The organism is Caulobacter sp. 602-2 (genome assembly GCF_011043625.1).
GTDB lineage: Bacteria > Pseudomonadota > Alphaproteobacteria > Caulobacterales > Caulobacteraceae > Caulobacter.
In genome coordinates, this window is the sequence record NZ_JAAKGT010000017.1 from 1 (window position 1) to 54,671 (window position 54,671).

At 69.5% G+C, this 54,671-nt stretch carries 54 protein-coding genes (1 of these 54 running past the window's edge); 23 read left to right on the forward strand and 31 right to left on the reverse strand.

Translation table 11 applies throughout. From position 1 onward, the window contains the following. Nucleotides 1-110: 110 nt before the first annotated feature. A complete protein-coding gene (locus tag G5B46_RS22500) occupies nt 111-695 on the reverse strand; it encodes a hypothetical protein (protein WP_165262669.1) in 585 nt (194 codons plus the stop codon). A gap of 287 nt (nt 696-982) precedes the next feature. Between G5B46_RS22500 and G5B46_RS22505 the strand changes: the two genes are divergently transcribed. After that, on the forward strand, nt 983-2,185 hold the full coding sequence (locus G5B46_RS22505; protein WP_165262671.1) for a pyridoxal phosphate-dependent aminotransferase: 1,203 nt from the start codon (nt 983-985) through the stop codon (nt 2,183-2,185). 203 nt (nt 2,186-2,388) lie between these two features. Here the strand turns inward: G5B46_RS22505 and G5B46_RS22510 are convergent, their stop codons facing one another. Next, nucleotides 2,389-2,625: a DUF2171 domain-containing protein gene (locus G5B46_RS22510; RefSeq protein ID WP_165262673.1), complete on the reverse strand. Its 237-nt coding sequence runs from the start codon at nt 2,623-2,625 to the stop codon at nt 2,389-2,391. A gap of 154 nt (nt 2,626-2,779) precedes the next feature. Here G5B46_RS22510 and G5B46_RS22515 point away from each other — a divergent pair, with 154 nt between their 5' ends. Genes G5B46_RS22515 through G5B46_RS22530 form a run of 4 tightly spaced genes read left to right on the forward strand, consistent with a single transcriptional unit; the run spans nt 2,780 to nt 5,035 of the window. After that, complete coding sequence (locus G5B46_RS22515) at nt 2,780-3,367, forward strand: glutathione S-transferase (protein WP_165262675.1); 588 nt, start codon at nt 2,780-2,782, stop codon at nt 3,365-3,367. Then, nucleotides 3,364-4,296 carry a DUF6807 family protein gene (locus G5B46_RS22520; protein WP_165262677.1) on the forward strand — a complete coding sequence of 311 codons (933 nt, stop codon included), beginning with the start codon at nt 3,364-3,366 and terminating at the stop codon, nt 4,294-4,296. Before G5B46_RS22515 ends, G5B46_RS22520 begins: the two co-directional genes overlap by 4 nt. A gap of 10 nt (nt 4,297-4,306) precedes the next feature. Continuing rightward, on the forward strand, nt 4,307-4,483 hold the full coding sequence (locus tag G5B46_RS22525; RefSeq protein ID WP_165262679.1) for a DUF4169 family protein: 177 nt from the start codon (nt 4,307-4,309) through the stop codon (nt 4,481-4,483). Next, the gene (locus G5B46_RS22530) at nt 4,484-5,035 is read left to right on the forward strand and encodes a hypothetical protein (RefSeq protein ID WP_165262681.1); all 552 of its coding nucleotides are present in this window, start codon (nt 4,484-4,486) and stop codon (nt 5,033-5,035) included. It abuts the gene before it with no gap. 9 nt (nt 5,036-5,044) lie between these two features. Here G5B46_RS22530 and G5B46_RS22535 read toward each other — a convergent pair whose 3' ends face one another. Further along, nucleotides 5,045-5,209 carry a hypothetical protein gene (locus tag G5B46_RS22535; RefSeq protein ID WP_165262683.1) on the reverse strand — a complete coding sequence of 55 codons (165 nt, stop codon included), beginning with the start codon at nt 5,207-5,209 and terminating at the stop codon, nt 5,045-5,047. 95 nt (nt 5,210-5,304) lie between these two features. Here G5B46_RS22535 and G5B46_RS22540 point away from each other — a divergent pair, with 95 nt between their 5' ends. Further along, nucleotides 5,305-6,237 carry a LysR substrate-binding domain-containing protein gene (locus G5B46_RS22540; protein WP_165262685.1) on the forward strand — a complete coding sequence of 311 codons (933 nt, stop codon included), beginning with the start codon at nt 5,305-5,307 and terminating at the stop codon, nt 6,235-6,237. 4 nt (nt 6,238-6,241) lie between these two features. On the opposite strand, the gene G5B46_RS22545 is transcribed toward G5B46_RS22540, so the two are convergent. Together G5B46_RS22545 and G5B46_RS22550 are read right to left on the reverse strand one after the other, a co-directional pair. Then, nucleotides 6,242-8,050: a VWA domain-containing protein gene (locus tag G5B46_RS22545; RefSeq protein ID WP_165262687.1), complete on the reverse strand. Its 1,809-nt coding sequence runs from the start codon at nt 8,048-8,050 to the stop codon at nt 6,242-6,244. Nucleotides 8,051-8,122: 72 nt separating this feature from the next. After that, entirely contained in the window at nt 8,123-8,794 is a 672-nt protein-coding gene (locus G5B46_RS22550; protein ID WP_240903619.1) for a ubiquinone biosynthesis protein COQ4, read from the reverse strand. A 202-nt stretch (nt 8,795-8,996) separates the two neighbouring features. Here G5B46_RS22550 and G5B46_RS22555 point away from each other — a divergent pair, with 202 nt between their 5' ends. Further along, a complete protein-coding gene (locus tag G5B46_RS22555) occupies nt 8,997-9,206 on the forward strand; it encodes a ribbon-helix-helix domain-containing protein (RefSeq protein ID WP_165262691.1) in 210 nt (69 codons plus the stop codon). A gap of 39 nt (nt 9,207-9,245) precedes the next feature. Here G5B46_RS22555 and G5B46_RS22560 read toward each other — a convergent pair whose 3' ends face one another. After that, nucleotides 9,246-9,467 (reverse strand): hypothetical protein, encoded by a 222-nt coding sequence (locus G5B46_RS22560; protein WP_165262693.1) that lies wholly within the window; start codon nt 9,465-9,467, stop codon nt 9,246-9,248. Between the two features lie 15 nt (nt 9,468-9,482). After that, nucleotides 9,483-9,689, reverse strand: coding sequence for a hypothetical protein (locus G5B46_RS22565; protein WP_165262695.1), 207 nt, complete (start codon nt 9,687-9,689; stop codon nt 9,483-9,485). Between the two features lie 110 nt (nt 9,690-9,799). Between G5B46_RS22565 and G5B46_RS22570 the strand changes: the two genes are divergently transcribed. Together G5B46_RS22570 and G5B46_RS22575 are read left to right on the forward strand one after the other, a co-directional pair. Next, a complete protein-coding gene (locus tag G5B46_RS22570; protein WP_165262697.1) occupies nt 9,800-12,214 on the forward strand; it encodes a UvrD-helicase domain-containing protein in 2,415 nt (804 codons plus the stop codon). Nucleotides 12,215-12,328: 114 nt separating this feature from the next. After that, complete coding sequence (locus G5B46_RS22575) at nt 12,329-12,946, forward strand: hypothetical protein (RefSeq protein ID WP_165262667.1); 618 nt, start codon at nt 12,329-12,331, stop codon at nt 12,944-12,946. A 69-nt stretch (nt 12,947-13,015) separates the two neighbouring features. Here the strand turns inward: G5B46_RS22575 and G5B46_RS22580 are convergent, their stop codons facing one another. The 4 genes from G5B46_RS22580 to G5B46_RS22595 all read right to left on the reverse strand — a co-directional run bounded on the left by G5B46_RS22580 (nt 13,016) and on the right by G5B46_RS22595 (nt 17,447). Then, complete coding sequence (locus G5B46_RS22580; protein WP_165262699.1) at nt 13,016-14,137, reverse strand: PepSY-associated TM helix domain-containing protein; 1,122 nt, start codon at nt 14,135-14,137, stop codon at nt 13,016-13,018. Further along, a complete protein-coding gene (locus G5B46_RS22585; protein ID WP_165262701.1) occupies nt 14,137-16,308 on the reverse strand; it encodes a TonB-dependent receptor in 2,172 nt (723 codons plus the stop codon). Before G5B46_RS22585 ends, G5B46_RS22580 begins: the two co-directional genes overlap by 1 nt. An 81-nt stretch (nt 16,309-16,389) precedes the next feature. Beyond that, on the reverse strand, nt 16,390-16,797 hold the full coding sequence (locus G5B46_RS22590; protein ID WP_165262703.1) for a VOC family protein: 408 nt from the start codon (nt 16,795-16,797) through the stop codon (nt 16,390-16,392). 95 nt (nt 16,798-16,892) lie between these two features. Next, the gene (locus tag G5B46_RS22595) at nt 16,893-17,447 is read right to left on the reverse strand and encodes a sugar O-acetyltransferase (RefSeq protein WP_276611623.1); all 555 of its coding nucleotides are present in this window, start codon (nt 17,445-17,447) and stop codon (nt 16,893-16,895) included. Nucleotides 17,448-17,641: 194 nt separating this feature from the next. On the opposite strand from G5B46_RS22595, the gene G5B46_RS22600 reads away from it, so the two are divergent. Beyond that, on the forward strand, nt 17,642-20,695 hold the full coding sequence (locus G5B46_RS22600; RefSeq protein ID WP_165262705.1) for a DUF3857 domain-containing protein: 3,054 nt from the start codon (nt 17,642-17,644) through the stop codon (nt 20,693-20,695). On the opposite strand, the gene G5B46_RS22605 is transcribed toward G5B46_RS22600, so the two are convergent. Then, nucleotides 20,696-21,574: a LysR family transcriptional regulator gene (locus G5B46_RS22605; protein WP_165262707.1), complete on the reverse strand. Its 879-nt coding sequence runs from the start codon at nt 21,572-21,574 to the stop codon at nt 20,696-20,698. 131 nt (nt 21,575-21,705) lie between these two features. Between G5B46_RS22605 and G5B46_RS22610 the strand changes: the two genes are divergently transcribed. Continuing rightward, nucleotides 21,706-22,887 (forward strand): MFS transporter, encoded by a 1,182-nt coding sequence (locus tag G5B46_RS22610; protein ID WP_205691831.1) that lies wholly within the window; start codon nt 21,706-21,708, stop codon nt 22,885-22,887. A gap of 16 nt (nt 22,888-22,903) precedes the next feature. Here G5B46_RS22610 and G5B46_RS22615 read toward each other — a convergent pair whose 3' ends face one another. Then, nucleotides 22,904-23,833: a Gfo/Idh/MocA family oxidoreductase gene (locus G5B46_RS22615; RefSeq protein WP_165262709.1), complete on the reverse strand. Its 930-nt coding sequence runs from the start codon at nt 23,831-23,833 to the stop codon at nt 22,904-22,906. Between the two features lie 102 nt (nt 23,834-23,935). On the opposite strand from G5B46_RS22615, the gene G5B46_RS22620 reads away from it, so the two are divergent. Then, nucleotides 23,936-24,961: an NADP-dependent oxidoreductase gene (locus tag G5B46_RS22620; protein ID WP_165262711.1), complete on the forward strand. Its 1,026-nt coding sequence runs from the start codon at nt 23,936-23,938 to the stop codon at nt 24,959-24,961. A 133-nt stretch (nt 24,962-25,094) separates the two neighbouring features. Here G5B46_RS22620 and G5B46_RS22625 read toward each other — a convergent pair whose 3' ends face one another. Beyond that, nucleotides 25,095-25,445 carry a copper-binding protein gene (locus tag G5B46_RS22625; RefSeq protein ID WP_165262713.1) on the reverse strand — a complete coding sequence of 117 codons (351 nt, stop codon included), beginning with the start codon at nt 25,443-25,445 and terminating at the stop codon, nt 25,095-25,097. Between the two features lie 285 nt (nt 25,446-25,730). Between G5B46_RS22625 and mdoH the strand changes: the two genes are divergently transcribed. Both mdoH and G5B46_RS22635 read left to right on the forward strand, forming a co-directional pair. Further along, a complete protein-coding gene (gene mdoH / locus G5B46_RS22630; RefSeq protein WP_165262715.1) occupies nt 25,731-27,725 on the forward strand; it encodes a glucans biosynthesis glucosyltransferase MdoH in 1,995 nt (664 codons plus the stop codon). Between the two features lie 167 nt (nt 27,726-27,892). After that, entirely contained in the window at nt 27,893-28,789 is an 897-nt protein-coding gene (locus G5B46_RS22635; RefSeq protein ID WP_165262717.1) for a cobalamin biosynthesis protein CbiG, read from the forward strand. A gap of 117 nt (nt 28,790-28,906) precedes the next feature. On the opposite strand, the gene G5B46_RS22640 is transcribed toward G5B46_RS22635, so the two are convergent. Beyond that, nucleotides 28,907-30,274 carry an MATE family efflux transporter gene (locus G5B46_RS22640; RefSeq protein WP_165262719.1) on the reverse strand — a complete coding sequence of 456 codons (1,368 nt, stop codon included), beginning with the start codon at nt 30,272-30,274 and terminating at the stop codon, nt 28,907-28,909. 186 nt (nt 30,275-30,460) lie between these two features. Further along, nucleotides 30,461-31,024 carry a nucleoside 2-deoxyribosyltransferase gene (locus G5B46_RS22645; protein WP_165262721.1) on the reverse strand — a complete coding sequence of 188 codons (564 nt, stop codon included), beginning with the start codon at nt 31,022-31,024 and terminating at the stop codon, nt 30,461-30,463. 63 nt (nt 31,025-31,087) lie between these two features. Between G5B46_RS22645 and G5B46_RS22650 the strand changes: the two genes are divergently transcribed. Continuing rightward, nucleotides 31,088-31,888, forward strand: coding sequence for a CAP domain-containing protein (locus G5B46_RS22650; protein ID WP_165262723.1), 801 nt, complete (start codon nt 31,088-31,090; stop codon nt 31,886-31,888). Here G5B46_RS22650 and G5B46_RS22655 read toward each other — a convergent pair. From G5B46_RS22655 to G5B46_RS22665, 3 genes are all read right to left on the reverse strand, one after another. After that, complete coding sequence (locus tag G5B46_RS22655; RefSeq protein WP_165262725.1) at nt 31,885-32,319, reverse strand: hypothetical protein; 435 nt, start codon at nt 32,317-32,319, stop codon at nt 31,885-31,887. The two genes, G5B46_RS22650 and G5B46_RS22655, sit on opposite strands and share 4 nt — an antisense overlap. Nucleotides 32,320-32,446: 127 nt before the next feature. Next, nucleotides 32,447-33,466 (reverse strand): ketol-acid reductoisomerase, encoded by a 1,020-nt coding sequence (gene ilvC / locus G5B46_RS22660; RefSeq protein WP_165262727.1) that lies wholly within the window; start codon nt 33,464-33,466, stop codon nt 32,447-32,449. A gap of 241 nt (nt 33,467-33,707) precedes the next feature. After that, the gene (locus tag G5B46_RS22665; RefSeq protein ID WP_165262729.1) at nt 33,708-34,658 is read right to left on the reverse strand and encodes an RcnB family protein; all 951 of its coding nucleotides are present in this window, start codon (nt 34,656-34,658) and stop codon (nt 33,708-33,710) included. A gap of 104 nt (nt 34,659-34,762) precedes the next feature. On the opposite strand from G5B46_RS22665, the gene G5B46_RS22670 reads away from it, so the two are divergent. The 3 genes from G5B46_RS22670 to G5B46_RS22680 all read left to right on the forward strand — a co-directional run bounded on the left by G5B46_RS22670 (nt 34,763) and on the right by G5B46_RS22680 (nt 37,272). Then, a complete protein-coding gene (locus tag G5B46_RS22670; protein WP_165262731.1) occupies nt 34,763-35,317 on the forward strand; it encodes a DUF924 family protein in 555 nt (184 codons plus the stop codon). A 91-nt stretch (nt 35,318-35,408) separates the two neighbouring features. Continuing rightward, nucleotides 35,409-36,335 carry a CsgG/HfaB family protein gene (locus G5B46_RS22675; protein ID WP_240903620.1) on the forward strand — a complete coding sequence of 309 codons (927 nt, stop codon included), beginning with the start codon at nt 35,409-35,411 and terminating at the stop codon, nt 36,333-36,335. A gap of 97 nt (nt 36,336-36,432) precedes the next feature. After that, nucleotides 36,433-37,272: a thymidylate synthase gene (locus tag G5B46_RS22680; protein ID WP_165262733.1), complete on the forward strand. Its 840-nt coding sequence runs from the start codon at nt 36,433-36,435 to the stop codon at nt 37,270-37,272. On the opposite strand, the gene G5B46_RS22685 is transcribed toward G5B46_RS22680, so the two are convergent. Then, nucleotides 37,269-38,714 (reverse strand): hypothetical protein, encoded by a 1,446-nt coding sequence (locus tag G5B46_RS22685; RefSeq protein WP_165262735.1) that lies wholly within the window; start codon nt 38,712-38,714, stop codon nt 37,269-37,271. The two genes, G5B46_RS22680 and G5B46_RS22685, sit on opposite strands and share 4 nt — an antisense overlap. Before the next feature lie 146 nt (nt 38,715-38,860). Here G5B46_RS22685 and G5B46_RS22690 point away from each other — a divergent pair, with 146 nt between their 5' ends. The 4 genes from G5B46_RS22690 to G5B46_RS22705 all read left to right on the forward strand — a co-directional run bounded on the left by G5B46_RS22690 (nt 38,861) and on the right by G5B46_RS22705 (nt 41,828). Continuing rightward, nucleotides 38,861-39,379: a dihydrofolate reductase gene (locus G5B46_RS22690; RefSeq protein WP_165262737.1), complete on the forward strand. Its 519-nt coding sequence runs from the start codon at nt 38,861-38,863 to the stop codon at nt 39,377-39,379. After that, nucleotides 39,376-39,753 carry a hypothetical protein gene (locus G5B46_RS22695; RefSeq protein WP_165262739.1) on the forward strand — a complete coding sequence of 126 codons (378 nt, stop codon included), beginning with the start codon at nt 39,376-39,378 and terminating at the stop codon, nt 39,751-39,753. The genes G5B46_RS22690 and G5B46_RS22695 overlap by 4 nt, the downstream gene beginning before the upstream one ends. Nucleotides 39,754-39,761: 8 nt before the next feature. Beyond that, nucleotides 39,762-40,838 carry a nitronate monooxygenase family protein gene (locus G5B46_RS22700; protein ID WP_165262741.1) on the forward strand — a complete coding sequence of 359 codons (1,077 nt, stop codon included), beginning with the start codon at nt 39,762-39,764 and terminating at the stop codon, nt 40,836-40,838. Nucleotides 40,839-40,916: 78 nt separating this feature from the next. Continuing rightward, entirely contained in the window at nt 40,917-41,828 is a 912-nt protein-coding gene (locus G5B46_RS22705; RefSeq protein ID WP_165262743.1) for an SMP-30/gluconolactonase/LRE family protein, read from the forward strand. A 175-nt stretch (nt 41,829-42,003) separates the two neighbouring features. On the opposite strand, the gene G5B46_RS22710 is transcribed toward G5B46_RS22705, so the two are convergent. From G5B46_RS22710 to G5B46_RS22730, 5 genes are all read right to left on the reverse strand, one after another. Next, complete coding sequence (locus G5B46_RS22710; protein ID WP_165262745.1) at nt 42,004-43,095, reverse strand: NADH:flavin oxidoreductase; 1,092 nt, start codon at nt 43,093-43,095, stop codon at nt 42,004-42,006. Nucleotides 43,096-43,280: 185 nt separating this feature from the next. Then, nucleotides 43,281-44,339: a histidinol-phosphate transaminase gene (hisC, locus tag G5B46_RS22715; protein ID WP_165262747.1), complete on the reverse strand. Its 1,059-nt coding sequence runs from the start codon at nt 44,337-44,339 to the stop codon at nt 43,281-43,283. A gap of 71 nt (nt 44,340-44,410) precedes the next feature. Next, nucleotides 44,411-44,701 (reverse strand): putative quinol monooxygenase, encoded by a 291-nt coding sequence (locus tag G5B46_RS22720; RefSeq protein WP_165262749.1) that lies wholly within the window; start codon nt 44,699-44,701, stop codon nt 44,411-44,413. Between the two features lie 129 nt (nt 44,702-44,830). Further along, nucleotides 44,831-45,130, reverse strand: coding sequence for a hypothetical protein (locus tag G5B46_RS22725; protein ID WP_165262806.1), 300 nt, complete (start codon nt 45,128-45,130; stop codon nt 44,831-44,833). Nucleotides 45,131-45,254: 124 nt separating this feature from the next. Further along, a complete protein-coding gene (locus tag G5B46_RS22730; RefSeq protein ID WP_165262751.1) occupies nt 45,255-45,950 on the reverse strand; it encodes a DnaJ family molecular chaperone in 696 nt (231 codons plus the stop codon). A gap of 292 nt (nt 45,951-46,242) precedes the next feature. On the opposite strand from G5B46_RS22730, the gene G5B46_RS22735 reads away from it, so the two are divergent. Then, nucleotides 46,243-47,127 carry a hypothetical protein gene (locus G5B46_RS22735; protein WP_165262753.1) on the forward strand — a complete coding sequence of 295 codons (885 nt, stop codon included), beginning with the start codon at nt 46,243-46,245 and terminating at the stop codon, nt 47,125-47,127. A 129-nt stretch (nt 47,128-47,256) separates the two neighbouring features. On the opposite strand, the gene G5B46_RS22740 is transcribed toward G5B46_RS22735, so the two are convergent. The 6 genes from G5B46_RS22740 to blaCAU form a co-directional block, all read right to left on the reverse strand. Continuing rightward, nucleotides 47,257-48,705, reverse strand: a complete 1,449-nt coding sequence (locus G5B46_RS22740; RefSeq protein ID WP_165262755.1) for a GH1 family beta-glucosidase — start codon at nt 48,703-48,705, stop codon at nt 47,257-47,259. A gap of 106 nt (nt 48,706-48,811) precedes the next feature. Next, nucleotides 48,812-51,490 carry a methionine synthase gene (metH, locus tag G5B46_RS22745; protein ID WP_165262757.1) on the reverse strand — a complete coding sequence of 893 codons (2,679 nt, stop codon included), beginning with the start codon at nt 51,488-51,490 and terminating at the stop codon, nt 48,812-48,814. Then, nucleotides 51,487-51,888 (reverse strand): DUF4259 domain-containing protein, encoded by a 402-nt coding sequence (locus tag G5B46_RS22750; protein WP_165262759.1) that lies wholly within the window; start codon nt 51,886-51,888, stop codon nt 51,487-51,489. The genes metH and G5B46_RS22750 overlap by 4 nt, the downstream gene beginning before the upstream one ends. A gap of 2 nt (nt 51,889-51,890) precedes the next feature. Then, the gene (locus G5B46_RS22755) at nt 51,891-52,895 is read right to left on the reverse strand and encodes a D-alanine--D-alanine ligase (RefSeq protein WP_165262761.1); all 1,005 of its coding nucleotides are present in this window, start codon (nt 52,893-52,895) and stop codon (nt 51,891-51,893) included. 14 nt (nt 52,896-52,909) lie between these two features. After that, on the reverse strand, nt 52,910-53,986 hold the full coding sequence (locus G5B46_RS22760) for a homocysteine S-methyltransferase family protein (RefSeq protein WP_165262763.1): 1,077 nt from the start codon (nt 53,984-53,986) through the stop codon (nt 52,910-52,912). Then, nucleotides 53,983-54,671: the 3' portion of a CAU/MBL1b family subclass B3 metallo-beta-lactamase gene (gene blaCAU, locus G5B46_RS22765; RefSeq protein ID WP_165262765.1), read on the reverse strand. 172 nt of this gene lie beyond the right edge of the window; only the last 689 of its 861 coding nucleotides appear in the window; its start codon lies beyond the right edge, outside the window — the gene reads right to left on this strand; the stop codon is at nt 53,983-53,985. Before blaCAU ends, G5B46_RS22760 begins: the two co-directional genes overlap by 4 nt.

Below are 54,671 nucleotides of genomic sequence, written 5' to 3' on the forward strand. Positions count from 1 at the left end.
GAAGGGGGAGGTGGCCCAGAGGGCCGGAGGGGGAAGCGGCTGCTGAGCCGCCGCTGTCACTTCCCCCTCAGTCGCTCCGCGACAGCTCCCCCTTCAGGGGGAGCATCTTCCTACTTCAGCTGCGACGGGTCGTAGTTCGGGCCGAAGTCCAGAACGAACAGCGGGCCCAGCACCACGGTCTGCTTGCTCGAACCCAGGTGCAGCGAGACCGCCGCCCCGCCCTTGTCGGCGTCCATCGTGGCGCGGCCGCTGACGCTGTAGATCTTCCATTCGGCGCTATCGACCTTGATCGCCCCGCCCTCGACGATGCCGCCCCACGGCTCGGCCGACTGCTGGACGCGGACATTGGCGACGGTGGCGGCCGCAGCGCCGCCTTCGACGGGCTCGGCCTTGGCCCAGAAGGCCACGGTGATGACGTCGCCCTTGGTGATCTTGCCGTTCACCGCCTGGCTGCCCGAGACCCGCCAGGCCGCCGCCGGATCGGGCGCGCCCACCACCACCCGCACCCCGCCGCCGCCGACCACGGCCTTGTCCTTGACGTAGGCGTTGGTCTGGCCGGGACCGTAGACGTTCCAGGCCGTCGACGGCTTGTTGATGGCGTACTTCATGATTCCCTCGTCGGCCGCCGTGGCGACCGGCGCGGACAGCGACAGGGCGAGCGCCGCGACGGCGGCCCCGAGAATCGTCTTCTTCATGTGGCTTCCCCCTTCCGAAAGGCATGATCTTGCTCGCCCGCGCGATGCGGACGAACGGCCGTCTCCTTCCCTGGAGGATTGTCGAAAATGCTCCGACCACGTCCCCCGACGCGGGGTTCCGTCGTGCGCGCGACGGAACCTTGTTCTTCAATGGTAGCGGTAGCGCGAGCGACACATCCTGGCAAGAAGCCGCGCTTTCCGGCCGCTCCCGCGTTGCGCCGCGAGGGGGTCGGGCGTAAAGACCGCCGCAATCCTGAAACCGGTCCTTTCCAGGGGAGTCCAAGACAATGTCGCTCGAGTCCGCCGCCCTGCGGCGCATCGCACCGTCGGCCACCATCGCCATCAGCGCCAAGGCGCGCGCGCTGAAAGCCTCCGGTCGCGACGTGATCGCCCTTTCGGCCGGCGAACCGGACTTCGACACCCCAGACAACATCAAGGACGCCGCGATCGCCGCCATCAAGGCCGGCAAGACCAAGTACACCGACCCCGACGGCATGCCCGAGCTGAAGGCCGCCATCTGCGCCAAGTTCAAGCGCGAGAACGGACTGGAGTACAAGCCGAGCCAGGTGCACGTCGCACCGGGCGGCAAGCCGGTGATCTACAACGCCTTCGTCGCCACCCTGAACCCCGGCGACGAGGTGATCATCCCCGCGCCGTACTGGGTGTCGTACCCTGACATGACCCTGCTGGCCGGCGGCACGCCCGTGTCGGTCGAGACCACCGCCGAAAGCGGCTTCAAGATCACGCCGCAAGCGCTGGAAGCGGCGATCACGCCCAAGTCCAAGTGGCTGATCATCAACAGCCCGTCCAACCCCTCGGGCGGCGCCTATACCCGCGCCGAACTGCAGGCCATCGCCGACGTGCTGCTCAAGCACCCGCACGTCTGGGTGCTGACCGACGACATGTACGAGCACCTGGTGTTCGACGACTTTGAATTCACCACCATCGCCCAGGTCGAGCCCAAGCTCTATGACCGCACCCTGACGATGAACGGCGTCTCGAAGGGCTATTCGATGACCGGTTGGCGCATCGGCTACGCCGCGGGTCCCGAAGCGCTGATCAAGGCCATGGGCAAGATGATCAGCCAGACGACCTCGAACCCCTGCTCGATCAGCCAGTGGGCGGCGCTGGAAGCCCTCAACGGCCCGCAGGACTTCATCAAGCCGAACGCCAAGCTGTTCCAGGAACGCCGCGACCTCGTCGTGTCGATGCTGAACCAGGCCACCGGCCTGCACTGCCCGACCCCGGAAGGCGCGTTCTACGTCTATCCCTCGTGCGCCGGCCTGATCGGCAAGACCGCCCCCTCGGGCAAGGTCATCGAAAGCGACGAAGACTTCGCCGTCGAACTGCTGGAGACCGAGGGCGTGGCCGTGGTGCACGGCGCGGCGTTCGGCCTGTCGCCGTTCTTCCGTATCAGCTACGCCACCAGCAACGACGTGCTGGAAGACGCCTGCGCCCGCATCCAGCGCTTCTGCGCCAACGTGAAGTAGGCGCTGGTTTGAGCGCTAGATTGTGGATCTAGTGGTGTAATCGAAGGGGGATCAGCCAGCGGCTGGTCCCCCTTTTTCGTTTGAAAGGCCTTGCGTCCTTCGAGGCCCGCTGCGCGGGCGCCTCAGGATGAGGTTCTCCTTTGCACTGAGGTCCTCATCCTGAGGTGCGAGGCGAAGCCGAGCCTCGAAGGACGCAACGACCCTCAGTGCTTCTCGCGCCAGCCGGCCTTGGCGTCTTCCTGGGTCATGCTCAGGTGCACCGCGTCGTCGTCGACATAGTCGACCCACGACAGCGGGATCATGTGGTGCTTGAGGCCGGAACCGAGATCCAGCTTGGCCAGCTCGATCTCCGTGCCGACCACGTGGTCGACCCGTCCGACATGCTTGCCGTCGGAACCGACCACCTCAAGATGCTCGCGAATTAGAGATGCATCCATCATCGGACATGTCCTCCCGTCGGCGCCGTCTCCACGGCGGCGCCATGGCTCTTCAAACGGCTGTGGGCGACCATTGGTTTCCCGATTGCCGAGCCCTCGCGTTCGCCTTACGTTCGCCGCCAAGACCCGCAGGCCAGACGGTTCACGGAGACGCCCGATGCTCACCCTCTTTCACGCCCCGCGATCGCGCTCGACGCGCTTCCTCTGGCTGCTGGAGGAACTGGGCGCGCCCTACCGCATCGAGAAGGTGGACATCTTCCGCAGCATGAGCGGCACGGGCGCGCGCGACCCGCGCAATCCCCACCCGCACGGCCAGGTGCCGGCCCTGCTCGACGACGGCGTGCTGATCACCGAAAGCGCCGCCATCGCCCTGTACCTGACCGACAAGTTCCCGACCGCGGGCCTTGGTCCGATGATCAGCGACCCGCACCGCGGCCCCTATCTCGGCTGGCTGGCCTACTACGCCGGCGTGCTGGAGCCGGCCGTGACCAATCTCTGGAAGCAGCGTCAGGACGACCAGGACAAGGCCCAGTACCAGGCGCTGGACGAGCGCCTGCGCACGACGCTGGAAAAGCAGCCCTGGCTGCTGGGCGAGCAGTTCTCGGCGGCCGACATCCTGTTCGTCAGCCTGCTGCAGTTCGCCCGTCAGATGCTGCCGCCCCATGCGGTGTATGACGACTGGCTGGCCCGCGCCAACGCCCGCCCCGCCCTCGCCCGGGCGCTCGCCAAGGACGACCTGTCTTGAGAAAAGCCGCCCTCGCCGCCCTTTCCCTGCTGGCGACCGCGACGCCGGCCCTGGCCGGCCGCATCGACGCCGCGCTCAGCGACGACGCCATCACCATCACCGAGGACGGCAAGACGGTGCTGGTCTATCGGACCAAGCCGCTGGATCCGGCCAGGGAGCCGGGCCGCTCCAACTACGTCCATCCACTGTACGCGCCGGACGGAACGGTGCTGACCGAGGATCGCCCGGCCGACCACCTGCACCAGCGGGGCGCCTTCTGGAGCTGGCACCAGGTGCTGGTCGACGGCAAGAGCATCGGCGACGGCTGGTTCATGCAGGGCCTGTCCTTCAACATCCACGATCGCGGCTTCGAAGGCGACGCGGCCGGGCGCGGCAAGCTGACGGTCAAGGCCGACTGGCTGGTCAATTCCGGGCCCGAGGTGGTCTACGCCGCCACCGAGACGACCTCGGTGCTCATCCATCCGCTGAAAGGCGGCGCGCGGCGGATCGAGTTCGACACCGTCATCACCGCCCGCACCGACAGCCTGGCCCTGGGCGGCAGCAACGACGTCAAGGGATACGGCGGCTTCTCGATCCGCCTGGTGCGTCCCGACGCCATGGTGTTCGGCTCGGGCGGCAAGCAGGTCAGGCCCCAGAACGAGCCGGTCGAGGCCGGCAAGGCCATGGGCTTCGCCTGGTCTTCGACTTCGGGCGTGCCGGCCTGGACCGTGGGCCTGAGCTGCAAGGCCAATGGCAAGCCGGTCACCCGCTGGATCCTGCGCAACGAGCTCTCGATGCAGAACTGCGTCTTCCCCGGCCGCGCGCCCTATGTGATCAAGAAGGGTGAAAGCCTGCGCCTGCAGGAAACCCTCGTCATCCGCCCGGCCAGCAAGCGCACGCCCGCTCCAGCCGCCGCCAAACCCCAGCCCCAACCCCAACCCAAGACCTGAAGACCCGACCATGGCCGAGATCCTCAACCTCAACCGCGCCCGCAAGGCCAAGGCCAAGACCGACGCCAAGCAGACGGCCGTCGAGAACCGCGCCCGCTTCGGCCGCACCAAGGCCGAAAAGACCCTGGACGCCGCTCGCGCCGAGAAGCTTTCGCGGGCCCTCGACGGCGCCAAGCGCGAGGACTGATTGCCCCGCTCCCCCTGGCCGTTCCAGGCCCTGGCCTTCCGCTTCGCGCCGGTGCTCGTCACCGTCATCGCCTGGAATGCGATCTGGGATTGGGCGACGCCGGGCGATCCGGCCTGGACGCCGCCACCCCGCGAACGGACGGTCCTGACCATCGGCGTCTTCAAGACCGCCACCGATGCTCCCAGGGGCGACGGCTACGCGTTCGAGACGATCGATGGACGCCGCCTGCAGTTGCGCTGTCGGCCGGTAGGCGCGGCCGCCGACGATTGCCTGAGCGGCGGCGGAAAGGTCGGCGACCATTCGGGCCGCTACGCCACGGTGCGTTACTATGCGTGGATCGAGGGCCGGGGCGCCGCGCCCAGGCTTGTCCTGCTCGGCGCGAAGTCCGGTTCGGACTGGCTGCTGCGCACCCAAGACCAGAAGGCCAGACTGACCGCGCTGGGCGAGGCGGAACGGCGGCGCAAGGCCCATTGGCGCACGGCGATTTCGGCCGCTCTGACCCTGGCGGCCGGCTTCATCGGCCTTCTGCTCTATCGCCGCCAGCAGCGCTGACGTCGCGGCTCATCGCGGCGCCAGGTAGCGCGCGCCCTTGGGCAGGCTGTCGCAGCAGCCGACCACAGGCGGGGTCGGGACCTCGCCCATCCGCTTCCAGGCGGCGAGCAGGCGCTCGATCGCCCACACCCAGCCAAACGTAGTTTCCTTATGGGTCTTGTGGAACTCTTCCATGGCCGCATCTCCTGTTCCCCGGCGACACAGGGAAGATCGGCTTGATCGACGCCCGCGACAAACGCGGTTCGTTGAGCTATGGATAAGCCAACCTTATGGCTGACATCCTCGCTTCATATCCGCTGGGCGCCATCCGCGTCTTCGAGGCCGCCGCCCGGCTGAAGAGCTTCACGCGCGCCGCCGACGAGCTGGGCGTCACCCAGGCGGCCGTCAGCTGGCAGGTGAAGGGCCTGGAGCAGCGGCTTGGCCAGCCGCTGTTCCTGCGCAAGGTGCGCGAGGTCGACCTGACCCCGGCGGGCGAGCGCCTGGCCCGCGCCGCCACCGAGTCCATGAGCCTGCTGCGGGCGGCGCTGTCGGACCTGGTCGAGGCCGACCAGGGCGTGCTGGCGATCACCACCATGCAGAGCCTGGCCAACCACTGGCTGGCCGCGCGCCTTGGCGCCTTCCAGCTGGCCCATCCGAAGATCGCCGTGCGGCTGGAGGGCAGCCACGTCCTGCGCGACCTTGGTCGTGGCGAGGCGGACCTTGGACTGCGCGCGGGCAATGGCGCCTGGCCCGGCATGGTCGCCCACTTCCTGATGCCCTTCGTCCAGACCGCCCTGTGCTCGCCCGAGTTCCTGGCCCGGCATGGACCGTTCGAGCACCCGGCCGACCTGCTGGCCGCGCCGCGCATCGGCGCCGCCAGGGAGTGGGAGGTATGGTTCCGCGCCGCCGGCGTCGCACCGCCGCAGGGCCCCGAAGCCCCGCGCCTGGAGGCCGACGCCCAGTCGATCGAGGTGGCCTCGGCCCTCGCCAATCAAGGCCTGGCCGTCGGCTCGCCGATCTTCTTCGCCGCCGAGATCGCCTCCGGGCGGCTGGTGCAGCCGTTCGACATCTCGCCGCACTACGGCGGCGGCTACTGGCTGGTCTATCCGGAAGAGCGCCGTCGGGTGGGCAAGATCGTCGCCTTCCGCGACTGGATCCTCGAGGCCGTGGCCGCCGACCCGTCGATCGCCCGCCATACGGCGGACGGCGAGCGGATCGGCTGACCGGTCAGCCCGCCGAGGCCGTCTCGACCGTGCGCGGCGTGCGCTTGAGCACCAGCCGCAGGTCCAGGCGATCGTGCTTGAGGACCAGCGATCCGTCCTTGGCCACGCGATAGTCGAAGACCAGATCGGATTCCGGCAGGGCCAACTGATCCTCGTTGGCCTCGTAGTCCTCGGGCTCGTCGGCCGTGAAGGCGCCCCGCTTGCGGCGACTGACCACCAGCTCGTCGTCGCTGAAGCGCAGTTGATCACCGCGCCGCACGTCGATCTGGCCGTCGCCGTCGATGCGCGCCACCGTCCACGAGCCCAGCAGGTTCACCGGTCCCTCGGCCCGGGCCTCGCCCGCATAGCCCGCCAGGAAGGCCGCCCGGGTCAGCATCTCGGCCACCAGCTTGCGCTCGGGCTCCAGGCGCGGATCGGCCTGGGCCTTCAGACGGCCGTCGAAGCCGCGCAGCACCTGATAGGTCCCTTCCTCGTCGCCGTCCCTGTGGTGCAGGGTGGCGGCGCGGTGCAGCGACTGGAACTCGTCGAGCAGCACATGGGCAAGCCGCAGCCCCTCGGACGCGTTGTCGGTCGGGGCGGCGACGGCCAGGATCTGGCGGGCCTCGGTTCCGTCAGCGGCGACGACATAGCGCAGATCGACGTCCAGCAGGCGCTCGCCCTTCGTCAGGACCGGCTCGGGCAGGAAGGCCGCGCCCTGGGCCTTGGCCAGAGACACGAACAGCCCGCCGCCCTCGGTGCTGAGGAAAGCCGTCGGTACGGTCATCGACACCGCGCCGTCCGGGCCCGCCTTCAGCTCGTCGCCGGGAACGCCGTAGACGCCGCTGATCCGATAGCCCGGCCGCGCCTTGACCGTCAGGGTCAGGTCGTAGGCCAGTTCCGAGACCATGGTGTCGAGCTTGGCCGAGAACACGCTCTCGACGTCGGCCTTGTCGCGCAGGAAATAGAGATTGCCGCCGCGCACGCTGGAAACCTTGGTCGCCAGGGGCGCGTCGAACTGCGTGCCGACGCCGATGGTGGTCAGGCCCACGCCCTTGCGGGAGGCCTCCTTGGCCATGCCCATGAAGCTTTCGGCGTCGGTGCGGCCGACATTGGGCTGCTCGTCGGTGAACAGCATCACCCGCGTCACACCGTTGAAAGCGTCGCGGGTGGCGAAGGCGGTCTCGTAGCCGACCTTGAGGCCGGCCTCCATGTTGGTCGAACCGGCGCTCTCGATGGCGTCGATGGCCAGGCGGATGGCCGCTCGCTTGTCGCCGATCACGGTCGGCTCCAGGTGACGGTAGGAGCGGTCGCCATAGAGCACGATGCTCAGTTGGTCGCCGGGACGCAGCTGTTCCAGGATCTGGTGCAGGCTTTCGCGCACCCGCATCAGCGGCCCGCCCTGCATGGATCCCGACTTGTCGACCACGGCCACCAGGTTCAGCGGCGCGCGCTTCCAGGTCGCCGCGTCGATGCTGGAGTTGAAGCCCAGGCCCACCAGCATCTTGTCGGCCGGAGACAGCGGCAGTTCGGCCCGCATGGCCTCGCCTGTGAGGCACAGAACCCGGGCGCAAGCCTCCTTGCCGGGGATCTGCAGGTCGTAGCCGCCCATCAGGCCCTCGGGCGTCAGGGTGTCGGGCATGGGCATGCGGCTGGCCGCGGCCTCGCCGCGGAAGTGGTTGATGTCCTGGGCGCCGCCCTGCCGCACCCGCATGCTGGTGACGACCACCTCATGGACGTCCTGCTCGTCCTGCGGCGGCGGGGTCTGGGCGAAGGCCGGAGCGGAAACCAGCGACAGCGCCAGGATGGAGGCGGCGGACCAAAGGCGACGCGACATCGAAACCTCCCGTTTTGATTGCAGGAAGGCTAACGCCGCGCGCTCAACGAGAACAAGCGAAATTGCTAAGGTTCAGGCGGCGCGCTGGTAGTGCTCGCGCAGGTCCTGCGGAATGGCCTGATAGGTGGCCGGCGGGCGTATGCCCAACGCGCGCCGCGCCTCTTCCAGGGGCATGGCGAACAGGGCGGGATAGTCGACCTCGGGCAGCCAGGCGGCCTTGCGCCCGGCCCGCCAGGCCTCGCGCACGGCCCGGCCGTAGGGCTGGCCGTCCTTGAGGCGACGGAACTCCTGGGCGCCGGCGAAGGCGATCAGGGCAAAGCCCAGGCTGCGGGTCTGAGCGTAGGAGAAGGCCACCACGCAGACCTCGCCCAGCGCGTCGGTGCCGTAACCAGTCAGCACGTGCCACACGTCGTGCACGTCGCGCAGGCGGCGGGCGTACCACAGCAGCGGGTGGGCCGCGTCCATGTCGGCGTCGGCGACCTTGCGGCTCTCCTCGGCCAGGCCCTCGGCGGTCAGGCCGCGCGGGGCGATGAAGTCGCGATAGGCCGCGCCCACCGTGCCGGGCTGGAACTGGGTCAACCAGGCCTCGTCCGACAGCCAGTCGGCGAACTCCTCGCGGCGATAGGCGATCGCCCCGCCCTGCGGGGTCTTCAGCAAGCGGGCGTAGCCGTTGGGGATCGCGCGGCCGGACAGGGCCCGCATGACCTCGAACACCTGGGCCGTGTCTTCCTTGTCGGCGATCAACCGACGGACGGCGCGAAACGCCCGCAAAGGCTGCAGGCGGAAGCTCGCATCGCGGGCGCCCAGGGGAGGACGCGCGGAAGTAGCGTCAAGGACTTGCGCAGCTGTGCTCATCAGGCATGCTCCCGGCGTGGCGTCACTAAAGATGACACGCCGTCATTTTTAATCAAGAGCCGAACCGACGTTCCGCCGGAGAGTTGCGCCGATGGGCAGTTTGAAAAAGCGATCGGTGAACCTGGCGGGCCACGCCACCTCGCTGGCCCTCGAGCCCGAGTTCTGGGCCGCGCTCGAGCGCATCGCCAAGCAGGACGCCGTCAGCATCGCCGCCCTGATTCAGCGCATCGACGTGGGTCGCGGCGAGCGCCCCCTGGCCTCGGCCTGCCGGGTGTACGCGCTGCAGCGGGCTGGGGGCTGACTCCTCCTCATTCGGCAAAGCCGACTGAGGGGCCCTCCCCTAGCCCGGCCGCGGCACGGGGGTCGGCAGCGGCTCGGGATTGGGCGCCGGCATGGTCGGCGGCGCCAGGTCGGGCAGCCGCAGTTCGGCGATGTCTGGGCGCACGGCCAGCAGGCCCGAGCGCCAGATCGCGTAGATCAGAATGGCCACGAGCAGCAGGACCGCCAGCAGCGCCGCGCCGCTCCAGGCCCCTTCGTGATGATGTTCATGATGGCGAGCCATGCCCGCCTCCTTTCGTCAGCCCGGCGACTTGGGCGCTTCGGGCAGCTTCGGCGCGTCCGGCAGCTTGGGCGCGGTGGCCGTGATGTCGACGTCCACCGACTTCTTCTGGGTGAAGCCTCCGGAGAACATCATGAAGGCCAGCACCGCGACGACCACCACCAGGGCGCCGACGATGAAGGCCAGACCGCTGTTGCCCCCGCCCGACTTGCTCTCTTCCGCCATGTTCCTGCTCCTGTTTCGTCCCTGCCGATCAACGGGAGGGCCGCGGCCAGGGTTCCGCAAAGCCGCCTCTGGGGCTTAAGCCTGGGGAAGTTTGTGCTACATATGTTCCCATGTCTTCCGGTTACGACTCGACCGACCCGTTCGGCGACCTTCCCGCTCCGCGCATCTCCGACCTGGCCCGGCCGCAGGCTCCCGGCGGCGGCGGGCCCGCGCCCGACTACCTGAACGGCCTGAACACCGAACAGCACGAAGCCGTCGTAACCACCGAGGGCCCGGTCCTGGTGCTGGCCGGCGCGGGCACCGGCAAGACGCGGGTGCTGACAACGCGCCTGGCCCACATCCTCGCCACCGGCCGCGCCCGGCCGTGGGAGATCCTGGCGGTCACCTTCACCAACAAGGCCGCGCGCGAGATGCGCGAGCGGATCACCCACATCATCGGCCCGGAAGCCGAAGGCCTGCGGTGGCTGGGCACCTTCCACTCGGTGGCCGCCCAGATCCTGCGCCGCCACGCCGAACTGGTGGGGCTGAAGTCGAACTACACGATCATCGACACCGACGATAACGAGCGGCTGCTCAAGCAGCTGATCGAGGCCGAGAACATCGACGCCAAGCGCTGGACGCCGCGCATCCTGTCGGGCCTGATCGACGCCTGGAAGAACCGCGGATGGACGCCCGACCGCGTGCCGCCCAGCGAGGCCGGCGAGTTCGCCAACGGCAAGGGCATCAGCCTCTATCGCCAGTACCAGGAGCGCCTGCGCATCCTGAACGCCTGCGATTTCGGCGACCTCCTGCTGCACAACATCACGATCTTCACCGGCAATCCGGACGTGCTGGCCGACTTCCAGCGGCGCTTCCAGTACGTGATGGTCGACGAGTACCAGGACACCAACGTCGCCCAGTACCTGTGGCTGCGCCTCTTGGCCCAGGGTCGCCAGAACGTCTGCTGCGTGGGCGACGACGACCAGTCGATCTACGGCTGGCGTGGGGCCGAGGTCGACAACATCCTGCGCTTCGAGCGTGACTTCCCTGGCGCCAAGGTGGTGCGGCTGGAGCGCAACTACCGCTCGACCGAGCACATCCTGGCCGCCGCCTCGACCCTGATCACCGCCAACAAGGGGCGCCTGGGCAAGACCCTGTGGACCGAGGCCAGCGGCGGCGAGAAGGTCAAGGTTTCGGGCGTCTGGGACGGCGAGGCCGAAAGCCGGATGGTCGCCGACGAGATCGAGAAGGCCAAGCGGGCCGGTCGCCGCTACAACCAGATGGCCATTCTCGTTCGCGCCAGCTTCCAGATGCGCGCCTTCGAAGAGCGCTTCGTGATGCTGCAGATCCCCTACAAGGTGGTCGGCGGCCCGCGGTTCTTCGAGCGGGCGGAAATCCGCGACGCCCACGCCTATCTGCGCCTGATCCAGTCGCCCGACGACGACCTGGCCTTCGAGCGCATCGTCAACACGCCCAAGCGCGGCATCGGCGACACCTCGGTGCAGAAGCTGCTGCAGATCGCCCGCAGCGAAGGGATCTCCACCGTCGAGGCGGCGCGGGTGATCATCGGCAGCGACGACCTGCCCGCCCGCACCCGCACGGCGCTCAGCAACTTCATCCGCGACCTCGACCGCTGGCGCGCCCAGATCGGAAACATGCATCACCAGCGCGTGCTGGAGATGGTGCTGGAGGAGAGCGGCTACACCGACGCCCTGCGCCTCGACAAAGGTCCGCAGAGCCAGACCCGCCTGGAGAACCTCAAGGAACTGGTCCAGTCGATGGGCCAGTTCGACAGCCTGGAGGCCTATCTGGAGCACGTGTCGCTGGTCATGGACCTCGACCGCGAGGCCACCGGCGACGCCGTCTGGATCATGACCCTGCACTCGGCCAAGGGCCTGGAGTTCCCGCTCGTCTTCCTGCCGGGCTGGGAGGAAGGCGTGTTCCCCAGCCAGCGCAGCATGGACGACAAGGGCGAGAAGGGCCTCGAGGAAGAGCGCCGCCTGGCCTATGTGGGCATCACCCGCGCCCGCGAGGAGGCTCGCATCAGCTTCGTGGCAAACCGGCAGGTCTATGGCCGCTGGACGAGCCAACTGCCTTCCCGCTTCGTCGACGAACTGCCGCTGGAGCACGTCGATGCGGGCTCGGAGACCGGCTATTACGGCGGCGGTCCGGGCATGCAGCAGACGGTGTCCTCGCGCTGGGACGATCCCGGCGTCAGCGCCTTCCAGAGCGGCAGCTACGACAGCCCCGGCTGGAAGCGGGCCCAGGACCGGGTGCAGCAGACCGCGCGCGGCTTCGGCGAACGCTCCGGCGGCGCCGCCTGGCGCGGCGGCGGCTCGGCCGCGCGCGCCAAGCCGATCGAGGGCGAAGGCCACCTGGTGGCCGTCTCGGCGCCCACCAACAGCGCCTACAGCCGCGGCGACCGCGTGTTCCACGTCAAGTTCGGCTACGGCAAGGTCGCCTCGATCGAGGGCAACAAGCTGACCGTCAACTTCGACAAGGCCGGCGAGAAGAAGGTCATCGACAGCTTCGTCGAAAAGGCCTGACGCACCCGGTGCGGGAATTTTTCATATTTCAATTTTAACGCGCACCTAAAGCTTGACCGCCGACCTGAGGCCGATCGATGCTCGCATTGAGCGTCAATCAGCCAAGGACACTTCATGCGCGAACTTACGATGGAAGAGCTGGATCTGGTCGCCGGCGGGCTGCAGACCTACGACGGCGACGGCATCACCATCGTCGACGACGGCATCGGCGGCGACGGCGATGGTGACGGCGCGGATGGCTGGGACGGCTGGTGGGACGGCGGCTATGACGGGGGCGGAGGCGGCGGCGGCGGCCCGACCGACCCGCAGCCCGACTACGGCCCCGACCAGCAGGCGCGCGACGCCGCCCAACTCTTCTTCCAGGCCGCGGCCGCCGAAGGTCACGATCTGGCCTATCGCGAGCGCGCCGCCTTCATCCTGCGCAACGACGACGGCAGCTACAGCCTTGGCCCGATCGCCGAAGGCGCGCCGCTGAGCGGCTCGGTCAGCCCCAACACCAGCGGCGTCACGCCGTGGAACGTCGTCGGCATGATCCAGAACCAGTCCGACGGTTCGATCACGCCCTCGGCCAGCGAGACGGCGCTGATCACCAGCTATCAGAACGCGATCTACGACAATGGCGGCGCCCAGGAGTTCCGCCTCTATGTCGTGGGCGGCGACGGCAAGATCTACGTCTACGACAAGGACAACATGAACAGCGGCCCGTCGAACACCGAGATCTCCGGCGGATAGGCGCGGCGGTCGGCGCCCCTGCCCCTATGGGACCAGGAGGCGCCGACCTTCGTCAGGCCCTCGCGGGCGTCAGGCCTTGGCGGGCGCCGGCGCAGCCTGTTTGGCGACGGCCGGCTTCTTGCGGCGCTTGGGCAGGCCCGAAGGATTGCCCCAGAAGGTCACCACGGCCAGCGTGCCCAGCAACGTCAGGGCCAGGCCCGACACGGTCATCACCAGGCGATAGGGCAGCCCCCCGACCTTGGCCGCGTGCAGCGGGAAGTCGGCGTTGGTGATGCGCGAGCCCAGCGGCATGGCCTGGGCGTCGCGCGAGGCCACCATCTTGCCGGTCGCCGGATCGAACCAGGCCATGCTGCGGCCGTTGGGCAGCCACTCGGCCTGCTGGCGCAGGCGGATGGAGACAAGGCCGCCGGTCTTGGCCGGCAGGCCGATCGTGCGCACCTCCGCCCCCGGGAAGCGGGCCTGGGCCTGGCCGATCACCTTGGCCCAGTCGAGGTCGGCGGCCAGCTTGCCGCCCTTGATCTTCGGCGCGGCGGCGGCCTTCTCCATCGCGGCGGGCGAGGTGAACGGCGCACGCAGGGCCTGGGAGAACCATTTCAGGTTCATGGTCGCCCCCGTCGCCAGCGACAGGACCAGCAGCGGCGCGACCAGCGCGCCGAGGTCGCGGTGATGATGGACGATGGCCGCCCGCTTCATCATCCGCGGCCAGGCTCGCAGGTGGAACATCCGCCGGGTCGGCCACCACAGGATCAGGCCGGTGATCACGAAGGCCAGGCCGAACAGGCCCGCGATCCCGCCGACGATCTCGCCCGTATCGCCCGCGAACAGGTGATGGTGGAAATCGAACAGCCACACCTCCGGCCGGGCCCAGTTGCTGGTCCAGGCCTGGACGATGACCCCGTCCTGGTCGGCATAGGCGCCCTTCTCGGTCTCGCCGGGATAGGACAGCTTGTGCAGACCCTTGCGCTCGGTCGCCAGCACGATCGAGCGCGGACGCTCCTGCGCCGCGAAGATGCGCGTCGCCGCTGTCGCCAGGGTCGCGGTGTCCTGCCGCTGGGCGTCGGCCGCGTGGGGCACGGTGGCGCGCAGGAAGGCGTCCTCGTGCACCAGCAGGGCGCCGGTCAGGCCCAGCACCGCCAGCAGAAGGCCGATCAGACCGCCCGACCAGCGGTGCAGCAGCCGCAGGATCTTCATCAGAAGCGCGCCGACCAGCCGAGCGTCGCGGTGCGGCCGCGACCGGCGTAGAACTTGTCCTTGGCCGGGGCCACGGTGTCGGAGTTGTAGCTGATGTACTGCTTGTTCAGGAGGTTCAGCACGCCCAGCGACAGGTCGCCCACCGGCAGTTCGTAGCGCACGAAGGCGTCGGTCAGGGTGTAGCCGTCGAAGTCGTCCTTCACGAGCGCATTGCTCATGTCGCGCTCCAGATAGGCCCGCACCTGCAGGCGCAGGGCCCACTTGCCGGTCTGGTAGTCGGCGGCCAGGTTGATGCGGTCGGGCGAGATGTTGGCCCCGTCGAGGTCGGTGTCCAGGCGACCGTCGCCGTTGGCGTCGGTCTCGCCGCGAAGGCGGGCGTAGCCGGCCGACAGGTCCAGGCCTTCGACCGGGGTCTTGGCCTTGACGTTGAACTCCAGGCCCTCGATGGCGACCTTCTGGCGCTGCACGTCGAAGATGCCGCCCGAGTTCTTGACCAGCAGCTGGCCCAGCTTCGAGGACGACCAGAAGTAGGCGACGCTGGCGTCGAACGGCCCGCGCTTCCACTCGCCGCCGATCTCGCGGTTGTTCGACACGATCGGCTCGATGCTGAGATAGGTGTCGACGTCGACGCCGTCGATGTTGATCGACCGCAGGATCCGGCCAACGTCGGGCACGGTGTAGCCCTCGGCGTAGCTGGCGTAGAGGCGCAGGCCCCTGGCCGGCTCGAACACCACCCCGCCGTTGGCCAGGGTGGCCTTGAAGTCGGGATTGCCGCCCGCGACCCTGCGCGAACCGTACGAGGCCAGGGTCACGAAGTCGTCGACCTTCAGCTCGACGTTCTCGAAGCGCACGCCGCCGGCCAGGCGCAGCTTGCCGTCCAGCAGGGCGTAGTTGCCCTGGATGAAGGGCGCGAGGCTCTGGAACTTGGTCGGCGGCACCCAGGCGCGGCCGGTGGCGATCAGCATCTGCTCGGTGCGGTCGTTCATGGCGTCCAGGCCGACGGTGGCCGTCAGCCCCTCGATGCCCGGCACTTCGCGCTCGTAGTTCATGCGCGCGCCCAGCTTGCGCGAACGGTTCGACGACTGGTCGAACAGCGTGCCCGTCGGCGCGATGCGCACGTCCTGGAAGGTGGCGCTGATGTCACCGCCGAAAGTGTCGCGCGAGCGGTTGTAGAAGACCTGGGCGGTGAAGTCGCCGCCCAACAGGTCGCTGTCGCTCAGCTGGGCCGAGACGGTCTCGACGCGGTTGGCGGCCGGCACGCCGGGAACCGGACCGCGGATCGAGGTGGTCGGCAGGCGCCTGGCCCGATTGCCGTCGGTGACGGCCGGCGCCGTGCCGGTGACGGTCACGTAGTCGCCATCGCCCTTCAGCTCGAAGCGGTTGGCGACTAGGTCGAGGCGGACGGTGTCGTTCAGTTGCCAGCCGAAGCGGCCGAAGAACGACAGGGCCTTGGAATCCTGGACGTCGCCCTGGGTGTTGTCCATGCCGATGCGACGGCCGTCGGCGTCGTAGAAGGCGCCGCGCTTCTCGTAGGCGACGCCGGCGGTGACGTCGAACGCCCCCTGGCGCCAGGCGACCAGACCGCCGACCTTGGCGCCGACGCTGTCGCCCATGTCATGACCGATCGTGGTCTGGGTCAGCACCTTGCCCGAGATCCCGTCCTTGCGCGGCGGGCCGACCGTGACCTGGTTGACGACCCCGCCGGTGGCGCCGATGCCCTGCAGGGCGTTGGAGCCGTAGATCAGCTCGACGCGCTCGACGAAGAACGGATCGATCGTGTAGCCGTCGCGCGAACCGTCGCGGATCGGCGTCGACTGCGGAATGCCGTTGATGGCGAACAGCGGCGAGCGGCCGCGCAGGCTCTCGCCCGAACCCGACAGCTTCTCGCGGGTCGGCGAGAACGAGGGCGACAGGTTCGAGATGGCGTCGACCACCGAGCCGCTGACGGCCAGTTGCTGGGAAAGCATCTCGCTTTCGATCACGTCCACCGTCAGCGGCAGGGCCGTGACCGGCAGCTTGGTGCGGGCGGCCGTGACGACCACCTGCTCGACGTCGCTCGCTTGGCCTTGCGAGGCCTGGGCGTGGGCGGCGGCGCCCGTCGAGAGCGCCGCCAGGCTGAGCGTCGAGAACAGGGCGCGCCGGGCGGCGGCGCGCGAGAAACGAAGTCGCATGGACCATCCCTTGAAACGAGACGGCGGCTATAGGCGCAATTGCGACTGAGTTTCAATCCTGAAATCTTGTCCGACAGACGATCAGCCGCCCTGCTCCATCGCGGCCATGTCCATGTACATCACCTCCCAGACGTGGCCGTCGGGGTCCTGGAAGCTGGCGCCGTACATCGGACCCATGTCCATGATCGGCTTCCACGCCTTGCCGCCGTTGGCCAGGGCCTTGGCCAGCAGATCGTCGACCTCCTCGCGGCTGCCGGCCGAAAGGCAGGTCAGGACCTCGGTGGCCGCATGGGCGTCGCTGATCTCGCCGGTGATGAACTGGCGGAACTTGTCGTGCGTCAGCAGCATCACGAAGATCGTCTCCGACACCACCACGCAGGCGGCGGTCTCGTCGCTGAACTGCGGATTGATGGAAAAGCCCAGGGCCTCGAAGAAGGCCTTGGAACGACCAAGATCGGCGACCGGCAGGTTGACGAAGATCATGCGCATGGTGGCGGCTCCCTAGTGTTGGTTGTCGGGCCAAGGACGCGCGCGGCGGCCCCGTCCCGACAGCTTGCCCGAACTTTTTGTCGGGCTTTTTGTCTTCAGGCCTTCACGCGGGCCGGATTGCCGACCGCCGTCGCGCCGGCCGGCACGTCGCGGGTGACCACCGCCCCCGCCCCGATCACCGCGCCGTCGCCGATGGTCACGCCCGGGACGATGATCGCCCCGCCGCCGATCCAGACGTCCTTGCCGATGATCACCGGCCGCCCGAACTCCAGACCCGTCTTGCGGGTGTCGGCGTCGCGCGGGTGGTCGGCGGCGAAGATCTTCACGTGCGGGCCGATCATGGTGCGGTCGCCGATGGTCACGGCCACCACGTCCAGGATCACGCAGCCGAAGTTCATGAACACCCCGTCGCCCAGGGTGATGTTGTAGCCGTAGTCGCAATGGAACGGCGCGCGGATGTTGGCCCCGCTCCCGACGCTGGCGAAGCGCTCGGCCAGCAGGACCTGCCGCTGGGCGATCGTCTGGCCGGGCGCGTTGTAGCGCTCCATCCAGGCCAGGGCCTGTTCCTGGTCGGCGACGATCTCGGCGTCCATCGGGTCGTAGAGATCGCCGGCCAGCATGCGCTCTTTGTGGGTGCGATTGTCGGTCAAGGCGGCCTCCGTATACGAAACAGACCCCGGGGATGGACCGGCGGCGAGCTGCAAACAATGAAAAACGGACCCCAGCCCGCCTGATCGCCTGTCGAGCGCTCACGCAATGGGAACATCCGCTCCCGGAGCGCAGCCGAAAGTTGCCCCCACGGTTAGCTTGGCTATTGTCCGCGCGAGTACCAAGGGGGCTTTCGATGAGAGTTTTGAGCATCGCCGCGGCGATCCTGGCCGCGGCCGGGAGCGCGCACGCCGGATCGCGCACGGTCCTTTACGGCCCGGCGCCGTCGTGGATCTCGCCGCCGCCCGCTCCCACCGGAACCGCCGCCCCGGACGGCGCGGCCGTGCAGGTGCTCTACACCGACACCCAGATCCGCATCGGGGCCGACGGCGACGAGTTCTACACCGCCTACCGGATGAAGATCCTCAAGCCCGAGGCCCTGTCCATCGGCAACGTCTCGGCGGTGTGGAACCCCAGCTCCGACGACCTGAAGGTCCACCGCCTGCGCATCCTGCGCGACGGGCGCGAGATCGACATCCTGGCCAAGACCAAGTTCACCGTGCTCCAGCGCGAGAACAACCTGGAAATGTCGACGCTGTCGGGCGACCTGACCGCCACGCTGCAGGCGCCGGGCCTGCAGGTGGGCGACGAGGTCGAGTTCGCCGCCACCACCAAGCGCCGCGACCCCACCCTGGGCCAGCATTCGCAAGGCGGCATGGTCCTGCCGCCGACCGAGACCGCCGGCGCCTACCGCATGCGGCTGACCTGGCCCAAGGGCCGCGACCTGACCTGGCGCGCCACGCCCGACCTGGGCGCCCTGAAGCCTGTGGAACAGGGCTCCGACTACGTCCTCGACGTCGAGATGCGCGACCCCAAGAGCGCCATCGCCACCGACGGCGCGCCGCTGCGCTACAACATGCGGCGGCTCGTGCAGTTCAGCGGCTTTTCCGACTGGGCCGACGTCTCCCACCTGATGCTGCCGCTGTACGAGCAGACCTCGGCCCTGGCGCCCAATTCGCCGATCAAGGCCGAGGCGGACCGCATCGCCGCCTCCACGACCGATCCGCTGGCCCGCGCCACCGCGGCCCTCGCCCTCGTCCAGGAGCGCATCCGCTATGTCTTCGTCGGGCTCGACGACGGGGCCTATCGCCCGGCGAGCGCCGACGAGACCTGGAAGCGCCGCTACGGCGACTGCAAGGGCAAGACCGTGCTGCTGCTGGCCCTGCTGCGCGAGCTGGGCGTGCCGGCCGAGGCGGTGCTGGTCAACACCCAGAGCGACGACGGCGTCAACGAGCGCCTGCCCATCGCCGCGGCCTTCGACCACGTGCTGGTCCGCGCCGTGATCGACGGCCGGACCTACTGGCTGGACGGCACCCGCATGGGCGACACCGACCTGACCCGCCTGCCCGAACCGTCGTTCCGCTGGGTCCTGCCGCTGCGCGCGGGCGCGGTGTCGCTGGAGCCCGTGGCCGCCGTGCCGCCGGTCCTGGCCGAGGGCGCGATGGCCCTGACCATCGACGCCTCGCGCGGCGTGGACAAGCCGGCCCGGGTCAGCGGCGAGCAGATCATCCGCGGCGACGCCGCCTTCGGCTTCAAGGTCGGCATGTCCCAGCTGTCGAAGGACGACGCCGAGCGCAAGCTCAAGGCCTATTGGGCGGACTCCTACACCTGGGTCGATCCCGAGACCGTCGCCTGGCGCTATGACGAGGCTCGCAACACCGTGATCCTGACCTTCGAGGGCGAAGGCGAGATGGAGTGGGAAGGCGACGCCGAGAACGGCCGCTACTACTACCTCAACATCGTCGGCTTCGGCGCGCCCGCGCCGCTGCGGCGTCCGCGCGAGCAGGACCAGACCGCGCCCTGGATGACCGACTTCCCCAGCTACAACCGCTGGAGCGCCACCGTGCGCCTGCCGCCGGAGAAGGACGGCTGGAAGTGGGGCTATGCGATGGACTCGATCAACGCGTTGATCGGCGGCGTGTCCTACGAACGCGAGACGTTCATGGACCACGGCGTGCTGCGCGCGGTCACCAGCCGCCGCACCCTCGTGCCGGAGATCAGCGCCGAAGAGGCCAAGCTGGTGGGCAAGCAGGCCAGCAAGTTCGACGACCAGGTGCCGCGGATCTATCAGTTCAAGGCCGACCCGAAGGAGACCGCCAAGACCGCCTGGCCGATCGCCATCGCCAAGGCCGACGACGGGACCGTGCTCGCCGGGATCGGCGACTATCTCTACGCCGACGACCAGTACGACAACGCCCTGCTGGCCTACGAGCGCGCCCTGACGGTCAGCCCGGGCTTCCGCCTGGCCGTGCGCGGCAAGACCGACGTGCTGCGCGAGCGGGACGGCGACGCCAAGGCCCTGGCCTACGCGACCGCGGCGCTGAAGGCCGACGACGATCCCGTGCTGGCCATCAAGCGCGCGATCCTGCTGATCCGCATGGGCAGGGCCGCCGAAGGCATGGCCGCGCTCGAGGCGGCCTACGCCGCCAACACCGACGACGCCGAGGTGGTCGGGGCCTATTCCGACGCCATGGTGCGGCAGAACCTTCTCGACAAGGCCCTGGCCTCGGCCGACGCCGCCATCAAGCTGGAGCCCGAAAGCGCGCTGCAGCGCCGCCGGCGGGCCGCGGTCCTGATCGTGATGAACCGCCCGGCCGACGCGCTGGTCGACTTCGACACCGCGCTACGGCTGGAGCCGACGGCCTACCAGAACCTGCTCAACCGCGCCGAGGCCTACCGGCGGCTGGGCCGGCTGGACGACGCCGTGGCCGACCTCGACGAGGCCGATCGCATGGCCCCGACGGAGGTCGGCGCGCTGGACCAGCGCGAACGGCTGCTGCGGCTTTCCGGGCGCGGCGTCGAGGCCGCCGCGCTCTACGACGCCCGCATCCCCGACGACACCGACGGCCAGGTGTTCAACAGCCGCTGCTGGTCGCGCGCGCTGGCAGGCGTCGAGCTGGCCAAGGCCGAGGCCGACTGCGCCGAAGCCGTCAAGCGCTCGCCCAGCGCGGCCGGTTTCTGGGACAGCTATGCCCTGGTGGCCCTGCGCGACGGCCGGCTCGACGAGGCGGTGCGCCGCTACGACACGGCGCTGAAGTACGACGCCAAGCTGTCGGAGGCGCTGTTCGGCCGGGGCCTGACGAAGCTGCGCAAGGGCGACGAGGCGGGCGGGCGTGGCGACATCGCCGCGGCCGAAGCGATCTATCCGCTGGCCGGGCGCGAGCTGGCCGAGGCCGGCCTCAAGCCCTGATCACCCCTCCCCCAGCCGCCGCGCCAGGGCCGCCACGAACAGGCGGACCTTGGCCGGCGCCTGGCGGGCCGTGGGATAGACGGCCCAGATCGACCACCCCGGCAGGGCGGCGTCCTCAAGCGGCAGTTCGACCAGGCGTCCGGCGGCCACCTCGTCGCGCACGTCCCAGGCCGACAGCGGCGTGACGCCCAGCGCGCCCAGGCAGGCCTGGTGCAGCCCTTCAACCCCGCTGGCGGTGAAGCGGCCGGCGATCTTCTGCTGCACCTGACGGCCGCCCGCCTCGAAGGCCCAGTGCGTGGCGCCGCTCATCACCAGGCAGTCGTGCTCGGCCAGGTCGGCGAGCTTTCGGGGCACGCCGCGTCGCTGCAGATAGTCCGGCGCGGCGTAGAGGGCGCGCGGATTGTCGGCCAGGCGGCGGGCGACCAGCGAGTTGTCGCGCAGCGGGGCGATGCGGACGGCCAGGTCGACGCCGCCGGCGACGATGTCGACCACGCTGTCGGTCAGCAGCAGGTCGATCGAGACCTCGGGATTGGCGTGCATGAACTCCGCCGCCGCCGGCGCCACCACCTTGCGACCGAAGGCGGCCGAGGCGGTGATCCGCAGCAGGCCCGAGGCCCCGGCGTCGGACGGCCTGATGGCCGCGCGAGCCGCGGCCTCGCCCTCCAGCATGGCCTGGGCGTGCGGCAGGAAGGCCTCACCCTCGGTGGTCAGCGACAGCGAGCGGGTGGTGCGATGCACCAGCCTGGCCCCGACCTCCTGCTCCAGCGCCGCCATGCGGCGCGAGGCGGCCATCGGGGTGATGCCGAGACGCCGCGCGGCGCCCGCCAGGCTGCCGGCCCGGGCCGCTTCCACGAAGACGCCGACGTCGGCGAGATCCATTCTATCGAATTCCGTTATGCTAGCTTACCACAAAGCCATACTATAAACGATCATGGGATGCTCTATATAGCTCGGCGACTGACACGGAACGCCGCCCCCTCCCCCCCAACCCGGGCGGCCTGGAGCCGATCATGAGCACCGCCGCCCTTCCCGCTGACTCCACGCCCGCCCTGGGCCGGGGCCTGACCTTCGCCATGGCCGCCGCCGCCGGCCTGGCCGTGGCCAACATCTACTACAACCAGCCGATGCTGGGCCTGATCGAGCGCGACCTGCCCGGCGCGGCGACCGCCTTCGTGCCTACCGCCACCCAGTTGGGCTACGCCGCCGGCCTCTTCCTGCTGACGCCGCTGGGCGACCGGATGGAACGCAAGAGCCTGATCGTCGGCCAGTTCCTGGTGCTGGCCGCGGCCCTGGTCGCCGCCGCCCTGGCGCCGAGCACAGCCCTCCTGCTGCTGGCCTCGCTGCTGGTCGGGGCCGGGGCCACGGTGGCCCAGCAGATCGTGCCCTTCGCCGCCCACCTGTCGGCGCCCGAAAAGCGCGGCGCCACGGTCGGCACGGTGATGTCGGGCTTGCTGTGCGGCATCCTGCTTTCGCGCACCCTGGCCGGGTTCGTGGCCACCCACGGCGGCTGGCGGGCGATGTTCTGGCTGGGCGCGCCGATCGCCCTGGCCGCCGCGGCCTTGATGGCTGTCGCCCTGCCGCGCAGCAAGCCCGACACCGACCTCTCCTACGCCGAACTGCTGGCTTCGCTGGGCAAGCTGTGGCGCGAGTTCCCGGAACTGCGCCTGGCGGCCCTGACCCAGGCCAGCCTGTTCGCCGCCTTCACCGCCTTCTGGACCATCCTGGCCCTGCAACTGCAGCAGCGCTTCTCGCTCGGCGCCGACGTGGCCGGCCTGTTCGGGATCGTCGGCGTGGTCGGCGTGCTGGCCGCCCCGGTCGCCGGTCGTGTCGCCGACAAGCGCGGCCCGCACCTGACCATCGCGCTGGGCGCGGTGCTGACCCTGGCCTCCTGGATCCTGTTTGGAACCTGGGTTTCGATCGCTGGCCTGCTGGTGGGCGTCGTGCTGCTCGACTTCGCGGTGCAGGGCTCTCTGGTCTCGAACCAGCACCTGGTCTACGCCCTGCGCCCCGAAGCCCGGGCGCGACTGAACACCCTGTTCATGGGCGGGATGTTCCTGGGCGGCGCGGCCGGCTCGGCCGCCGCCGCGGCGGCCTGGAACCTGGGCGGCTGGAGCAGCGTGGCCCTGATGGGCGCGGGCCTGGCGGCCATCGCCACCGTGCTGCAGATGACGAGCCTGAAGCGGCGGCGCTGAGGCCGCCGCGCACGCCTCACTCCGTCGAGTGCTCGACCGCCAGGGCCAGGTCGAGCGCCCGGGCGGCTTCCTCGCCGGTGACCACGGGACGCGGAGCCTCGCCGCGCACGGCCTTGAGGAAGCCGGCGACGCTCTGGCCCAGGGGATCCTTGCCGGCCGGGGTCTCGGTGAAGTCCTCGATCAGCGGGAACGGGGTGGTGTTGCGGAAGGTGCGGGCCAGGAAGTCGATCTCGACCTCGCCCGAGGGATAGACCACCTTCATCGTCCGCTCGCGGGCCTGCGCCACGCGCGAGCTGTCGAACACGGCGGTGAAGCCGTTGGCGAAGGTCGCCTCGACCTTCACCCAGTCCAGGCCATAGCCGCGATCGGCCTCGCCCTCGCCTTCCACCGCCACCGGATCGGCGGCGCACAACGCCAGGGCCAGATCGATGTCGTGGATCATCAGGTCCAGCACCACCGAGACGTCGAGATTGCGGTCCGACGGCGTGCCGCGACGCACCGCCTCAAGGCGGGTGGGCTGCTCGGGAATGTCCAGCAGGCCCATGGCCTGGAACACGACCCGTTCCTGGTGGCCGCAGGCCAGCGGCACGCCGGCCTTGGCGGCGGCGGCGATCAGGGCGTCGGCGTCTTCGGGGCTCACCGCCAGCGGCTTTTCGGAATAGACCGGCTTGCCCGCCTTCAGCGCCGCCAGCGCCGCCTTGGCGTGGTGCACGGCCGGCGTGGCGACGGTGACGACGTCGACGGCGGCCAGGAAGGCGTCCATGTCGTCGAAGGCCGCCGCGCCCAGCGAGCCGGCCAGGGCCTGCGCACGCGAGAGGTCGATGTCGAACACAGCCACGAGCTCGACGCCCGGCAGCTCGACATATTTCTTCGCGTGGTAGCCACCGAACACGCCGGCGCCGACAACACCGGCTTTGAGGGCTTGGACTTGCGCTTCTTGGGTCATGGGCCCGTCTCTAGCCGCTTCGACGAAGCGCGAAAAGCTTTGGCGGCGGAGACGAGCCAGCGCTAAACATTCGTTTGAACCAGAACATTAAGGGAGGTCGCCATGACCACGTCGCGTGAGATCCGCCTCAAGAGCCGCCCCGTCGGCGTGCCGACCGCCGAGAACTTCGAACTGGCCAGCGTCGAGCTGCCGCCGCCCGGCGACGGCGAGATCCAGGTCAGGAACCTCTACATGTCGGTCGACCCCTACATGCGCGGCCGCATGACCGACCGGAAGAGCTACGTGCCGCCGTTCGAACTGGGCAAGGCCCTGCAGGGCGGCGCGGTGGGCGAGGTCACGGCCTCCAACGATCCGGACTTCAAGGTCGGCGACATCGTCAGCTCGATGTTCGGCTGGCGCGAGGCCTACAACGCCAATCCCAAGGCCCTGGCCGCCGCCGGCCCGATGGGCGGGATCATGCGCCTGAGCACCCACGGCATGCCGCCCCAGACCTTCCTGGGCGTGGCCGGCATGCCCGGCATGACCGCCTATGCCGGCCTGCTGCGCGTGGCCGCCCTCAAGGAAGGCGACATCGTCTTCGTCTCGGCCGCCGCCGGTGCGGTGGGCTCGGTCGTCTGCCAGATCGCCAAGATCAAGGGCCACACGGTGATCGGCTCGGCCGGCGGGCCCGAGAAGGTCGCCTTCCTAAAGGAGATCGGCGTCGACCACGTGATCGACTACAAGGCCACCCCCGACGTGACCGCCGAACTGGCCAAGGTCGCCCCCAAGGGCATCGACGTCTATTTCGAGAACGTCGGCGGCGTGCACCTGGAAGCCGCCCTCAATTCGGCCCGCCCCTTTGGCCGCTTCGCCCTGTGCGGAATGATCTCGCAGTACAACGAGACCGGCCGCCCGACCGGCCCGGCCAACATCATCCAGGCGGTGGGCAAGAGCCTGCGGCTGGAGGGCTTCATCGTCTCCAACCACTACGACCTGTTCCCGGCCTTCGTCCGCGACATGGCCGACTGGATCAATTCCGGGAAGCTGACCTGGAAGGAGACCGTGGTCGAAGGCGTCGAGCGCGCCCCCGAAGCCTTCATCAAGCTGTTCTCGGGCGAGAACCTCGGGAAGATGCTGGTGAAGCTGTAGGGGGCTCTTAGATCCTCCCCCTGAAGGGGGAGGTGGCCCGAAGGGCCGGAGGGGGAAGCGGCATCTGAGCCGCAGCAGTCACTTCCCCCTCAGTCGCTTCGCGACAGCTCCCCCTTCAGGGGGGAGCATCCTTCTACCGCCCCCGCATCTCGGTCAGTTCCCAGCCCTCGCCGACGGCGACCTTGCGGAACTTGAACGTCACGCGCGCGCCGGGCTCCAGCGGGGCCTCGGCCAGCACGTCGCCATAGGCCTGGAAAGTGGTGCGGCCGGCGGCCAGCGGCGCGGCGCTCGCGCCGTCGTGATCGAGCGTGAGCACCTGGCCTTCGATCGCGGCGATCACGCCCTGAGTCTCATGCTGCGGCGCCGTCGAGATCGGCGGCGCGGGCTGGGCGGCGGGCGATTTCGAACCCTGGCCCTTGTCGCCCGGTCCGCAACCGGCCAGGGCCGAAACCACGATAAGCGCAAAAACAGCCTTGAATTTCATAAGCTTGCTCAATTCTCCAAGGCCTCCCCGCGGCCCAGTTATGCGCATTTGCACAATTTTTTCGCCGCACCTGCGAAATGGATCACATTTTCGATAGCGATTTCGTGATCGAAGTTTTACTCTAACTGCGTCGGCGGTTTTCCTCCGCCGGACTTCGTTCAACGCCAGACCCTTGCTGAACGCGCCCGATCCCTAGCGGACCGGAGGCGTCCCGTGAAGGCGTTCGGCGCGAAAACGAAGCTCTGCATTTCGTCCGACCACGGTCGGATCACCGAGACGGACCCGATGACCGAACGCGGCGCCTTCTTCGACCTGGCCACCTCGACGCCCGTGGCCTTCGAAACCGTGATCGCCCCGCGCGACCGCGTCGAGATCCCGGCCGAGGCCCCGCTGGCCATGCCGGTGCAGCCGCTCGGCTTCTGGCAAGGCGCGGCCCGCGCCGTGCGCGGCCCGGGCTCGGAAACGGTCATGCGCCGCTGGGTGATCTTCATCGCCACGGCGATCATGGGCGCGGCCGGCTGGAAGGCCACGTTCGACACCGTCGCCCTGGGCGGCGTCACCCGCCTGGAAGCCGTCTGCCTGACCCTGCTGGCCCCGCTGTTCCTGGCTCTGGCCCTGTGGTTCGTCACCGCCGTCGCCGGCTTCGTGGTGCTGCTGCGCACGCCGAAGGACCCGCTGGGCATCGATAGCAGCAAGCCCATGCCCAAGCCGCGCGCCCGCACGGCGATCCTGATGCCGGTCTACAACGAGGACGCCCAGGCGGTGTTCGCTCGCCTGCGGGCCATGGACGCCTCGATCGCCGAGACCGGCAACAGCCGCGCCTTCGACATCTTCATCATCTCCGACACCCGCGACGCCGCCGTGGCGCTGGCCGAACAGGCCTGCTTCGCCCGCTTCCGCCGCGAGGCCTCGAGCCACGTCTTCTATCGCCGCCGCGCCGACAATACGGGCCGCAAGGCCGGCAACGTCGCCGACTGGGTCGCCCGCTGGGGCGGCGACTACGAGCACATGCTGGTGCTCGACGCCGACAGCCTGATGACCGGCGACGCCATGGTGCGCCTGGCCGACGCCATGGAGCGTCACCCGGGCGTGGGTCTGATCCAGACCATGCCGACGATCATCAACGGCCAGACGATCTTCGCCCGCACCCTGCAGTTCGCCACCAAGCTCTATGGCCGCGTGGCCTGGACGGGCCTGGCCTGGTGGTCGGGTTCGGAAAGCTCGTTCTGGGGCCACAACGCCATCATCCGCACCAAGGCCTTCGCCCAGACCTGCGGCCTGCCCTCGCTGAACGGCCCCAAGCCCTTCGGCGGCGAGGTGATGAGCCACGACGCCCTGGAAAGCGCCCTGCTGCGCCGCGGCGGCTGGGCCGTGCACCTGGCCCCCTACCTGGAAGGCTCGTACGAAGAGAGCCCCTCCAACCTGCTCGACTTCGCCACCCGCGACCGCCGCTGGTGCCGGGGCAACGTCCAGCACGTGCCGCTGATCGGCCTGCCGGGCCTGCACTGGATGAGCCGCCTGCACCTGGTGATCGGCGTGCTCAGCTACGCCCTGTCGCCGATCTGGTTCGTCGCCCTGTCGGCCGGCGTCATCTCGCGCGCCCTGATGCCCGAGGTGAAGAAGGCCGCGTTCACGATGGCCGACCTGCAGGCCGCCGCCCACGCCCTGATCGACTGGCGCGAGATCCAGGCCACGGCCTGGGCGATGATCATCACCTTCGTGCTTCTGTTCGGCCCCAAGATCCTGGGCGCCACCCTGATCTTCATGCGCAAGCACGAGCTGAAGGGTTTCGGCGGCCGTCGCCGCGTGATGGCCGGCCTGGGCGTCGAGATGCTGCTGTCGGCCCTGGTGGCCCCGATGCTGATGTTCACCCAGACCCGCGCCGTGGTCGAGATCCTGGCCGGCCGCGTCGGCGGCTGGAGCGCCCAGCGCCGCGACGCCGACAAGGTCGCCTTCAAGGAAGCCTGCGCCGCCATGGGCTGGATCAGCGCCACGGGCCTGGTTCTGGCCGGCCTGTTCTGGTTCACGCCTGACCTGCTGACGGCCACCGCCCCGATCCTGGCCGGCCTGATCCTGGCCGTGCCGCTGACCATGCTGGGCGCCAGCAAGGCCGCGGGCCTGGCCCTAAAGGCCAACGGCCTGTTCATGACCCCCGACGAGCGCCAGCCGCCCGCCATCGTCCGCGCCGCCCTCGGCCCGGTCTGCGAGCCGCCGGTCCGCTGGAACGTCGGCAAGGCCAAGGCCCCCGCCCTGGCGCCCGCCGAACAGACCGCCGCCTGACGGCCCGATCGCCGAACCTGAGAAACCTCGCCCCTCCCGGGCGAGGTTTTTTGTTGGCCGTCGATATGGCCGAACCAGAAAGACCTACTCAAGCTTCGCAACGGCTGGCGGCTCGCCCTTTGGGGGAGTAGAAGCGCGCTTCGTTTGGATTTGACGGAGCCTCCGCCGTGTCGCGGCTTTTCAGCGCCTATGTGATCGTCGACTGGAGCGCGGCGGCCAAGCCGACCACCGGGGCCGACTCCGTCTGGATCGGCGTGCTCAAGCGCGACGTGCGTTTCCGCCTGACCTTCGAGAGCTTCAACCCGGCCACGCGCAACGAGGCCGAGGCCAAGCTCGCCGTCATCCTCGACGACCTCAAGAAGCGCGGCGAGCGCGCCCTGGTGGGCTTCGACTTCCCGCTGGGCTTCCCGCGCGGCTTCTCCCAGGCCCTGAACCTGCCGGGCGAGACGCCCTGGCGCGCGGTCTGGGACCAGCTGAACAAGATGGTCAAGGACAAGGCCGACAACACCAACAACCGCTTCGGCGTCGGCTCGGAGATCAACCGCCGCCTGACGGGCGGCCCGTTCCCGTTCTGGGGCTGCCCGCCTAAGGACGCTCTGACCACCCTGCAGCCCAAGCGCACCCGCGAACATGGTCCCGATGACCTGCCCGAGTTCCGCCACGCCGACGTGGCGGCGAAAGGCGCGCACTCGATCTGGAAGCTCTATTACAACGGCTCGGTCGGAGGTCAGGCGATCATGGGCATCCCGGCCGTGCGCCGCCTGAAGGACGCTCGTGGCGAGGCCGTGCGGGTCTGGCCGTTCGAAACCGGCTTCAAGCCCCTGACCGAGGCCGACCTCGACGGCGTCGAAGCCGTGGTCGCCGAGGTCTATCCCTCGCTGATCAAGGCCGTCCCCGGCCCCGGCGAGATCAAGGACCTGGCCCAGGTGCGCGGCCTTGCCGAACACTTCGCCAAGCTCGACGAGGCGGGCAAGCTGGCCGCCCAGTTCGGCCCCGCCAAGGACGCGCCCGCGCAGCTGGTCGAGGACGTGCAGACCCAGGAAGGCTGGATCCTGGGGGCGTAGCCGCTTCGCGGCTCCCCCTCCGGCCCTGCGGGCCACCTCCCCCAAAGGGGGAGGATCTTAGCCGCGCCAGATGCTCCCCCTCTGGGGGAGCTGTCGGCAAAGCCGACTGAGGGGGTCCTACCCCTTCAGATCCAGCATCCGATACCGTCCCAGCAGCATCGCCGCCGCCGCGAAGCTGGTGACGATCACCGACCAGACGATGCCGTCCAGGGCCATATTCATCGGCAGGGCCAGCCACCAAGCCAGCGGCCCCATGATCAGGGCGTAGGCGACCATGTGGGTGCCGGCGGGGATCCAGACCTCGCCGCGGGCCCGCAGGGCCTGGGCGCAGACCACCTGCACGGCGTCGGGCACCAGGAACAGGCAGGTCAGCACCAGCGCCGGCGCGATCAGGGCGATGGCGGCCGGATCGGCGGTGTAGGCGCCGGCCACCAGGTGGCGCAGCGGATAGAGCAGCACCGCCACCACCAGGGCGAAGACCGCGGTGACGGCGAACGAGATCCAGCCGGCCCGGCTCATGCCCGCCGGATCGCGCGCGCCGTGGGCGCGGGCCACCTGCACGGCGGTGGCCGTCGCCAGGCCCAGCGGGACCATGAAGATCACGCCCGCCACGTTCAGCACCACGGCCCAGGCCGCGACGTTCAGTCCGCCCAGCCAGCCGGCCACCAGGCTCATGCCGGCGAAGGCCGAGACCTCGAACAGGTTTGAGCTGCCGGCGCCGTAGCCGACCCGGCGCTGCTCCTTCTCGGCCGCGCGATCACGCGGCGGCTTGTCGAACACGCCCATGGCCCGGGCGTCCTTCAGCCGCCAGATCACCACCGCCAGCATGATGGTGAAGGCCGTGCGGGCGACGAAGGTGGCCCAGGCCGCGCCCACCGCGCCCAGGGCCGGCAGGCCCATGACGCCGGGCACCAGCAGCAGGTTGACCGCCAGGTTGATGATGTTGGCGATCCACATGTTCACCGTCACCAAGCCCGGCCGCCCCAGCCCCTCGAGCCAGAAGCTCAAGGCCACGCTCAGCGCATAGGGCGTCAGCGACAGCGAGAAGACGATCAGCGGCGCGGCCGCGCCGTCGGCCAGGGCCTTCTCGATGCCCACGTGATGCAGCAGCGGCGGCGCGGCGAGCGCCAGCAGGGCCGAGCCGCCGACGCCCAGCCAGAAGGCGTAGACCACGCCCCGCCGCAGCACCGCGCCGGCTTCCTGGGGCCGCCCCGCGCCCATGGCGCGCGACCCCATCACCTGGGTCCCGACCAGAAGGCCGACCGTCACGGTGACGAACACCGAGGTCGGGGCCCAGGCCATGGCGTGGAAGCCCAGCTGCTGGGCCGAGAAATGGCCGACGACGATGGCGTCGGTCAGGCCCATGACCATGATGCCCAGGCGCGACAGCACCACCGGCCCGGCCAGGCGCAGCAGTTCGATCAGGTCAGTGGCGATGACGCCGCGCGACTTCCCGGAAGCCGGCGCGGCCGCGGGACGCGACATGGAGTGGGCCTTTCGAAACGGGGCCGGAAGGTGGCCGATGCCCATCGATTGGGCAAGGGGCGCCTCACCCCCTCCGGCCCTTCGGGCCACCTCCCCCAAAGGGGGAGGATCTTCAAGCGCCCAGATGCTCCCCCTCTGGGGGGGGGGGGGGGGCTGTCGGCAAAGCCGACTGAGGGGGCTCTCCCCCTACTCCGCGTAGAGCCTCAACGCCTGCAGGCACATCTCCAGCCCCGTCAGGTCGTGCAGCGGCTCGGGCGTGACGATGACGAACAGTCGCCGCGCCTCGGCCCACAGCATCACGCTTTCGGGCAGGCCGAGATCCTCGACCACGCAGCCCTGTTCGTCGCGCCAGACCCCGTCCTCGCCCCGCTGCGCGCCGACCAGCACGTCGACCCGGTCGACATACTCGGCCAGGCTTTCGTCCTCGACGTTGAGATAGGCGAAGACCGGCTTGCCCAGGCCCGCCAGAACCCCGGCCTCGAACGCCACGCCGGTGTCGCAGGACGGACCCCGCCAGGGGGTCAGGTTGACGATGGCCGCATCCACCTGACGCAATTGGGCCATGCGGTCCATGTAGAGTTCGCGGGCCTGGATCTCCGAACTGAAGTCGTCTCCCGGCGCGGCCTGGCCGCCCGAGAACGGCGTGAAGCCGGCGTCCAGGCACAGGGCCTTGCGGCGCAGGTCTTGAGCTTGCGCGTCAGGGAGCCAGGCTTCGGGGCCGGCCAGCCAAAGGGAACGGACAGGTCGCATCCGGCCTTAGAGCGGGCGACCGGCCCGCCCTGTCAACCGTCTTGGAGCACGAACCGTCCGCCGATGACCGCCCTTTCCCGCCGCTCCGCCCTGGCCCTGGGCGCCGCCGCCCTGACCGCGCCGGGCCTGGCCAAGGCGGCCTCCGCCCAGACCTTCCTCGCCTACGAAGCGCGCCTGCGCGGCCAGCTGGCCGACCGGCGGGGCGATTTCGACGCCGATTTCGAACGCGATCTGCTCGACCAGGGCGATGCTTTCCGAGAGGCCCGGGGCCTGTCGCCGCTGCGGTTCGATCCCGGCCTGGCCCTGGCCGCCCGCGCCCACGCCGCCGACATCGCCCGCAGCCGGATCTACGACCACATGACGAGGGAAGGCTTCGGCCCCGCCGCCCGCGTCGGCCTGCTGGCCCGCGACCTCGTCGGCGCCCCGGCCGAGAACATCGCCATGCGCCGCAACGCAGCCGGCGTCGTGCGTCCTGACCAGATCATGGGCCAGTGGAAGACGAGCCCCGGCCACCGCGCCAACCTGCTGGCGCCGGGCTTCACCCACGCGGCCTACGCCGCCCTGCGCGAGGGTCCGCAGGTGATCGCCGTGGGCGTATACGCCGAGGTCTCCGCGCGCCTGGCCGCCCCCGCCCCGCTGCGCGCGCAGAGCGTCGAGGCGATCGCCGCGGCCCTGTCGCGCGCCAGCCCGCGCATCGATCAGTTCTCGCTGTCGGAGCCCGGCGGCGACGTGCTGACCCAGACCTATGTCGAGCGCCCCCAGCCGGTGAGCATCCCGCCCGGCGCCTGGCAGCTTCGGCCGCACCTGAGCAGCGGAACCCACAAGTACCAGGTGGCCTGGGGTCCGGTGTTCGTGCTCGGCTAGGGCAAGGGCGTCATGCGGGCGAACACGGCCGCGACATTGGTCTCGATCTTCGGCGTCAGCCGGCAGGCCGCGCCGTTGGCGATCGGCTCGCACCCCGTCCACTGCACGGTCCAGTCGGTTCCGAAGCGCCCCTCGGCCTGGGCGGTCAGCAGGGTCTCGCGCTTGCGCCGCACCCACAGCCAGCACTGGCGCAGCTCTTCGGAGGTGAAGCGATAGGCCGAACCGCCGCAGTCGATGCCCAGGGGCGCGCTGGACACGAAGGTGCGCGGGCCGATGTCGCCGCCGACGGCGACCGACACCTTGACCTCCAGGGAGGCCGACACCTCGACGGCCGAAACCTCGTCGGTCTTGCCCGACACCTGCGCGACGGCCCCGCCCGCGCCGGCCAGAAGACCGGCGGCCGCGATGGTCGCGACCCAAATTCGAAACATCCTGCAGCGCCCCTCGCCGGAAAGGCGCGACCCTGATCCGCTCCGCGCCGGCGCGCAATATCGACAAACGAAAAACGGCGGGCCCTTTCGAGCCCGCCGTTCCCGGTTTCAGCCGTAAGGCCGAGACTTAGTTCTTGGTGACGTCCACCAACTTGTTCTTGGCGATCCACGGCATCATGCCGCGAAGACGCGCGCCGACTTCCTCGATCTGGTGCTCGGAAGCGCGGCGGCGGGTCGCCTTGAAGGACGGCTGGCCGACGGCGTTTTCCAGCATGAAGTCGCGGACGAACTTGCCCGACTGGATGTCTTCCAGCACGCGCTTCATCTCGGCCTTGGTTTCGGCGGTCACGACGCGCGGGCCGGTGACGTACTCGCCGTACTCGGCGGTGTTCGAGATCGAGTAGTTCATGTTGGCGATGCCGCCTTCGTAGATCAGGTCCACGATCAGCTTCAGCTCGTGCAGGCACTCGAAGTAGGCCATTTCCGGTGCGTAGCCGGCTTCAACCAGCACTTCGAAGCCGGCGCGGATCAGCTCGACCGTGCCGCCGCAGAGGACGGCCTGCTCGCCGAACAGGTCGGTTTCGCATTCCTCGCGGAAGTTGGTCTCGATGATGCCCGAGCGGCCGCCGCCGATGGCCGAGGCGTAGGCCAGGCCGAGGTCCAGCGCGTTGCCGGTGGCGTTGTGGTGCACCGCGATCAGGCAGGGCACGCCGCCGCCCTTCTGGTACTCGCCGCGCACGGTGTGGCCCGGGCCCTTCGGCGCGACCATCAGCACGTCGATGGTGTCCTTCGGCTCGATCAGGCCGAAGTGGACGTTCAGGCCGTGGGCGAACAGCAGGGCCGCGCCGTCACGGATGTTGGGAGCGATGTCGTTCTTGTAGATCGCGGCCTGGTGCTCGTCCGGCGCCAGGATCATGATCATGTCGGCCCAGGCGGCGGCTTCGGCCACCGACAGCACCTTCAGGCCTTCGGCTTCGGCCTTCTTGGCCGAGGGCGAGCCCGGGCGCAGGGCGACGGCCACGTTCGGCACGCCGCTGTCACGAAGGTTGAGGGCGTGGGCGTGGCCTTGGCTGCCATAGCCTACGATGGCGATCTTCCGGTCCAGGATGCGGGCGAGGTCGGCGTCGCGGTCGTAGTAGACGCGCATGATTTCTTCTCCAGGACTGGTCAATCTGCCCGCCTCACGCAATCTGAAAGCGGGAAAGGCGGGCGTTTGAGCGTTTTTTTGCCGCTTCGTCAAGGCAGCGCGCGCCATGAGCGACGTTCGGCGACGCTTAATTACCGCGAGTGAGGCGAAAAAGCCCTTCCAAAGCGCCGTCCAGCCCGAAAACGAAAAAGGCCGCGCCTCCCGATGGAAGCGCGGCCTTCGCTCCGGCGCGGTCGCCCGCTTACCAGAAGAGATCGTAGTAGACGCTCAGGACGCGACCGCTCCAGACGTCGACCAGGACGGCGTCGTCGCCGACCCGGACCCATTCGCAGCCGATCGGCGGCATGGGCAGGCCGTAGCGGAACCAGTCGAGGTAGTAGTAGCTGGAGAACCAGCCGCCCGGCAGGTAGTCGCCGAAGCTCCAGCGATTGACGTACCAGCCGCGCGGATAGCGGTAGGCCGGGGCGCGGTAGCGCTGGGGCGAACGGTAGCTGGGCCGCCAGCGACGCTGGTCGTACTGGGGACGACCGTTGTCGCGGTCGCGCCAGCGCTGGTCGCCGGGACGCGGACCGGGACGATCCCGGTCACGATCCCCGCCCTGCCAGCCGCCGCCGGGACGGCCGCGGTCGGGACCACGGTCGCCGCGATCGCCTTGCCAGCCGCCATTGGGACGATCGGGACGATCGCCGCCCGGACGGCTCGGACCATCGTTGCGGTCGGGGCCGCGGTCGCCGCCCTGCCAGCCGCCGCTCGGGCGGTCGGGGCGCTCGCCGCGATCCGGTCGTTCGCCACGGTCGGGGCGGGATCCGCCCGGATTGCGATCCTGGCCGCCTTGCCAGCCCCCGGTCGGGCGATCGGGACGATCGCCCCTGCCCTGCCAGCCGCCGCGGTCGCCGCGATCGGGTTGCTGAGCCTGGGGCGCCTGCGGGGCCGGACGGGCCTCGGGCGGCCGCTGGGCCTGCGGGGCGGGCTGGCCGCCGCGATCGCCGCCGCCACGCCAGCCGCCGCCGTCCTGGCGGTCGCCACGTTCGGGGCGCTCGGGGCGCGGCCCACGGTCGGCGCGGCCGCCACGATCGCCGCGGTCGCCACGCTCGTTCTGCTGCATCGCCAGGACCGTCGCGGCGGAGCCGGCCTGGGCCGCCGCGCCGCCCGTCAGCGACAGGATCATCGCGACGGTGATCAGACGTTTCATCTCTTGCTCCAAGGGGCCTTGCGCCGGCCCGTGGCTCATCCCTTGATCACAGTGTCGCGCTTGGCGCATGAACCGCAATTGAACGAAACCCGCAGGAGAAGGCCATGGCCGCCCGACCGCAGGACATCCTGGGCTTCTGGACCGAAGCCGGCCCCAAGCAGTGGTTCGACAAGAACCGGGCGTTCGACGAGGCCATCCGCCTGAAGTACGAACCCACCCATCACGCGGCCGCCCGCGGCGACTATGACGGCTGGGTCGAAACCCCCGAGGGCTCGCTGGCCCTGATCATCGTGCTCGACCAGTTCCCCCGCAACCTCTACCGCCGCAGCGGCCACGCCTTCGCCACCGACGGCAAGGCCCGCGCCGTGGCGCGCGCCGCCATCGCCAAGGGCCACGACACCGCTGTGGCCCCCGAGCTGCGCTATTTCTTCTACCTGCCGTTCGAGCACTCCGAATCCCTGGCCGACCAGGAACTGTGCATCGAGCTGTGCGCCGGCATGCAGGCCGACACCGGCGACGAGGACGCGATGAAGTGGGCGATCATCCACCGCGACATCATCGCCCGCTTCGGTCGTTTTCCGCATCGCAACGTCGCGCTGGGCCGCGAAACCACCCCGGCCGAGCAGGCCTTTCTCGACGAAGGCGGGTTCGCCGGTTAGGCGAGCTTGGCTTGCGTGCAATCGATACTGTAGTGTCCGCCCGAAATTCGAAGGGGCCTGGAGGGCGCTGTCTATGTCGATGAAGAAACTCATGCTCGCGGCCGGCGCGATGGTTTGCGTCGCCGCTCCGGTCGAGGCGTTCGCTCAAGCCAAGCCGACCAAGGCCCAGCAGATGCAGGCCCAGGCCGAAGTGCCGCGCTGCACGCGCAAGCTGGGCACGCTGTCGATCATCGACGGCGACGATCCCCGCGGCTGGACCCAGTACAACCTGGCCTCGCCGCAGAAGCTGCTGCGCGCCATCGTCCAGAAGTCGGGCTGCTTCAACCTCGTCGACCGCGGCGCGGGCCTGAACGCCGCCCAGATCGAGCGCAACATCGGCGGCAATCTGGGCCTGCAGCGCGGCTCGAATGTCGGCCAGGGCCAGATCAAGGCGGCCGACTACGTGCTGGTCGCCGAGGTCCAGGCCAGCGACAGCAACGCCGGCGGCGGCGCGGTGGCCGGCGCCATCGGCGGCCTGATCGGCGGCCGCGCCGGCGCGCTGGTCGGCGGCATCAAGACCAAGAAGCTGGAAGCCAACACCGTCTTGTCGCTGACCAACGTGCGCACCACCGAGACGGTGGCCGTGCAGGAAGGCTACGCCGTGAAGAATGACATCGGCTGGGGCGCGGGCGGCGGCATCGGCTTCGCCGGCGCGGTCGGCGGCGGCTACGAGGACACCGAGATCGGCCGTATCATCACCCTGGCCTTCATCAACAGCTACTCGAAGATGGTGGGCGAGCTGGGCCTGGTGGGCGACAGCGCCCAGGCCGCCCAGGCGGCGCCGACCAAGACCTTCGTGGCCACCCGCGTCGTCAACATGCGCGCCACCCCGGTCGCGGCCGGCAAGCTGATCCGCGCCCTGCCGGCCGGTTCGATCGTCTACCCGACCGGCAAGAAGCAGGAGCTGTGGTGGGAAGTGGCCGACGAGAACGACAACGTCGGCTGGGTGCTGAACACCGGCCTGGAGCCGTCGAAGTAAGTCCGAACTCGTCCTGAACGAGAACGCCCCGCCGGCTCGCCGCGCGGGGCGTTTTTGTGATTGGCCACGGGCTCGATTCGTCGCGATTGTGCGCCCCATGACCACCGACGTCCTCGACGCCCCGAAAGCCGCCGCCGACCATCCCGAGCGGCAGTACCTGACCCTGCTCGCCGACATCCTCGAGAACGGCGTCCAGCGCGGCGATCGCACCGGCACGGGCACCCTGGGCGTCTTCGGTCGTCAGATCCGCTTCGACCTGGCCAAGGGCTTTCCGGTCCTGACCACCAAGAAGCTGCACCTGCGTTCGATCATCATCGAGCTTCTGTGGTTCCTGAAGGGCGAGACCAACATCGCCTATCTCAAGGACAACGGCGTGCGCATCTGGGACGAGTGGGCCGACGAGAACGGCGAACTCGGCCCCGTCTACGGCAAGCAGTGGCGCTCGTGGGCGACGCCCGACGGCGGCTCGATCGACCAGATCGTCAATCTGGTCGAGGGGCTGAAGACCAATCCCAACAGCCGCCGCCACATCGTCAGCGCCTGGAACCCGGCCGATGTCGAGGACATGGCCCTGCCGCCCTGCCACTGCCTGTTCCAGTTCTTCGTCGCCGACGGCAAGCTGTCGTGCCAGCTCTACCAGCGCAGCGCCGACGTGTTCCTGGGCGTGCCCTTCAACATCGCCAGCTACGCCCTGCTGACCCTGATGGTCGCCAAGGTGGTCGGCCTGCAGCCGGGCGAGTTCGTGCACACCTTCGGGGACGCCCACCTTTATCTGAACCACCTGGACCAGGCCCGCGAGCAGCTGACCCGCGAGCCCAAGACCTTCCCGACGATGCGGATCGCCGACAAGACCGACCTCTTCGCCTTCGAGTATGAGGACTTCGCGCTGGAAGGCTACGAAGCCCACCCGCACATCAAGGCGGCGGTCTCGGTCTAGGGCGCCGCGACCGGCGCCGCCTTCGCCTTCAGCCGTGCGTCGCAGCGCGCCTGGCCCTTGGTTTCGGCGTCGGTGACCAGGAGCGCCGCCAGGGCGGGGCCGGCGGCGAACAGGTCGCCCGTTCCGAATTTCGAAACGTCCCGCGCCGTGGCGATCTTGTCGCCAGCCCAGCCTCGCGAAACCAGCAGGTAGGACATCAGCACGTCGGCCTGCAGCTTGTAGGCCTCGGCCGTATAGGCGGCCTTGATGTTGCGCGCATCGGCCGCCGGCGCGACCGGAGCCGTGTTGACGTAGGCGGCCAGAGGCGTGAGCTGCTGGTAGTAGTCGAGCGTGGTGCTGACCAGGGCCAGCTTGGCCGCCCCGGCGTCGCTGCCGGACGCCGCCACGCAGGTCGTTCCCGCCGCCGGCTCGACATAGGCCAGTTCGGCGTAGTCGGCCGCCGTCGCAACGACGCTCTTCCAACCCAGCCGCACAGTCGCGACGTTGTTGTCGCGATAGGAGGTGAGCATGCGCTTTTCGACCATGTCGTTGATCTGGCTCGCCTGCACGGTCGTGCGCGCGTCCAGTTCGGCGCCGAGGTCCGACAGGGTGGCCAGGGTGACGGCCGCGCTTTCGGGCAGGCCTTTCACGACGCGGAAGCTGAGATAGGTCTCTTTGCGGAACCGGTTGTCCGCGGTGACGTCGCAGGGCTTGCTCGCACCGACGTCCTCCTTCTTGACGTTGTAGAGCACCCCGTCGTCAGCCCCCAAGCAGACCGTGCGCCAGTCGAAGGCGGCCTGCCGGTCTTCCTTGCGCAGAAGGACGTAGCGCCCCTCGACCAGCGGCAGGGTCTGCAGGCCCTTGGCGCCGATGTCGAAATAGACCTGGTATCGCAGCTGGGTGTCGTCGTGATCGGCCGCCAGCAGCGAGGTGCCCAGCTTGACCAGCGGCACCACCGCCGGGTTCGACAGGTTCAGCGCCGTCGCCCCCTGGTCGGCCAGTTCGGTCAGCAGGGTTTCGACCTGGGCGCTGGTGCGGTCCATCTCGATCATGGCGAAGTCGAGCTGCAGGCGGCCCGAGGGCACCTTGGACGGCCCGAACACCGGCAGGTTGCGCCCATTCAGGGGCTGATCGACCTCGACGTCGCCGGAATAGAAGATCACCCGGTGCCCGTCGAGCTTGGTCCAGGACGGCACCGCCTGGTTGGACTGGTCGATGACGACGGCCTTGGCCAGCAGCGCCACCTCGCCGCTCTTGGCGGTCCAGCCGCCGGACAGGAAAGCCTGCTGCGGGCTGATCGGCGGTTCGATCAGGCCGTAGACGTGGATATGGTCCATCGTGATCGAGACCGTGTCGTCCAGCCCGATGACGTCGCCGGCGTTGGAGGGCGCCTTGTGCATCACCCAGTCGCCCCAGCTGCTGCTGTCGGCGGCCGGCGGCTGCATCCGGCGCAGGTCGCTCACGCCCTCGTTCGTCAGCGCGCACGCGCTCATGCTAAACGCCAAGCCGGCGGCTAGGCACACCCCAGTCCAATGTCGCATGATGATCCCCCGATCCTCACAGAACACCGTTACACAACCTTAGCCTGAATTCAACGAGATCGATCGCCTTGACCACGCCTATCCTCACCGTCGGCCCCGTGGCCCGCTCGCTCAACGGCGTCATCGGCCGCGACAACGACCTGCCCTGGCGGCTCAAGTCCGACCTTGCGATGTTCAAGGCCGCCACCCTGGGCAAGCCGGTGATCATGGGCCGCAAGACCTGGGACAGCCTGCCTCGCAAGCCCCTGCCCGGCCGCCTGAACATCGTGCTGACCCGCGACCACAAGTTCGAGGCCGAGGGCGCGGTGGTCTGCGACACCTGGTCCGAGGCAGTGCAGATCGGCAAGGAGCAGGCCGCCGAGGACGGCGTCGAGGAGGTCTGCGTGATCGGCGGCGCGGCCCTGTTCGAACTGGCCCTGCCCCGCGCCAGGCGCATCTACGTCACCGAAGTGCAGGCGGAGGTTCAGGGCGACGTGGCCTTCCCGGCCTTCGACGAAAGCGCCTGGACCGAAGTGCGCCGCGAAGAGCGTCCCGCCGGCGAGGGCGACGACTTCCCGTTCGTGTTCCGCGTGCTGGAACGCAAATGAGCGCCGTGCTGGCCGCCCTCGTCCTGGCCCAGGCGGCGTCGTCCACGGCGCCGCAGCCGGCCGTCGACGCACGCCAGCTGGCCCGCGACAAGGCCGCCGAGATCGTGGTGGTCCAGGTCAAGCATGTCGGCGTTCCGCGCGGCGTGCGCGGCCGCTGCTTCGTGGCCGCCACGGTCGTCCGGGCCGAACCGGGGGTGCAGGTGAAGGTCGGCCGGAACCTGCGCCTGTCGGTGCCCTGCTCGGCGCCCGGCGCCAGCGGTTCCGACGTCGAGCACGGCGTCGACCAGGCCGCCCTCCAGCGTTCCAGCTACGGCCGCGCCTTCTTCGACGAGCGCCTGCAGCTGATCGCCTACGACCTCTTCGACCTGAACTGAGACCTTCCATGAGCGCCTGGCCAGACCGCCGGCTGATCGACCTTCTCGGGATCTCAGCGCCCGTCCTCCAGGCCCCGATGGCGGGGGCGACGACGCCGGCCATGGCCATCGGCGCGGCCCGCGGCGGCGGCCTGGGTTCGCTGGCCTGCGCCCAGTACACGCCCGACCAGGCCCGGGCGGCGATCGCCGAGTTCCGGGCCGTGATCGACGCGCCCCTGAACCTCAACTTCTTCGCCCATACCCCGCCCGTCGCCGATCCGGCGCGGATGCTGGCCTGGCGAGCGCGCCTGGCGGCCTACTATGTCGAGGCCGGGCTGGATCCCGCGCCCCCGCCGCCCGCCGGGGGCCGCGCCCCCTTCGACGAAGCCTTCTGCGCCCTGGTCGAGGACCTGCGGCCCCAGGTGGTCAGCTTCCACTTCGGCCTGCCGGAAAGCGCCCTGCTCGATCGTGTACGGGCCACCGGCGCCAGGGTTCTGTCCTCGGCCACCACCGTCGCAGAAGCCGTGTGGCTGGAGCACAACGGCGTCGACGCCGTCATCGCCATGGGCGCCGAGGCGGGCGGCCATCGCGCAACCTTCCTGCCGGGCTTCGGCGAGTCGATCGACAACCGCCTCGACACCGCCGCCCAGCCGGGCCTGTTCTCGCTGCTGCCGCAGGTGGTCGCCGCCGTCTCCGTTCCGGTGATCGCCGCCGGCGGCATAGCCGAGGCGCGCGGCGTCGCGGCCGCCCGGGCCCTGGGCGCGTCCGGCGTGCAGGTCGGCACGGCCTACCTCTTCACGCCCGAGGCAAGGATCCCGGCGGCCCACCGCGCCGCCCTGGACGAGGCCCGCGACGACAACACCATGATCACCGACGTCTTCACCGGCCGCCCGGCCCGAGGCGTGGCCAACCGGCTGATGCGCGAGGTCGGGCCGATCGGCGGCGCGGTGGTCCCGCCCTTCCCGCTGGCTGGCGGCGCCCTGACGCCCCTGCGCCAGGACGGTGCGAACGGCGACTTCACCAACCTCTGGGCCGGCCAGTCGGCCCGCCTGGCGCCGCGCGGCCTCGACGCCGAAGCGCTGACCCGGCTGCTCGCCGACGCCTGAACGGGTTGCGGCCCGGTTCAAACGACCGTTTACTCCCGCACAGACACCCGCAGAGGTGCAGCAAGGGAGCGAGACGACATGGACCTGACCCTCGTCGCCGAAGGCCTGCAGTTTCCCGAGGGCCCGATCGCCATGGCCGACGGTTCGGTGCTGCTGGTCGAGATCCAGCGCCAGACACTGACCCGGATCACGCCGGACGGAACGCGAACCACCGTCGCCGACCTGCCAGGCGGCCCCAACGGCGCGGCGATCGGCCCGGACGGCGCGGTCTATGTCACCAACAACGGCGGCAGCTTCCAGTTCTACGACATGGGCGGGCTGAACGTCCCCGGCCCCACGCCCGACAGCCACAAGGGCGGCTCTATCCAGCGCGTCGACCTTTCCACCGGCGCGGTGACCACGCTGTACGAGGCCTGCGACGGCAAGCGGCTGGTCGGGCCCAACGACCTGGTCTTCGACAGGCACGGCGGCTTCTGGTTCACCGACCACGGCTGCTCCACGCCCGACGGCCGCCGGTACGGCGCGCTGTACTACGCCAAGACCGACGGCAGCCGCATCGTGCGAGCTCGCGACCACCTGATCTCGCCCAACGGGGTTGGCCTGTCGCCGGCCGAAGACGTGGTCTATGTGGCCGACACCATGCTGGGGCGGCTGTGGGCCTTCGACGTGGCCGCGCCGGGCGAACTGGTCCCGCCCGCCCCGCTGCAGCCGGGCCGCGTCGTCTGCAACCTGCCGGGCTATCAGCTGCTCGACAGCCTGGCGGTCGAGGCCGACGGCCGGGTGTGCGTGGCCACCATCATCAACGGCGGCATCACCGCCTTCTCGCCCGACGGCGCGACGCAGCACGTGGCGGTTCCGGACGTGATCACCACCAACCTCTGCTTCGGCGGCGCCGACATGCAGGACGTGTGGATCACCGCGTCGGGAACCGGAAAGCTCTGGCGAGGCCGCTGGGAGCGGCCGGGGCTGAAGTTGAACTTCGGGGCCTGATCCTTCTCCCCTTGCGGGAGAAGGTGTCAGCGAAGCTGACGGATGAGGGGTCGCCACCACGAAAACGCCACGACGGCTGATCGGCTGTCGCGGCGTTTGATTTCTGAGAGCCCCCTCACCCGACCTCGCTACGCGAGGCCACCCTCTCCCGCAAGGGGAGAGGGATCGCGGTCGATCAGTACAGAACCCCCAGCGCCTCGCGGCTGAAATTCTGCAGTTCGTCGCTCCGCCCGTCGCGGATCTTCACCACCCACTCAGGGTCCTGCAGCAGGGCGCGGCCGACGCCGACGAGGTCGAACTCGCCGCGGTCGAGGCGCTCGAGCAGGCCGTCGATCGAGGCCGGCTGGCTGCCCTCGCCGCCGAAGGCCGCGATGAACTCGCCCGACAGGCCCACCGAGCCGACGGTGATCGTCGGGGCGCCGGTCAGCTTCTTGGTCCAGCCGGCGAAGTTGAGGTCTGATCCCTCGAACTCGGGCTCCCAGAACCGGCGTTGCGAGCAGTGGAAGATGTCGGCGCCGGCGTCGGCCAGCGGCTGCAGCCAGGCTTCCAGCAGTTGCGGCGTCTCGGCGTTCTTCACCGCATAGTCCTGCTGCTTCCACTGCGACAGGCGGATGATCACCGGATAGTCGGGACCGACGGCGGCCCGGACGGCCTTGAGGATCTCGGCAGCGAACTTGCTGCGCTCGGCGATGGTCGGGCCGCCGAAGGCGTCGTCACGCAAGTTGGTGCCGTTCCAGAAGAACTGGTCGATCAGGTAGCCGTGCGCGCCGTGCAGCTCGATGGCGTCGAAACCCAGGCGCTTGGCGTCGGCGGCGGCCGTGGCGAAGGCGGTAATGGTGTCGGCGACGTCGGAATCGCTCATCGGCTCGGTGAACTGGCCGCCGCCCGCCTTGGATACGCCCGACGGGCTGTCGACCTTGCCCAGCTGCGCCGGCCCCTTGGCCGAGCCCACGTGCCACAGCTGCGGGGCGATCAGGCCGCCGGCCGCATGCACCTCGTCGACGACCGTCTTCCAGGCCGCCAGTTCCTTTTCGCCGTGGAAGCGCGGCACGTTGGGATCGTTCAGCGAGGCCGGCCGGGCGACGCCCGTGCCCTCGGTGACGATCAGGCCCACCTGGGCCGCCGCGCGGCGGGCGTAGTAGGCGGCCACGTCGTCGGTAGCCACGCCGCCGGGCGAGAACGACCGGGTCATCGGCGCCATCACCACCCGGTTGGGAAGCTTCAGCGACTTGAATTCGAACGGCTTGAAGAGGGCGTCGAGGGCCATGCGGGCGCTCCAGCGGGAAATGAACGTTCCTGATCCAAACACCTGTTCGGATCATCCGCCATACAGAAATACTGCAACGGACGCTGTATCTGGTGAAGACCGTACAGAAAGAAAACCCCCTACCGGCCCATTAGCCCGTCATCCCGGCCGCAGCGAAGCGGAGAACCGGGATGACGACAGGAGAGCTACCCCAGGATCTCGTCCAGCGCGCCCAGCAGGCGGTCGATCTGGCCGTCGGTCCCCACGGTGATCCGCAGGTGGTCACCGATGCGCGGCGCGTCGAAGCGGCGGACGATCACCCCTCTCGTACGAAGCTCGGCCGCCAGCTCCGCGCCCGGCCGCGAGGCGTGGCGGGCGAAGACGAAGTTGGCCGACGAGGCCGGGGCGGAGAAACCTCGCGCCTCCAGCCCCTCGACCAGGCGGCGGCGGCCGGCGATCACCCGCGCGCGGCTGTCCTGGAAAAAGGCCTCGTCCTCGACCGAGGCGATCGCCCCGGCCTGGGCCGGCCGGCCCAGCGGGTAGGAGTTGAAGCTGTCCTTGACCCGCGTCAGCCCCTCGATCAGCGCCGCGTCGCCGATGGCGTAGCCCACCCGCAGGCCAGCCAGGGCTCGCGACTTCGACATGGTCTGCACCACCAAGAGGTTCGGATGATCGGCGACCAGCGGGATGGCGCTCTCGCCGCCGAAATCGACATAGGCCTCGTCGATCACCACCGGCTTGTCGGGGTGCTCGGCCAGCAGCTGGGCGATCTGCGCGCGGGTCAGGGCCACGCCCGTCGGGGCGTTGGGATTGGCGATGATGATCGCGCCGGCCGCTCGCCGATAATCCTCGATGCGCACCGAAAGGTCGCCCGACAGCGGCACGGTCTCGTAGGCCACGTCGAACAGGCGGCAGTAGGTCGGGTAGAAGCTGTAGGTGATGTCCGGAAACAGCAGCGGCGCCGCGTGGCCCAGCAGGGCGCGGAAGGCGTGAGCCAGCACCTCGTCAGAGCCGTTGCCGACGAACACCTGCTCCACGGACACGCCGTGATAGGCCGCCAGGGTCTCGCGCAGCGCGCCGGACGTCGGATCGGGATAGAGCCGTAGGGCCTCGCCGGCGGCCGCCGCGATGGCCTCGACCGCCTTGGGCGAAGGCCCGTAGGGGCTCTCATTGGTGTTCAGCTTGACCAGGTCGGCGATCTTCGGCTGCTCGCCCGGCACGTAGGGCGACAGCGTGTGGACCAGCGGGCTCCAGAAACGGCTCAAGGTCTTGCTCCAACGACTTGCGCCGCCGGGATGCGGAACCTTGGGCCGTCCGTCAAGCGCGGGCTTGGCCCCTACTCCACCGCGTCGAGATATTCGATCTCGGGACGACCGGCCAGGAACGGCGCCATGGCCGCGCCGGCGGCCTTGAAGTAGTCGGTTCCGCCGTGGTGCTTGAGCGCATCGCCCGAGGCGTAGAGCTCCAGCACCTTGTAGACGCCGGCCTCGGTCTTGGACCTGGTCAACTGATAGACGATCGCGCCCGGCTCGTTGGCCTTCACCTTGGCGGCCAGGTCGAGAAACACCGCCTCGAACGCCGAAGCCTTGTCCGGCTGCACCTTCAGGGTCGCCACCACGCCGATCATGCACCACCTCCCAACGTTTGTTTGAACGCACGGTGGACGAGGTTCCGCTGCAGGGCAAGCGCCAACGAAAAACGCCGCGACAGCCCGTGGCGTCGCGGCGTTCGAAACTTGCAGAGAAGGTGGTGCGATCTAGCGGCGCTCGTTCCAGCCGTAGGCGACCCAGGAGTGGCCGCCGACGTTGCGGGCCTCGATCAGGTTGGGATCGGTCGAGGCCTTGGCCCGGGCCGGACGCCGGCCCCGCAGGGCGAAGGCCGCCAGGCCCAGGAGCGCGGTGGCCATGAAGCCCACCACCACCAGGGTCGCGGCGAACACGACCGCCACCACGGCGGCCACCGAGACCGCGATCGCCGTGGCCACGCCGCCGACCACCGCGGCCAGGCCGCGCAAGGCCGAAGAATGCGTCGCGCCGATGTTCGCGCCCAGGGTCATGGTCATCGTCGTCCTCGATCGGCGCCGGGGCGCCCAGAATCTCCGTCCTCGTCCCTTAGGTTGGCTCTGGAGGTCTGAACGTCAACTGAACACCCATTGGGTTCAATCACAAAGACTTTTCCGTTCAACCCGCGGCGGCCAGCCCGAGTTCCCGCCGCTCGCGCATGACGGTGCTGAAAGCCGCGTTGATCGCCGCGGCCTTGGCCTCGGCCACCTCGATGAATTCGGCCGGCAGGCCGCGAGCCCGGGCCCGGTCGGGGTGGGCGTCCGACAGGGCCGACCTCCAGGCCTTGCGCACCACCTCGTCCTCGGCGTCGGCCGGCACGTCGAGGATCACGTAGGGATCGTCGGCGCCCGCCCCCAGGTGGGTGGCGCTGAGACGGCGGAAGGCCAGCGGCGACAGGCCGAACAGTTCGGCCACCCGCTCCAGGTAGTCCAGCTCGTCCTGGGTCACCGCGCCGTCGGCCTTGGCGATATGGAACAGGCCGTCGAGCACGTCTTCCAGCAGCTGCGGGCACGAGCGGTAGCGCTTGGCCAGCCGCTTGGCGTAGCTCTCGAAGCCGTGCGTGGTCTGGCGGGCCAGGTCGTACAGGCGGTGGATGTTCTGCTCGGACGCGGGGTCCGGATGGAACACCTGCGAGAAGGCCTCGAACTCGTGTCCGTCGGCGCTGCCGTCGGCCTTGGCCAGCTTGGCGCCCAGCGCCGTCACGGCCGTCGAGAACGCCGGATCCTGCCCCGGCGGTCCGGGCGGACACTCGGCGCATTCCGCCAGATCCAGCCGACGGGCCGCGATGCTTGCGATGTTGCGCCAGAAGGTCATGCGGAAAGTCTAACGCCGGCAGGTCGTGGAAGATACGGATCCGGGCGGCGCCAGGATGACGCACCGGAAGGGCCTTCTAGCATACGCATCGCACGCGACCCACCCGGCGATTGCTGCATCGCACATGTAAACTTGTTCAGAATTGCCGCCATCTTCGGAGCCATCCGGCGCGTTCGTCGTTATGGCTGAGCTTGGCGCGGGACTTTGTCCATACGGCGCCATGCTGAGGTCCCAATGCGGCCCGAAATGCTCTAGTCAGCTTACTGACGCTACCGAAAGGATTCCCGGCCGTATGGCGACCGCTCTTCTCTTCGCCCTCGCCCTGATGGCGCAGGACGCGCCCGTGACCACCGCCGCTCCTCCCCCGCGCACCCAGCCCGCCGCCACGCCGCCGACCGACGAGTACGGCTACATCGCCTGGTGCTACGGCGCGCTCGGCGGCTATGTCGACCTCTACGACAAGGTCATGCCCGAGGTGACGCGGATCGAGAAGGCCTTCCCCGGTCCCGACGGCGCGGCCGCCGCGCTGAAGGAATATCCGGCGATGCGCATCCAGGCGCGCGGCGACCTGAAGACCTACGCCGCGGCCATCACCGCCGCCGAGAAGGCCAGCCCCCGCCCGATCGCCGAGTACGGCGCGGCCGCGATGAAGAAGGGCCGTTCGATCTGGGGCGGCTCGGAAGCCGTCGACAAGGCGCGCCTGGCCCAGGTGTGGATGAGCTGGTCGCCGCCCGGCGACTGCGAGACCCGCGCCAAGGCGCTGGAAAGCAAGTCCAACCTGTTCGGCCAGGCCTTGAACTACAACGTCAAGAGCGCCGTGCCGGTCGAGCCCGAAGCCGCCCCCGCGCCCGAACCGGAAGCCCCGCCGCCCCCGCCGCCGCCGGCCGAAACGCCCGCCCCGGCCAAGATCGAGGCCTCGGCGCCCGCCGCGCCCGCGCCCAAGCCCGCCGTTCAGAAGCCCCCCGTCCAGAAACCCGCTGCGAAACCGGCGTCAACGGCCGCAGCCCCCGCGGCCAAGCCCGCCGCCAAGCCGCTGGCCCCGATCGGCTCGACCCCGGCCAAGCTGCCGGCCAGCCGCGAGATCATCATCGACCCGAACAACCCGCAGGCCTGCGCCGGCAGCCTCGTCCCCGCCAAGCGCGGCGGCAAGGACGTGCTGATCTGCAAGCCGGATTGAGAGGCGGCGCACACCCCCTCCGTCCCTTCGGGCCGCCTCCCCCAGAGGGAGAGGATCTGAGGCGGCAAGATGCTCCCCCTCTGGGGGAGCTGTCGCAAAGCGACTGAGGGGGCCGCCGCCAGGCGGTCCTCACGGCGCCGTCGGCAGCACCCCGCTCCGCGCCAGGCCTGCGTACCAGCCGTACGAGGCCTTGGGCTTGCGCTCCCCGCTCGCGCGGTCGTGGCTGACCAGGCCGAACTTCGAGCGATAGCCCAGCGCCCATTCCCAGTTGTCGATCAGGCACCAGGCGAAGAAGCCCTTCACGGGCGAGCCCGCCTCCATGGCCGCCTTCACCGCCTGCAGGTGGCGGCGCAGGAAGGCGATGCGGAAGGTGTCGGCCTGGATCGCCCCGCCGTCGCCGAACGGATCCGAGCAGCCGTTCTCGGTGATGAACACCGGCGGGTTGCCGTACTCGGTGCGCAGCCGCGTCAGCACCTCCAGCAGGCCCGAGGGATCGATGTGCCGCCCGAAGGCGTCCAGCTCGGCGCCCCTCGGCGGATCGGCCGGCTTGATCCGCCCCGGCGACAGCGGCGCCAGGCGCATGTAGGCCGGTGCGTAGTAGTTCACCCCCATGAAGTCGACCCTCTGGCGGATCGTCGAGAGGTCTTCCGAGCGCACCCGGTCGCCCAGGAACTCGTCCATCTGGTCGGGATAGTCGCCCTTCAGCAGCGGATCGAGCCAGGCGCGGTTCCACAGCGCGTCCAGGCCGTCCGAGGCCAGCCGGTTCCAGAACGCCAGCCCCCCGCCCGCCGGCCGGCAGGGCTGCAGCGCCAGGGTGGTGCCGATCGACAGGTCGCTTTGGGCGGCGCGCAGGGCCTGGATGGCCATCCCCTGCCCCAGGTTCATGTGGTGGGTCACCGGCCCCAGCAGGGCCACGTCCTTCAGCCCCGGCGCGTGCTCGCCGGTGACGTGGCCGAACACAGTGTGCACCGCCGGCTCGTTCAGCACGATGATCTTCTTGAGCCGGTCGCCCAGCCGCTCGCCAACCAGGGCGGCATAGTCGGCGAAGGCCTTGGCGCTGTCGCGCGTCGCCCAGCCGCCGCGGTCCTGCACCGCCTGCGGAAGGTCCCAATGGAACAGCGTGGCGTAGGGCGTCACGCCCTTCTCCAGCAGCCTATCGACCAGGCGGCTGTAGTGGTCGACGCCGGCCTGGGCCACCGCACCCGCCCCCGTGGGCAGCACCCGCGACCACGAGATCGAGAACCGGTAGGCGCCCAATCCGGCCCCGGCCACCAGGTCGACGTCCTCGGCCCAGCGGCGATAGCTATCGGTGGCGACCTTGGCGTTCGAGCCGTCGATGATCTTGCCGGGCTGGTCCTGGAACACGTCCCAGACGCTGGGCCCTCGCCCGTCGGCGGTCGGCGAGCCCTCGGTCTGGAAGGCGGCGCTGGCCGCGCCCCAGACGAAATCCTTGGGAAAGTCCCGCGACCTTGGCCGCACGTCGCCGCCCTTGGGGCCCGCGCATCCCGCCAGTCCCGCAGCCGTTCCGCCCACCGCCAGCGCGCCCAGCGCGCGGCGGCTGATGCCCCCGTCCTCCACGCCTCACTCCCCCAAGGCTTGTCTCTTGGAAGCAGGATGACCTGAAAGCGAGGGGCTTGGCCAGAGCGGCCAGCCCCTCCCTCTTCAGCGGGAGGATGTTGGGCCCTTAAGCCGCCTCGCCGCGCGCCCGGGCCAGCGGGTCGTAGTTGAGGATCGGCGACAGCCAGCGCTCGGTCGTGGCCAGGTCCCAGCCCTTGCGGCGGGCGTAGTCCTCGACCTGGTCGAAGTCGATCTTGCCGACTCCGAAATAGTGGCTCTGCGGGTGGCTGAAATAGAGGCCCGACACGGCCGCGCCGGGGCTCATGGCGAAGCTCTCGGTCAGGGCCATGCCGGTGGCGGCCTCGGCGTCCAGCAGCCTGAACAGCGTGCCCTTCTCGGTGTGGTCGGGCTGGGCCGGATAACCGGGCGCAGGGCGGATCCCCTGGTACTTCTCGGCGATCAGGCGCTCGGCGTCGAAGCCCTCTTCGGGCGCGTAGCCCCACAGCTCAACGCGCGCCTTGTGGTGCAGCCACTCGGCGAAGGCCTCGGCCAGGCGGTCGGCGAGCGCCGACGCCATGATGGCGCTGTAGTCGTCGCCGGCGTCCTTGAAGCGCTTGACGATCTCGTCCTCGCCATGGCCGGCGGTGACGGCGAAGCCGCCCACATAGTCGGCCGGGCCGCCCACGGGCGCGACGAAGTCCGACAGCGCCAGATTGGCCTTGCCCTCGCCCGGGCCCTTGTCGATCTGCTGGCGCAGGGTGTGCAGGCGGGCGATCTCGACGTTACGGGTCTCGTCGGCGTACAGCACCACGTCGTCCTCGACCGCCTGGGCCGGCCAGAAGCCGATCACGCCCTTGGCCCCGAACCACTGCTCGGCGATGACCTTGTCGAGCATGACCCGGGCGTCGCGATAGAGATCGGTAGCCGCCTCGCCGACCACGTCGTCTTCCAGGATCTGCGGATAGCGGCCGATCAGCTCCCAGCTGGCGAAGAACGGCGACCAGTCGATGAACGGCTCCAGCTCGGCCAGGCTCGGCTCGAAGGTGCGCGCGCCGGTGAACAGCGGCTTGGGCGGCGTATAGCCCTTCCAGTCGATGGCGTACTTGCGCTTGCGGGCCTCGCCGATGGCCGTGCGGGCCTTGACCGTCTGGCCGCGGGCGTACTGCTCGCGCACCTTGACGTACTCGGCGCGGGTGTCAGCCGTCACCCTGTCCTTCTCGGTCGGCGACAGCAGCGAGGACACCACGCCCACCGCCCGGCTGGCATCGACCACATAGGTGGTCGGGCCGCGGCTATAGGCCGGCTCGATCTTCACCGCCGTGTGGGTGCGGCTGGTCGTGGCCCCGCCGATCAGCAGCGGGATGGTGAAGCCCTGGCGCTCCATCTCGGCGGCCACGAACACCATCTCGTCCAGCGACGGGGTGATCAGGCCCGACAGGCCGATCATGTCGACCTCGTGCTTCTTGGCCTCGTCGAGGATGCGGTCGGCGGGCACCATCACGCCCAGGTCGACGACCTCGTAGTTGTTACACTGCAGCACGACGCCGACGATGTTCTTGCCGATGTCGTGGACGTCACCCTTCACCGTGGCCATCAGCACCTTGCCGGCTGCCTTGCGCTCCTGGCCTTCCTTCTCGGCCTCCATGAACGGCATCAGCCAGGCCACGGCCTGCTTCATCACGCGGGCCGACTTGACCACCTGCGGCAGGAACATCTTGCCCGCGCCGAACAGGTCGCCGACGACGTTCATGCCGTCCATCAGCGGGCCTTCGATGACGTGCAGCGGCCGCTCGGCGGCCAGGCGGGCCTCTTCGGTGTCGGCGTCGATAAACTCGGTGATGCCGTGCACCAGGGCGTGGGTCAGGCGCTCGTTCACCGTTCCCTCGCGCCACGCCAGGTTTGCGACCTGCTGCTGGCCCTTCTCGCCCTTGTAGCGCGGGGCCATGTCGACCAGGCGCTCGGTGTTGGTCTGCACCGGATCGCGCTGCGGACGGTTGAGGATCACGTCCTCGACGGCCTCGCGCAGGGTCGCGTCGATGTCGTCATAGACCGGCAGGTCGCCGGCGTTGACGATGCCCATGTCCATGCCGGCGTTGATGGCGTGGTACAGGAACACCGAGTGGATCGCCCGGCGCACCGGCTCGTTGCCGCGGAAGCTGAACGAGACGTTCGACACCCCGCCCGACACCCGGGCGAACGGCAGCAGCTGCTTGATCCGGCGCGTGGCTTCGATGAAGTCGACGGCGTAGTTGTCGTGCTCCTCGATCCCGGTCGCCACGGCGAAGATGTTGGGATCGAAGATGATGTCTTCCGGCGCGAAGCCCACCTTGTCGACCAGGGTGTTGTAGGCGCGCTGGCAGATCTCGACCTTGCGGGCCTCGGTGTCGGCCTGGCCGACCTCGTCGAAGGCCATGACAACCACCGCCGCGCCGTAGCGTTGGCAAAGGCGGGCCTGCTGGAGGAACTTCTCCTCGCCTTCCTTCAGGCTGATCGAGTTGACGATCGCCTTGCCCTGCACGCACTTGAGGCCGGCTTCGATCACTTCCCACTTGGAGCTGTCGATCATCACCGGCACGCGGGCGATGTCGGGCTCGGCGGCCATCAGGTTCAGGAAGGTGACCATCGCCTGCTCGCTGTCGAGCAGGCCCTCGTCCATGTTGACGTCGATGACCTGGGCGCCGGCCTCGACCTGCTGGCGCGCGACCGACAGGGCCTCGCTGAAGTTGCCCTCGACGATCAGCTTCTTGAACTTGGCCGAACCGGTGACGTTGGTCCGCTCGCCGATGTTGACGAAGACAGGTCTCATTGGGATGCGCTCAGGATAGTCTGCAGGCTGGCGATGTGGGTCAGCCACGCGTCGTGCGCGTCGCCTTCCTGCCAGAGTTCGTCGATTTCGGACGCCGGGGCGACCACCCTGGCCAGGGCCGCGCGGGCCAGGCGCACCAGGCCTTCCGGCGGCGCGCCCAGGGCGTCCTTGAGGCCGCGCTGGTCTTCGGGCAGCACGGCCAGGTCGCCGACGCAGGCCGCCACGATGGCGGCGGCGGCCACGGCCATCTCGCCCTCGGGCGCTTCCAGATAGCCCGCGGCCTTGGTCACGTGCTCGAGGATCCGCACCACCGTGCGCCAGTCCGGCGCCTCGGCCAGATCCTCGATGAAGTCGGCCGCCTCGTCGTTGTCGAACGGTCCGTTGTCCCAGGCGCCCATGGTCAGGCCGCCGTCTCGGCTTGCCGGGCGCGGGCCTCGGCCAGGGCCAGCTGGCCGCGCAGGAAGTCGCCGAACTCGATCCCCTGCGCCTTCAGCGCCTTGGGATACAGCGACGAGGCCGTCAGACCCGGCAGGGTGTTGGTCTCCAGATAGACGAGGCCATGGTCGGAGACGATGAAGTCCGAACGCGAATAGCCGCGGCAGCCGAGCGCCTTGTGGGCCTTCAGGGCCTGGTCCTGCAGGGCGGCGTTGATCTCCGGCGCGAAGGTGGCCGGGCAGATCTCGACCGTGTCCTTGGCCAGGTACTTGGACTTGTAGTCGAACTTGCCGGCCGACGGACGGATCTCCACCGGCGGCAGGGCGATGACCTCGCCATCGGCCAGTTCCAGCACGCCGCAGGTCGACTCCAGCCCCTGGACGAAGGGCTCGATGACGTAGGGCATCTCCTTGGCCGCCTCGGCGACGGCCGCCAGGTCGGCGGGACCGTCGACGAAGATCAGGCCATAGCTCGAACCGTCCTCGGCCGGCTTGGCGATCAGCCGGCCGTAGTCGGCCAGCGCGCTCTGCGCGCCCTCCAGGAAGATGCTCTCGGGAACCGACACGCCTGCCCTGCCGACGACTTCCTTGGCCAGGATCTTGCCGAAGGCCAGGCGGCTGGCCTCCGAGCCCGAGCCGGTGAAGGCCACGCCCTTGGCTTCGCACAGCGCCTGCAAACCGCCGTCCTCGGCGAAACCGCCGTGCAGGCTCAGCAGCAGGACGCGGTCCTCACGGGCCGCGACGTCCAGCGCCGCCTCGATGTCGCCGATGGGCGCGCCTTCGGTCGGCAGGTCCAGTTCGAAAGGACGCTCATGGCCCAGAAGCACGCCCTGGCTGGCGACATAGACCCAGCCGTCCGGAGCCCAGAACCAGAGGTCGGCTTCAGGCAGGGTTCGCGACAGGCCCTGGGCGCTGGCCACGGCCACGAGACGCTCGCGGCTGGGGCCGCCGAAAAGGATGGTGGTGCGCATCGTCTCGTACTCGATCAGGCCAGCTCGAAGGGTTCCAGGCCCGCCAGGCGCATGGCCTTGGGGCGTTCCGGGATAGCGCGCGGCTGAACGCCGCGCACCTCGTCCGCCACGTGGCGGATGTGGTCGGGGGTGGTGCCGCAGCAGCCGCCCAGGATGTTGACGAGACCGTCCTTGGCCCACTCGTGCAGGGCGTGGCCGGTCTCGTGCGGCTCCTCGTCGTACTCGCCCATGGCGTTGGGCAGGCCGGCGTTGGGATAGGCCGCGACCAGGGTGTCGGCGATGCGGGCCATCTCGGCGATGTGCGGGCGCATCAGATCCGCGCCCAGGGCGCAGTTGAAGCCCACCGCGAACGGCTTGGCGTGCTTGATCGAGTTCCAGAACGCCTCGGCGGTCTGGCCCGACAGCGTGCGGCCCGAGCGGTCGGTGATGGTGCCGCTGATCCAGATCGGCAGCTCCTCGTGGCCCTCGTCGCGCCAGTCGAGGATGGCCTTGATGGCGGCCTTGCAGTTCAGGGTGTCGGTGATGGTCTCGATCAGGAAGAGATCGACCCCGCCCTGGTACAGCGCGTCCACCTGCTGGCGATAGGCCTCGTAGACCTGGTCGAAGGTCACCTTGCGCGCGCCCGGGTCGTTCACGTCCGACGACATCGACAGCATGACGTTCAGCGGGCCGATCGAGCCGGCGATGAACTTCGGACGCTCGGGATTTTCGGCGTTCCAGCGGTCGGCGACCTGGCGGCCGATCCTGGCGCCTTCCAGGTTGATGTCCCAGACGTCCTGTTCGCCCAGGCGGTAGTCGGCCTGGGCGATGGTGGTGCCCGAGAAGGTGTTGGTCTCGGAGATGTCGGCGCCGGCCGCGAAATAGGCGTCGTGCAGCTCGGCCACCAGATCGGGCCGGGTCAGGCACAGGATGTCGTTGTTGCCCTTCATCTGGCCGTCGAAGTTCGCGAAGCGCTCGGCGCGGTAGTCGGCCTCGCCCAGCTTCTTCTTCTGGAACATCACGCCCCAGGAGCCGTCGAGGATGAGGATGCGTTCCTTGGCGGCGGCCTTGAGGGCGGCCACGCGGTTGGCGCGAATGGAAAGGTCGGTCATTTGGCGGCTCCCTGCTGGCGCGCCAGTTCCTGGTTGAACCGGGTCTCGTAGCCGTCGACGAACTTGCCCAGTTCAGTCGGATCGATGAACGCGTCGGCGTCGCCGCGCAACTGCTTCTGACGCTTGGCCAAGAGGTCGCCCTGCTCCTCGTGGCTGGGCAGCATCACGTCGGTCGGGATCGCCCGCAGCGCCGCGAAACTGGCCCGGTAGTCGGCGACGATCGACTTGTGGGTCTTGTTGCCGACCAGCACGTTGCCGGCCACCGACAGCGAGCACGGGAAGGTCACGTTCAGCGCCCGGCCCCGCTCGACCACCTGGGTGGTCCAGCTGGTGCAGCCGATGGTGTGGCCCGGCGTCAGGTGGGCGACGAGCGTCGAGCCGCCCATCTTCAGCTTGGTCTCGTCGCCGAAGGTCTTGTCGACCTTCACCGCCGGAAACGGCGTCAGGCCGTTGGCGTTGTCGCCGAAGTGCTGGCCCTTCTCCAGGGCCGGCTTGTCGGCGCGCGAGGCCCACAGCTTGGCGCCGGTGTCGGCCTTCAGCTGGGCCAGGCCGCCGGCGTGGTCGTAGTGGGCGTGGGTGTTGATCAGCACCTTCACGTCGGAGAGCTTGAAGCCCAGCGACTGGATGTTGCGCTCGATCAGCTTGCCGCCTTCCGCCGACGGTCCGCCGTCGAGCAGCACATGGC

Coding starts and splice junctions, on each gene's coding strand:
- G5B46_RS22600 (WP_165262705.1), top strand. CDS start 17,642: ATGAGAGTTTTGAGCATCGCCGCGGCGATCCTGGCCGCGGCCGGGAGC.
- G5B46_RS22505 (WP_165262671.1), top strand. CDS start 983: ATGTCGCTCGAGTCCGCCGCCCTGCGGCGCATCGCACCGTCGGCCACC.
- G5B46_RS22555 (WP_165262691.1), top strand. CDS start 8,997: ATGGGCAGTTTGAAAAAGCGATCGGTGAACCTGGCGGGCCACGCCACC.
- G5B46_RS22665 (WP_165262729.1), bottom strand. CDS start 34,658: ATGAAACGTCTGATCACCGTCGCGATGATCCTGTCGCTGACGGGCGGC.
- G5B46_RS22675 (WP_240903620.1), top strand. CDS start 35,409: ATGCTCGCGGCCGGCGCGATGGTTTGCGTCGCCGCTCCGGTCGAGGCG.
- mdoH (WP_165262715.1), top strand. CDS start 25,731: ATGACCGAACGCGGCGCCTTCTTCGACCTGGCCACCTCGACGCCCGTG.
- G5B46_RS22605 (WP_165262707.1), bottom strand. CDS start 21,574: ATGGATCTCGCCGACGTCGGCGTCTTCGTGGAAGCGGCCCGGGCCGGC.
- G5B46_RS22735 (WP_165262753.1), top strand. CDS start 46,243: ATGGCGACCGCTCTTCTCTTCGCCCTCGCCCTGATGGCGCAGGACGCG.
- G5B46_RS22565 (WP_165262695.1), bottom strand. CDS start 9,689: ATGGCGGAAGAGAGCAAGTCGGGCGGGGGCAACAGCGGTCTGGCCTTC.
- G5B46_RS22615 (WP_165262709.1), bottom strand. CDS start 23,833: ATGACCCAAGAAGCGCAAGTCCAAGCCCTCAAAGCCGGTGTTGTCGGC.
- G5B46_RS22645 (WP_165262721.1), bottom strand. CDS start 31,024: ATGCGACCTGTCCGTTCCCTTTGGCTGGCCGGCCCCGAAGCCTGGCTC.
- G5B46_RS22725 (WP_165262806.1), bottom strand. CDS start 45,130: ATGACCCTGGGCGCGAACATCGGCGCGACGCATTCTTCGGCCTTGCGC.
- G5B46_RS22720 (WP_165262749.1), bottom strand. CDS start 44,701: ATGATCGGCGTGGTGGCGACCCTGAAGGTGCAGCCGGACAAGGCTTCG.
- G5B46_RS22580 (WP_165262699.1), bottom strand. CDS start 14,137: ATGAAGATCCTGCGGCTGCTGCACCGCTGGTCGGGCGGTCTGATCGGC.
- G5B46_RS22590 (WP_165262703.1), bottom strand. CDS start 16,797: ATGCGCATGATCTTCGTCAACCTGCCGGTCGCCGATCTTGGTCGTTCC.
- G5B46_RS22625 (WP_165262713.1), bottom strand. CDS start 25,445: ATGAAATTCAAGGCTGTTTTTGCGCTTATCGTGGTTTCGGCCCTGGCC.
- G5B46_RS22640 (WP_165262719.1), bottom strand. CDS start 30,274: ATGTCGCGTCCCGCGGCCGCGCCGGCTTCCGGGAAGTCGCGCGGCGTC.
- G5B46_RS22700 (WP_165262741.1), top strand. CDS start 39,762: ATGAGCGCCTGGCCAGACCGCCGGCTGATCGACCTTCTCGGGATCTCA.
- G5B46_RS22510 (WP_165262673.1), bottom strand. CDS start 2,625: ATGATGGATGCATCTCTAATTCGCGAGCATCTTGAGGTGGTCGGTTCC.
- G5B46_RS22500 (WP_165262669.1), bottom strand. CDS start 695: ATGAAGAAGACGATTCTCGGGGCCGCCGTCGCGGCGCTCGCCCTGTCG.
- G5B46_RS22585 (WP_165262701.1), bottom strand. CDS start 16,308: ATGCGACTTCGTTTCTCGCGCGCCGCCGCCCGGCGCGCCCTGTTCTCG.
- G5B46_RS22705 (WP_165262743.1), top strand. CDS start 40,917: ATGGACCTGACCCTCGTCGCCGAAGGCCTGCAGTTTCCCGAGGGCCCG.
- G5B46_RS22535 (WP_165262683.1), bottom strand. CDS start 5,209: ATGGAAGAGTTCCACAAGACCCATAAGGAAACTACGTTTGGCTGGGTG.
- G5B46_RS22525 (WP_165262679.1), top strand. CDS start 4,307: ATGGCCGAGATCCTCAACCTCAACCGCGCCCGCAAGGCCAAGGCCAAG.
- ilvC (WP_165262727.1), bottom strand. CDS start 33,466: ATGCGCGTCTACTACGACCGCGACGCCGACCTCGCCCGCATCCTGGAC.
- G5B46_RS22620 (WP_165262711.1), top strand. CDS start 23,936: ATGACCACGTCGCGTGAGATCCGCCTCAAGAGCCGCCCCGTCGGCGTG.
- G5B46_RS22755 (WP_165262761.1), bottom strand. CDS start 52,895: ATGCGCACCACCATCCTTTTCGGCGGCCCCAGCCGCGAGCGTCTCGTG.
- G5B46_RS22670 (WP_165262731.1), top strand. CDS start 34,763: ATGGCCGCCCGACCGCAGGACATCCTGGGCTTCTGGACCGAAGCCGGC.
- G5B46_RS22695 (WP_165262739.1), top strand. CDS start 39,376: ATGAGCGCCGTGCTGGCCGCCCTCGTCCTGGCCCAGGCGGCGTCGTCC.
- G5B46_RS22610 (WP_205691831.1), top strand. CDS start 21,706: ATGAGCACCGCCGCCCTTCCCGCTGACTCCACGCCCGCCCTGGGCCGG.
- metH (WP_165262757.1), bottom strand. CDS start 51,490: ATGAGACCTGTCTTCGTCAACATCGGCGAGCGGACCAACGTCACCGGT.
- G5B46_RS22750 (WP_165262759.1), bottom strand. CDS start 51,888: ATGGGCGCCTGGGACAACGGACCGTTCGACAACGACGAGGCGGCCGAC.
- G5B46_RS22570 (WP_165262697.1), top strand. CDS start 9,800: ATGTCTTCCGGTTACGACTCGACCGACCCGTTCGGCGACCTTCCCGCT.
- G5B46_RS22650 (WP_165262723.1), top strand. CDS start 31,088: ATGACCGCCCTTTCCCGCCGCTCCGCCCTGGCCCTGGGCGCCGCCGCC.
- G5B46_RS22560 (WP_165262693.1), bottom strand. CDS start 9,467: ATGGCTCGCCATCATGAACATCATCACGAAGGGGCCTGGAGCGGCGCG.
- G5B46_RS22515 (WP_165262675.1), top strand. CDS start 2,780: ATGCTCACCCTCTTTCACGCCCCGCGATCGCGCTCGACGCGCTTCCTC.
- G5B46_RS22710 (WP_165262745.1), bottom strand. CDS start 43,095: ATGGCCCTCGACGCCCTCTTCAAGCCGTTCGAATTCAAGTCGCTGAAG.
- G5B46_RS22760 (WP_165262763.1), bottom strand. CDS start 53,986: ATGACCGACCTTTCCATTCGCGCCAACCGCGTGGCCGCCCTCAAGGCC.
- G5B46_RS22655 (WP_165262725.1), bottom strand. CDS start 32,319: ATGTTTCGAATTTGGGTCGCGACCATCGCGGCCGCCGGTCTTCTGGCC.
- G5B46_RS22540 (WP_165262685.1), top strand. CDS start 5,305: ATGGCTGACATCCTCGCTTCATATCCGCTGGGCGCCATCCGCGTCTTC.
- G5B46_RS22545 (WP_165262687.1), bottom strand. CDS start 8,050: ATGTCGCGTCGCCTTTGGTCCGCCGCCTCCATCCTGGCGCTGTCGCTG.
- G5B46_RS22730 (WP_165262751.1), bottom strand. CDS start 45,950: ATGACCTTCTGGCGCAACATCGCAAGCATCGCGGCCCGTCGGCTGGAT.
- G5B46_RS22680 (WP_165262733.1), top strand. CDS start 36,433: ATGACCACCGACGTCCTCGACGCCCCGAAAGCCGCCGCCGACCATCCC.
- G5B46_RS22575 (WP_165262667.1), top strand. CDS start 12,329: ATGCGCGAACTTACGATGGAAGAGCTGGATCTGGTCGCCGGCGGGCTG.